This is a genomic window from Sphingobacterium nematocida, assembly GCF_900168125.1.
Classification (GTDB): Bacteria; Bacteroidota; Bacteroidia; order Sphingobacteriales; family Sphingobacteriaceae; genus Sphingobacterium; species Sphingobacterium nematocida.
In genome coordinates, this window is record NZ_FUZF01000025.1 from 1 (window position 1) to 57,671 (window position 57,671).

The following is a 57,671-nucleotide window of genomic DNA, read 5'->3' on the forward strand; positions in this document are numbered from 1 at the left end:
AGAACAACATACAATGGCAGTTTATCCAACCAGGAAAACCTACACAAAATAGTTTGATAGAACGGTTTAACAGAACTTTCAGGCAGGATGTGCTTGATAGCTATATGTTCAATAGCTTGCCTGATATTAGGAAATATGCAGCCGCATGGGCATGGATGTACAACAATGAAAGACCTCATTCTGCTTTGGGGCAGTTAACGCCGACTGAATTCCTGTTGAAATATGGAAAACTCTCCGAGTTTCCTACGTTCCAACAAGATAGCAATAGCAATTCCGATTGGAATTCTTTAGTTTTGGATGTAGCTAGCTAGGGTAAGATTACAGATTAGCCGTACTTTATTCGGACTTAATACGGACTTCATTCGGATAAAATCGAATAAAACCCGAGTTATATACGAGTTATATCCCTATTAACTATGCTTTAAAAACAAAGTAGTCCCAAATTTGATACGAGAAAGAAGTAAATACCTATCAACTACGCTTAAAGCATATCAAGAAATTGGGAAAGAAATCTCTGATAAAAGAAAAAACAGACTACGCCCTAAGGTAAAACTATATCAACCCTCGAGCCTTGATCTCTAAATACTTATTTATGGCATTTATACTTAGATCCTCCGGGGCTGTATAGATGGTCTGTAAACCGTTGCGTATCAGCTCCTGTATAATTAAGCTCTTTTCATACACAAATTTCTCTGCTATAATTTTATTATAGATGTCGATCGTCTTTTGAGCGTTTTCTTTCGACATCGCTAATAACTCCGTATTCTTAAATACAACCACAACGACAATATGGGTCTTGTTGAGCATCCTCAAATAAGGCAGCTGCCGATTCATGGCATCCAATGTTTCAAAATTGGTATAAACAAAGATTAAGGATCGTTTGTTTATATGCTTGTGGGCAAAAGCATATAGCCCGCCGAACTCAGACTCCTCAAAACCGGTAGAGATACCATACAATTTATCGGCAATCAGCTTCATCTGCTTGTTATTTTTCTCCGCAGAAACGTGATTAGACACTTCTTTTGAAAACGTCAGCATACCTGCCCGATCTTGCTTCAGAATAGCAGCATTGGACAAGACCAGAGTGGCATTAATTGCATAATCCAATAGCGTCATTTCTTGAAATGGCATACGCATGACCCTTCCTAAATCTATGAACGAATAAATTGGCTGTGATTTTTCTTCCTGATATTGATTCACCATCAGTTTATTTTGCTTCGCTGATGCCTTCCAGTTCATATGTCTATACTCATCCCCTTTCACATATTCACGTATATGATCAAACTCCATGGTACTCCCGATACGACGTATACGCTTTATACCCAGCTCGACCAATCGATCGGTCGTGGCCAGCAACTGGTATTTACGCATTTGTATAAAGGAGGGATAACAAGGGATGTCTAGGTTTTCGTCTAGAACAAACTTTCTTTCAAACAGCCCCAAATGACGCACCAACAGATTACATTTTCCAAAAGAATAGATCCCTCTACGCTTAGGATGCAGCTCAAAATCAATTTGACTGACTTGATTTGGAATAAGCTTCAATACAAACTCATTATGTCTCATCTGCAATTGCAGCGGCATCTCCTCCAACACCCGGGCTTTGACCGCAATCACATACCTACTTGACAATTCTAATAAAAAAGGATTAGCATCCCCATTTGATAATTTTTCGGGATATTGCCGTTTTATATCTACTGCTTTACGGGGCAGGAAAAGAAAAATCAAATCCCATACACAAAGCGCAATCGCTCCCCATAAAAGCACCGTGCAAACCACGCGCAAAGGTTCCACGTAAAACGATAGTGCAAATAGACCTGCAAGCGTCAACAGCAAGTAGAAAAATAAATTCCGAACGTAGAGCCCTCTCATCAAATTCATTATCTTGGAATCTCTACACTCTCTACAAGTTGACGGATAATATACCCTGGTGAGAAGCCTTCCATTTCTTTTTCAGGCGTTAACTGCACCCGGTGCCCCAAAATTGGAGAGGCCACGTATTTTACATCTTCTGGTGTCACAAAATCCCTCCCTTGCAATGCAGCAAATGCCTTAGAGGCTTCTAAGAGCGCTATTGAAGCCCGTGGAGAAGCACCTAAACTTAAGTTAGGATTACTACGGGTCTGTACCACAATTTCGGTAATATATTTTAACACATCTTCATGTATATATACCAGCTTCGATAAATGCTGAAAATGAATAAGCTCATCCGTAGATACAACCTGCTGTACCAAATCCTCCTTATCTCCTGCACGCTGTAGATGATGCTCCTTTAAAATATCTAACTCTTGTTCAAGTTCGGGATAATCAACATCTATCTTGAATAAAAAGCGATCTAACTGGGCTTCCGGCAATCGATAAGTACCTTCATGTTCGATCGGATTCTGTGTCGCGAAAACGACAAAAGGACTTGCCATCTTGTAGGTATGCCCATCTACTGTAACCTGTCTTTCGCTCATACACTCAAATAAAGACGCTTGGGTTTTTGCTGGGGCTCTATTAATTTCATCGATAAGAATAATACTCCCGAAAATAGGTCCTTTTCGAAATTCAAACTCATTCGTCTTTAAATCAAGAATAGATGAACCTGTTACGTCGGAGGGCATTAAATCGGGCGTGAATTGTATACGCTTGAAATCACTATTTATCGTTTTAGCGATCAATTTGGCGGTGAGTGTTTTGCCCACACCCGGCAAACCTTCTATCAGGGAATGTCCCCCTGCAAGTATCGAGATCAATAACATATTGATGACACGATCCTGTCCAATAATTACTTTCTTTACCTCTGATCGGGCGGCTCCGAGTCGATCTTGCAATACAGTAAGGTCGATCCGACTTTCAAAATCAGGCAAATATTTATGCATTAAATTATCTTGCTCGCTCATATAATATTAGCTTTACTTTTAAACTCTTCTATTCTTCTATTAACCTTCTTAACCTCTTCAATCGTAAAATCATTCCTACTTTTGCATTCGTGAATAAATGAAAACAGTGCCGTAGTCTCTTCAACACTTACTGCCGTCTTAAGTGATAATACCCGTAGAAACTTTTCATCCAAAAGATTCATTGTCTCCACCTGATAATTGGAACGGATTGTATAAAGGAAATAATCTATTTTTTTGTGAATAATATTACCGGGATGTCCATTTTCATAATATAGCGTACCGATTGTCTTTGCAAACTCTTTAGAAAGATTCTGTTCCGGTTTAACAATTTTTACCGCCCGCTGTTCCCGTTTACTTTTAAAGACAAACAAGACTAAAAGTCCAAATAGCAGTAGGTACCAGGCCTGATAAAAACCTGGGTTGGTCAAAATAACCCGTAAAGGTGTGCGTGACTGCTCCGATTCGAAGTAGTAATCCGACAGCACCACTTTATCACCTTGGATAGCCTGGACCGCCTTAGAAGCATACTCATATCCTCCCTTTTGAAGCAAGTGATAATTGGTAAAAACCTCAGGAAGTAGGTGCAAATAGAGCGTACCTTTTCCTAACGAGACCCGAACAAAGTTTGGAATAGCTCTTCCTCTAGCATGCAACTGTCCCAAGATTGTACAAGTTTTAGCATCTAGCTTTGAAAACACCCTAAACCCCATTGCTTTTGCCAAATGAATTCGGCTCGTATCTCCCTCTAAAGAATAGGAGATATTCTTATCCGTAGGCATAAACAACGTTTCTCGTAAAGTTTCTACCTGTATCCCCAAGGTATCAAGCAGCTGTTCGCCCAAATACTCTCCAGATAAAAAAACTTCTCCACCCTCCCGGATATAACTTAAGACTACTTTTGCATCCACCTGATCGTATCCAATATTCGGATAAATATCCAAAATGGATCTTCTATAATCTTGCATACTGTCCAACTGAGCGATTAACTCATACATAGACTCCCCAAAATCAGAATAACTACGCTCCGATCCTAATATTTGAGGAAGTTCGCTCCTAAACACAAATAAACCGTAGGGAATTTTATCTCTAAAATTGTATGACTTTGACCAATCGATTGGTCTCTTAGCTCCCGCGTCAATAATCGCTATTCCGAGCGCCACGACGAATAGTAATGACAATCCAATTAAAATGCTTTTTTTCAAGACCACCTCCTTTGAAATTGAATAAATCTCGGGGCATACTTCTGGTATGCATCTTCTGTAATCTCGAAATGACCGAACCAAGCATAATCAAACACTACAGCACAAGCTAGGAAGTCTTGCCTCAACTCTTCATCATTTACCCCCTCCATTAACTCTGTATTGGTTTTGGATTGATTCCATTGTACAATTCCCTTAAGTCCTAACAACTGTATGTTTAGCAACTGCAGATAGCGTATAGCTAATGTATAATTCTTTTGTTGTAACGCATCAGACAAATAGGCCTGAACATCAACCTGTAGTAGATTTCTCTCCACAAACGCGATCTGTTCTTCTTCACTTTCAATGTCTGTATCATGGTGCACGTAAAGTTTTTTCCGGGACACAAAGAACTTATAGATCAAAAAAATCAATACTACCGCCCCTATTACTGCTAGCAAATTAAAGACTCCTTCATTAAAATTACCTTTAGGTTGCGGAAAAAGATCCGATAAAAATTCGCTTATACGATCCAGTAACTTATCAAAAAAACTTAGCTTATCAGAAATACTCTCTATATATTCAAACTCTTTCGTTTGATATCGTCCGACTATTACATCAAAAGCTTCTATGCTATCCGTTGTGACAATTTTGGCGCTAGGGATGGAATCATAATAATCTCCTTTCCAATACTGATATATTGGCTCACTCTTTAACGTGTGTACAGTATCTACTAGATTTTCCTGAAAAATGTTGCTAGCCATCGCGCCTCCTTCCTATCTTGTCAATCTTTTCAAAGACATCCTCTCCAAACCGCAGCTCTTTGGCTGTTTCATAAATGATACCATAGCTGATCACCGATAACATATAGTAGATAATGAAAAACAAAGACATAAATGTACTGCCCAATGTGACCAAGATCTTGCCGATATAGGTATCGAAAAAACTATCGTTAAAACCTACATAATTGTACGCTATAAAACCTAGAATAATAAAAGGGATGATACTCATTAACGTCATGAGCGACCTAAATAAAAAGGTAACAATGTAGGAAGCGAGTCCATATTCGCCGATCTTACTTTTGAGCATAGAGAATGCGGAGGTATAGGTATCAAACAAATCGTAGTAATCCTCACGGTACAACATAAACGCGGTGAAAAACCATAATCCTAAGACCGCAAAAACAACTCCTATCGCAAGAGATCCTACCAAAGGAATCAATGCGGAAACAAACAATACAAATGCCAAGGGAATAAACACGATCATCCCTACGACTATAGAGCCTAACAAAAATCGAACGTATTTTCCAATATTATGCTTAAAAGCATTCCAAATATCGTTGGCTCTAAAGGAAAGATCACGTCGATTTCGTAAAAGAATAAAATACTCAATAGTAAAACCAAATGCTAAACCACCAATGATCAACATACAAAGTAAAGCGAGCCCGAATGTCATGACCATAGCAACAATCTCTCCGGAACTGTAATCAGCATTGAGGTTGAGTTGTGTCGAGATGTAGTAACCAATGAGCAGCATGGCACATAAAGGAGCAATCAACAACTTAAGCAGCTCTTTGGAAAGATGCCCAATTATAATTTTCAACAAATTGATAAAGTCCTGTACAAACTCGCCCAACCTGCGCTCGCGTTTAAATTCGAATTGGGTTAACTCCATTTATACTTAATTGCTAGCTGTTTAGGCCTAATGATATAATAAAAGACAATTGCGGCTGCAGATAACAGAATAACACCAAAGCAAAGCCAAATAGAAAGCTGATAATACCGTGTCACGAAACCTTCTAGGGTACCTGCCACAATAAAAAAAGGAACGGTACTAATTAAAACCTTGGCTGCATCTTTTGTCGCTGTTTTAAAAGAGGCCATACGCGTGTAAGACTTCGGAAAGAGAATACTATTTCCCATCGCTAATCCGCAACCTCCAGCAATTACAATTACCGAAAGCTCGATCGTACCGTGTATCCATATGGCAGACATCGCTTCTTGCAAAACGTCGTATTTATAAAACATATAATGAAATGCGCCGACCATAATACCATTGCTAAAGAGTATATAACCGGTACCTAAGCTGAAAAAAGCACCAAAAATAAAAGCATAGAAAGCCACTTTAACATTATTTATAGTGATAGCAAGTGCCCCTCCCCAATTACTTCCATCTTGATAAACCGCAGCTGGATTTCCCGCTTTTATGTTCTCGATGGTCATGTTGACATAGCTATCTCCAAGAATAAGACGTACAAACCCCTCATCATACCGAGCAGAGACGAAGCCGATAAGACCTGCGAAAACAAAAATCAAAAAGGAATACAGCAAGGGGCGACGGATAGCCCATATCGCCTCAAACACTTCGACCTGGAAAAAATGAGCTATTTGATGATTTGATGATTTTTGATCCTTGTAAATCAATTGATGTGCACGAATCGAGAGTTCATTAAGGTATTCCTTGGTCTTACTTTTAGGATAAAAAGTCTGAGCATAGGCTAAATCGTTAGTCAACTCAATATAGTTTGAGGCCAACGTATCAGGGTTGACATCTTCTTTATTGGTCAAATTATTCTCTATTGACACCCATTTCTCTTTATTCCGATCTATAAAGGAGGCTTCTCGCATAAATGAAGTTTACAGCTTGCTATAAACTTAGATAAAATGCTTGGAATTTCGAATACTTATTGGAAATTTTCATATGTATTTCATTCACCAAGATGCGTCAACCCAAGTTTTTCTACTGGTCATTCGTGAATGTTATCCATTTTATGTAGGTTTGATTAATAGGACACGATCTGTAATAGAACAATGAATAAGCTATTAATTAATACGCCACAGAATGTAAATTTTGAATACAGACTCGCTTCTGTCGGGTCGCGTTGTATCGCATTTGGACTAGACTATGGCGTTATGATACTATATGCCATTTTAGCATTTACATTGTTAGCCAAGTCGGACGTATTTAATTCCGGTGATGCTTGGTTAAGTTGGGGCGTCGCGTCATTAGCAACGTTGCCGATATTCCTATATCCGCTTGTTTTAGAAACCTTGATGGAGGGGCAAACAATAGGAAAACGAATCATGAAAATCAAAGTAGTCAAAATAGACGGTACACGCGCCACCTTTTATCAGTATTTCATACGTTGGGTTTGCAATGCAATCGACATATTTATCAGCATGGGAGGACTAGGTCTTACAAGTATTATACTTTCCTCAAAAAGCCAACGTATTGGGGATATGGCGGCAGATACCACTGTAATCAGTATCAAAGAAGACATAAATCTGAAAGAAACTCTATTTGAAGAAATTACAGCTACTCACCAGATCGTCTACCCTGAAGTAATCAAGCTAACAGATGTAGATCTTAACGATATAAAAGACCTCTATCAAATGGGATTTCGCAGGAAGAATTATAGAATTATCCAGGTACTGGCGGCTAAACTGGAAATCCTACTGGGTGTAAAAGCTCAAGTACACCCAGAGGACTTTATAACTCAGGTAATCCAAGATCATTACTACATGTTCAAAGAACAGTAGTAATTATTACCCGATAGTCGCGGATGAAGTTTGCGCTTGTCTATCCACTTTTTTAACCAAACCTTGCAATACATTACCTGGACCAACTTCAACAAATGCTTCTGCACCATCCGCTAACATATTCTGAACGGTCTGTGTCCATCTCACTGCTCCAGTCAACTGCGCGATAAGATTTTCTTTAATCTGAGCAGGATCTGTATACGCTTTTGCATCCACATTTTGATATATAGGACATACAGGAACATTAATCGTTGTTGCTTCGATTGCTGCCTGTAATTCTACCTTCGCAGGCTCCATTAATGGCGAATGAAATGCGCCTCCCACATTTAGTTTAAGGGCTCTTTTTGCTCCTGCTTCTGTCAACAACACACAAGCTTTATCCACCCCTACGATCGATCCTGAAATCACTAACTGTCCCGGACAGTTGTAGTTTGCGGGTACTACGATATCTTCAATCTGCGCACAGATCCGCTCCACAACCTCGTCTTCTAGCCCTAATATAGCTGCCATTGTGGATGGCTCGATCTCACATGCCTTCTGCATAGCATTAGCACGCTGCGACACCAACTTTAAACCGTCTTCAAACGATAATGCATTTGCTGCGACCAAAGCGGAAAACTCGCCTAACGAGTGCCCTGCAACCATAGACGGGTTAAAGGAAGCTCCCAATGCTTTGGCTAGAATTACGGAATGTAAAAATATAGCTGGCTGTGTGACGTTAGTTTGTTTAAGGTCTTCGTCAGTTCCCTGAAACATGATATCGGTAATACGAAAGCCTAGAATATCATTTGCTTGTTCAAAGAGCGCCTTTGTTTCTGCATTCAGGTTGTACAGATCTTGTCCCATTCCTACGAATTGAGCGCCCTGTCCTGGAAAAATATAAGCTGTGTTCATATGTATGTAATTTGTTTCTCATCTGTCATATGGAATATCCATTTTTTATTCATTAGTGTTTGTGTAGTCTCTGCTACATGGATATTTCATATGTATATAATTATTCATTAGTGTTTATCTCCACGTAATTCATGAGCTCATTTACTCATTAAGCTAGTGTTTTAATGTATTCGTGAGCGCACTTCGTTTGGCTCTCTCGATTTGTTTTTCTTAACTGTCATGAACTTATTTAAATTCTATTTCTCGGGAACGAATTTAAGCGATACAAGGCGATCGTCTGCAAAAAAAAGGGTTGAAAGTTCAAATAGATCGTCCGCTTGTACTTTGTCGATGCTACTTACGACATCGTTCAAAGAGATGACTCGGCCATAATCGATGATATTCTTTGCCTCCGCAATAATCATACTCATTCGACTTTCTTCGGCCAACGCTATCTGCCCCTTAAACTTCTGCTTTGCCCTTGTCAATTGATACGCTGAAATAGGAGCGCTCTTTAACTTATTCAATTCCTTAAACACAAGTGATACTGCTCGATCTAGCTTTTCTTCATCTGTCCCGAGGTAGATACTAATGCTTCCCGTATCCTTGTACATCGTAAAATTAGACTCTATCGTATAAGCAATTCCATACTTCTCTCGTATCCCAAGATTGAGTATAGAACTCATACCATAACCTCCCAACATATTATTCAGTAATAAGAGAGCCGTTCTTCGCTCATCATACACACCGAATGCTTGCCCACCCAACATATAATGAGCTTGATTAATAGGCTTCTCGATCACTTCATTAATATTGGCTACAGCAGGAACTACCTGTACTGGCGGGGGCAAAATATTGGCTTTAATCTTTCCAAAGATACGCTCTGCCTGTCGCTTTACCTGTGCCAGGGTGTAATCTCCAGAAATAGCGATAACGATCTCCGAAGTATTATAGGTCTCCTCCATAAACTGGATGATGTCTGATTTGGTGATAGACTTCAGATCATCTTCTACACCTAAGATATTATGACCAAGCCCTGATCCTTGAAATAGGAGATCTTCAAAATCGTCCATTATCGACTCTTCGGGGCTATCCAAATAGGAAGCGATTTCGTCTAAAATCACACCTCTTTCTTTCTCTATCTCTGTTTCTGGAAACGTAGAATGAAATAACACATCTTCAAATAAGTCTAAAGCGCGCTCCAAGTAAGGGTTTAGAAAAGAGGCATGCAAGCACGTGTATTCCTTGGTTGTATACGCATTCAAATCGCCCCCCACCTGCTCCAATCGATTGAGGATCTGATTTGTCGACCGCTTTTCCGTTCTTTTAAAAACTAGATGTTCAATAAAATGAGCCATTCCAAACTTACCCTCTTTCTCGTGCCTTGAGCCTGTATTTACCACAATACAGCTATGGGTTATAACTGACTTTTGAAAATGCAACAAGACGCGTATACCATTATCCAGTTGGATAAGATTGTACTCCTTCATTCAGATGGATTTTAATAATGAATGCAAAGCTACACAATAAAATACAGAAACTGACACCCTCAATCCCTAGAGCTTTCCATTAGAAACAGGCCTTAAAAAGCTGTTAAAAAAAATGGCATCCAATTAAAAAAATGGATGCCATTTTACTAAAAACGGGAAGTTACATTCTTGGCCTACGCATACCACCATGCCCACCACTGTTGTCTTCCAATGGGTTTACCCCAGAAAACTTCTGTAATCTAAACGTGAAAGTCAACATAAAGTAGCGTGCTAATCTATTCGTGCGACTATCCGTCAAGATATCCCCTACAGTACGATTGATATTTGTCTGCTGATTGAGTAAATCGAAACCCTGCAGACGTAATGCCCCTCTTTGATCTTTCATGAATTTTTGTTCAATATAACTATTGATGATAAAGGGGTTTGCATTTGTTCGATAACCTTTATTAAACTCTTTCGAAATATCCACGCCAAAAATTGTTGTTGGCGTAATATTTACAGAACCGATTAAATTCGGAGTTATCTTACTCGTATTTGCCTGGTTAAATTCAGACAAATTCGATTTCGTAATATTGTAATTGTAACGAACTCCAGAGTTGATCTCTAGGTTCTCTGAGGGATTGTATCTAAAGAACAACATCTGAAAAATATTAGTATTGTTCGTAATTCCTTTATCAAAGTCATTCCCTGTTTCAGTTCTACTGATATAAGAAATGTTCTTATTAAAGGTAACACCCCCACCGTACATAATATTATATGTTTTCTCTTTCAATGATCTTCCTAGGTGATAAAAGGAGTTGATTGAATACACCGCATCTCCCTCGTTTTGGTATCCCACTTCTTGATAAAGGGTCTGTACTGTTTCATTAGGTTGACCTGGATTAGGTTCTTCCACCAAAAATCTTCGGTTCATGGTTACAATTTTATCTTGAGTCAACTCCGAACGGATCATCGCAAAGAACGTTTTACCTTTTTGGAAATCGCCAGAACGGAAACGTACATTCATCGAATGTCTGAACTCTGGATCCAGCTCCGGATTACCGATAGTTGTATTTGTTCTATTCGTAGACACCTCAAACGGTAGGATCTGAGACACTCCAGGTTCTGAAGATCTGCCGGAATAATTAACCGTAATGTTTGACTGCCGGGAGAATTTATACTCGAACCGTGCGATCGGAATTATATTAAAGTTTGAACGATCAATGACTGCAGACTCAGTCGCACTAAATGCGTTACCTTTCAATACAGAGGGCTGTACCGCACCTCCTAATGAATATTTAATTTTATCATTCTCATACAAGAAACTTGCACCAACTTTGTGTGTTGTGAATGCATAATCGTAATCATACGAATAATTCAAAACGTTTGACAGCAATGGATTACCTCCTGCATCTTCTGCCTTTTGGCTATTATGGTTATCATAATCATTTGTATTATAATCGTAAGTTACCTCCAACTTGCTTTTTGCTCCCAATGGTTCTAAATAAGATACCGATGTTCCCGCATTCCAGCTTTTGTTTTCTACATCACGGAGTGTTCGCTCATAAATATCCTGAAGCTCCTTATCTTGATTGGAAGGGTCGGAAATGTAGCGCTGAAATACCTGATTAAAATCACTTGTCGTGCGGGCGTTATCGTAGTTAAAATTGAAGAATATATTTCTTCCACTTTCGCTCAAACGACGATTATATAATCCAGACAAATTATACCTAGGGGCAGTCGACCCAGAAACCACCTCCGTGGTCTGTCTGTTATTCAACAAATCATCAATATAAAAAATTGAGCTCCCTTCATTATTGGTCGAATTATCATTAAAACCGAATTGAGGGGAAAGTTTAATAAAGTCCTTGTCCGATAATTTCCATTCTATATTGCTCTCAAAACGGTGATTTGCCCGAATATTATTATTGTTCTCCTCTTTTTCTTCGGTTAAATTTTGGCCTATGTAGTCTGAAAAAGCGCTCGATATCGTGTTATTATCATCTCTACCAAAGGAATAGCTTCCATCCACTTTTAACTTGTCGCTGAATTCATGTTTAATATTAACACCGATCGATCCTGTATTTGTGATACCGTCTGAACCACCAAACATGCCTCCTCCGCGTCCGCCACCACCGCCTTGGCGACCTCGAGAACCACCACCCATCGAATTAAAGTCAAATAATGGCGCATTCATATTATTCAAATTACCTAACACAGACACCTGTGTCTTATCTATAAACTGAAACCAAGAACCTGTAGCCTGGTAACGTTCCTCCGTACCTCCACCGACGCGAAGCATTCCTGCATAACCTTTATTATATTTTGGATCAATCTGAATATCTATAACCTTAGTTGACTCTCCCGATTTATTACCAGTCAAGTTGGCCATGTCACCAAAATCATCAACCACCTTAATCTTTTCAATAATATTGGCTGGCAAGTTTTGTGTTGCGGTCTTTACATCACCTCCGAAAAAGTCCTTGCCATTAATACGGACGCGAGTCACCTGTTCACCCTGTGCCGTCACGGTACCATCTTTATCGACTTCTACACCCTGCAACTTCTTAAGAGCATCTTCAGCAACAGACCCTTCTCTCAATTTAAGGTCCCTGGTAGAGTACTCCACCGTATCCCCTTTCACTTGCACGGTGATAACCCCATTCACCACCACCTCTTCCAACATATTGGGAATACCCTGCAAAATAATATTAGGCACCAACATTCTATTATCTTGCACAGCAGCAAAAGTATATCCTTTCTCAAAAGGCTCAAACCCAAGACTTGAGACTCTAATTTTAAAAGGCTTATCGCTTGCATTGTTGAATGTATAGATCCCTCCTACAGAAGAACTTGTTTTTAATGTGTCTGTACCGACAATATACTGTACCGATGCGCCAGCGATAGGTCTAGATAGGGAGTCTCTTAAAAAACCCTGAACGACCTTCGTGGACTGTGCCTGAGCCGAAAAACAAATAAATAGGGCGGCTACCGCTACCCACCTCTTTAAAAAAATCATATATATTATCTCTCTATTTTATATTTCCAAAGAACCAAACCGCCGTCTCTTCTTTATAGGGGTTCTTGACTGTTGGCTTAGGACTAGCACCATAGATCCTAACATTGTTGGAACTTGGGGTAGCATCGACCACTTTCTTCATTTGAAAAAACTGGGTATTCACGCCTACCTGAATCGCAATGCGATCACTTTCAAATTTTATTAAATCCAACGGCACCTCAGATTCACACAGTAAAATATCACCTTCAAACTGAGCCTTAGCGCGTATTCCGTAAGAATTGTCAAACGATAGAAGGCCATCTACAACTTTACTAAAACCCGAAATTTGGTACCCACGTACACTTTTCAACAGTTCTGCCTTTATATTATTTCTGTCGAGATCTTCATCCTGACTTAAGGCTCTGAGTCGTTCTCGATCTACAGATGGATATAATAGCTTTGCTCCCTCCTTTTTCTTCTCGTTGTGACTTAAATTTACAAAAATACCGTTCCGTAGCGCCTCTCGTTGCAACATCTCGTCTTTAATTCGGACAGCGACATAAATTTTTCCTCCTTGAACCGCAACACCAAAAGACCACAAATCACTGTTAGCATTATACAATTTATCACCCCATTCTGTCAACTGCCCATCAAGAACAATATTATCTACCTGCTGAAATAGATACTCTTGTTTCTTTTTCTTTTGAGCAAATAGAAAAAGAGGACAACAAAAGAGAAAAAGGATATAAAGTTTATTCATCAGCAATTAATGTTTACTTTTACACAACAAAGAGCCTTAAAATTTTTTAAATCGTCAACATCACTACAAAAAAATGAATAACTAGTGTAAATAAGTGTTAACATGACGATATCACAGATAAGTTACACAGACAATCAACCCATGCTTTTATCCCAATATCAAAACGAATTCATAGAAGCCGGCTGCGATGAAGCTGGCAGAGGCTGTCTTGCGGGACCTGTTTTTGCCGCGGCAGTTATCTTTCCAAAGGATTACTATAATCCTATACTGAACGACTCAAAAAAACTATCTGAAAAGAAAAGGAATGAATTGCGTCCAATAATAGAAAAGGAAGCTTTGGCTTTTGCTGTAGGTATCATAACTCCGCAGGAGATTGATAAAATAAACATACATAACGCGTCTTACAAAGCAATGCATCTTGCTATTGACGCACTGCAAGTTGCTCCTGAATTTTTGATTATAGATGGAAATAAATTTATTCCTTACCAAACGCTACCTCACGCCTGCATTGTAAAAGGGGATGGTAAATACCTCGCCATAGCAGCGGCATCGATATTAGCAAAGACATATAGGGATGAATACATGGATAGTATAGCGGGCGAATTTCCGCAGTATGAATGGAAGTCTAATAAAGGTTACCCTACTATTGTACACCGCAAAGCAGTATTAGCACATGGTCATACAATTCACCACAGAAAAACCTTTCGCGTTACCGACCCTCAATTAAAACTTGAGCTTTAAAGAACAACGGTTAGGTATATATAAAACGGGCTACTTAAAAGATTAAGTAGCCCGTTTTATATTAGGTCATTGCTGTTAGGCCTTTTTCCTTCTGTATGAGATAAAAATCGCTCCGCCCAAACCTAGTACCAAAACGATGGAACCGATTAAAGAAACGATACTTGATATTTTCATCGTCTGCGGGTCAAAAACAAACTCTACCTTATGATTACCTCCCGGTAGTTGTAATCCTCTTAAAAGGTAGTCAGTCCGTATAATAGGTACCTCTTCTCCATCAACATAAGCTTTCCAACCCTTGTCGTAATATACTTCTGAGAAAACAGCGAAAACATCGTTTGGAGCCGTATACTCATATTGCAACTTGTCTGGATGATAAGAGGTCAACTTAATATCTGCATTATTTGGACGACCTAAGCGAGCCGCATTTACTTTTCCTTTATACTCGTCATGAACAAATGCTTCTTTTGCTGGATCAAAACTACTGATCGCCTGCATTTCCTGCGCATTGTCTTTGACAAAAGTTACCTTATCTACAAACCATGCATTTCCTGCTGCGGTAGATCTGCGTTGGATTCGTTCTGCTCCGTTATTAGGATCACGGGTGATTACATAGCGGACATTAAACATATCCAAGACATCTTCATTAATAGCTCCATTGAACTGGTGCTCCAACAACTCTTGAAAACGCATCAGCTTAGCCGCATGATACCCTCCTAAACTTTTATGAAAATAAGAAGCTTTTGCATCAGAAAATGGATTTGTGGTCAAATCAAGAACGCGGTAATGTGGATCCTTATCCATACGAATCAACTGATCTACTTCGCGTTCTTGTATAGGATTTTTTGTCAAACTTTTGTCCACAAAAGTTTCGTTATTCAAATAGCGTTTGTCCACAGACCAAAGATCCAATAGCGTGATCAGACCTATTCCAATTACTAAAATATTTGCAGAGACCTTCTTTTTAACAAAAAACCAAACTAAAGCAAATACAACAAGCACAATGCCCAAAGAACGCCAAGCATCTGCCGAAGCTAAATCTGCCCTATCTTTTATAAGCTCTGCTGATAATTGATTTGCAAGATTTGCATCACCAAACTCTCTCGTCAACATACTGATAAACTCTTGATTTGTTGACGGCTTGAAGGCTAGAATATTAGGCATTAAGGCAACCACGACACAGATGCCTGCAATTATTCCGAAACTATAAAGCACTTTCTTGTCCAATTGAACAATATCACTGCCTTTATTTATCAGTTCATGGACAGCCATAACTGCTAGCACAGGTATCAGGATAGATGGAATAATCAGAATAGACTCAGGAGCCCTAAATTTATTATACAATGGGGCATAATCAAAGAAAATATCTGAAACGAGCGGGAAGTTGCTTCCTAAAGCTAACAATACCGTCAGTCCTATAGCAGCAAGAATCCACCATTTTAATCGATCTCTAACAATAAAGATCCCTAGGACAAATAGAAAAATAATCCCAGCTCCGAAATACCAAGGACCGGAAGTAATCGACTTCTCTCCCCAATAAGCAGGAAGGCTCTGCGCCATCTGCAGGGCTTGATTTTGAGGCGCTCCTAAGCCCGTAAAAAACTTAACCACATGCGAATCTTCGCCTAAAACACCTTGGGTTTTTCCTCCGTAAGCATTTGGAATCAAAAATGTTAAATTTTCGCCTACTCCCTGACTCCAAGCATAAGCGTAATCTTTATCCAATCCCCCACTTTTATTCCCTTCATCTACCTTCACTATATTGGCCTTGCCCCGCGTAGTCAACTTGCTATACTCATAGGTTGGAAACAATACGGAAGCGTTGACCGCTACTGCAACCAATACTGCCCCTATCTGCAATGCTGTAGCTTTCGCAAATGCAGGAACGCGTTTTTCTCGAATCGCATAATAAAGCTCAAACCCCACGTAAACCAATAATGCAATGAAAAGATAATAGGTCATCTGCACGTGGTTAGTTCGAATCTCCAATGCAAGAAAGACTGCTAACAAAATCGGCCCCCACAGCTTATTACCCCGATAACAGAGTATAACGGCTCCGATTATGGGAGCCAAATAGGCTATAGCATAAGCTTTATTAACGTGCCCTGCCTCAATGTAAATAAAATTGTAGGATGAAAAAGTAATAGCTATAGCTCCTACCGCAGCCAGCCAAGGCTTAATGCGGAGAACGGAAAGCAAGAAATAACTTCCCAAAAGATAAATCAAAATAACATCTGCCGGCAAAGGGAAGAATGTTGTCAAGATTCGATTAACATAACTTGTTATATTCGTGGTGTGCTCATACCAAATCTGGTAAGTTGGCATCCCGCCAAACATCGAGTTGGTCCATTGAGGCGCATGACCGTCCTTAGCTCTATAGTCGAAAAGCTCCTTCTGGCTACCCATCGCCTGCATCACATCGTGTTGGGACAATGCCTTGCCTTGCCAAACCGGCGAAAAGTAAAAAAACACTAATACAAAGAAGATCGCAACAACAATTAGATGCGAAGAATTCTCTTTAAACCAATTTTTCATCAAACAATTTTTTCTTTTAAAGGTAACGAAGGTATCACGAGCATTTTTATCATCAATCTCACCGTATCTTCACGGATAAGTTAGCGGTTAATGCCTTTTATTAAAGCCCAAATATAAAATTGATTTTAGTAATATCCTATGGACTTTTGGATTAGTTTCCTTTTTCGATCAATTTTTTAATATCAGAAAGTTCTCCAAATAAAACAAGGAGATCATTCTCCCGGAGTACCGTGTCGGACTTGGCTATGCCAGACGCCTCTTTGCTTTGCACGGTTTTTCCCTTGGAAACGGCGCCAGTGAGGGTAACGGTCGTCAATACGATAACCTTATATCTATTTGTAAGGTCAGCATCTTTGAGCGTCATCCCAACATATTTGGACGGAACTTTCGTCTCTATGATGCTATATCTATCAGAAACCTTGAACGAATCAACAATATCGATATTATCCAACCGCATGGCCAGACGCTCTGCAGCTTCTTCTTCAGGCATGATATATTCATCGATCTGCATGGCCTCCATAACCGTTTTTTGAAGATCAGACACAACCCGTCCAATGATGCGTTTTACACCGAGCTGTTTGACCAAAGCCGTGGTTAATAAGGAAGCTCCCTCGTCTTCGCCAATAGCTATAATCACCGCATCACTATCTTTTAAAGGTAAAGACGAAACGGCCTCTCGATCGGTCGTGTCTAGACAAACCGTATGCGTGATCTTATCCTTTAGCTGCTCCACAATCTGTATCTTCAAATCGGCACCAATGACTTCATGGCCTAACTCGGTAAGATGTATGCCCAATGAACGTCCAAAATGTCCTAATCCCAAAACAATATATTTCATATATAATTATTTCATGATCCGCCAGCTGGCGGATCGGTTTATCTTTTATCTGTCATTAACTTGCCCCGACTGGTTAGGGATAGAATATCCAAACCGAGTGTAACGGACGCACGAATTGTTATTTTTTAACTCTAAAACAGGAGCTTTTCTGTTGGATAAATATAACTTTTGTTCTTCGTGTTTTTGATGAAGGCGACCAGTAAAGTTAACATCCCTACACGCCCCACAAACATGGTAAAAATAATAACGATCTTTCCTGTTGCGCTCAGTGAAGGCGTCACTCCCAAACTAAGCCCACAGGTTGTGTAGGCAGAAACCGATTCAAACAGTAATGCTTTCATCGGTTTACCGGGATCTGAAAAATTAAGGAGAACAAACGAAACCGTAATCGTCAATACCGAGAGAACTATGATGGCAAAAGCTTTATTGACGGACTCGGAAGCAATCTTGCGTTTAAAAAGCTCGATTGAATCTTTACCTCTCGCCAATGAAAAAATGTTCATAAAGGCTATGGCTACGGTAGTGACCTTAACACCCCCTCCTGTAGACCCAGGCGATGCACCGATCCACATTAATGTGGTTAGCATAATCAACGTCGGGGTACTTACAAAGTTGACATCCACACTGTTAAACCCCGCCGATCGTGAGGCATTTGCCATAAAAAGCGATGTCACCCACTCACCGAAAATATTTTTATCCGGGACTAAGGTGTTATTCTGTTCCATTAAAAAGTAAGATCCCGTAGCCAAAATGACCACGATGGCATTACATAAGAGTATAAATTTGGTGTTAAAACTAAAAGGCTGCGCCTTATGCTTGTACCGCTTTTTGAGGAATAACAAGCAGATAATAGCATTCGCCTTTCCTTTGAGATAAGTATAAAAATTGTAAACTGTGCCAAACCCTAATCCTCCCAAAACAAAAATCAGCGTCAAGACAATTTGAAAATTATAATTGTAGCGGTATTCAGGATTCGTAATACCATCTGAAAGAATAGAAAACCCGGCATTACAGAAAGAAGAAATAGCATGGAAGGCCGCAAAAAAAACACGCTCTCCGGTACTATCAAATAACATGGGATCCAATGTAAAATAAATAAAAGCACCACCTATAAGCTCGAACAGTAAGGTGATAAATATGATAGTCAATAACGTCGAAACAACGTCATTAAGTTTATTTTCACCCAAAATCTCCCCGAACATCAATTGGTTTTTAAACGAAAACCCTCCTGAGAAAAAGTACCCAAAAAACCCGGTAAAAGTCATAATCCCTAATCCGCCAACCTGAATCAACAGCATAATGATTGTCTGTCCGAACAATGAAAAGTTGGTCGAGATATCTGTTACCGAGAGTCCTGTAATGCATACGGCACTTGTCGCCATGAAAAAAGCATCTACAAAACTAAGTGGCGCCTCTAACGTTGTCCGTGGCAACATCAACAACACGGTACCGATTAGGATCAGGCCTATAAAACTAATCACAAATAGTATGGTCGGATTGAAATAGAAGTTATCAAAGAATAGACTGCTCTTGGAAAGTTCTGACAAGAAGACAATACCAATTCCTAGATACAGCCACTCGTCTTTGGCAAGATAAGCTAACCAAGTACTACCTGTAATGCGTGAAAATAGGATAACCAAAAAATACAGAATGACAACAATGCCTGAATAATGGGATACCGCGATTCCTTTTACCGCAAAAATAGATGAAGATGTACGAAGGATCTCTAGTACAAAAAGACCATAAAACATAGCGGAGATGGCCTTTTTAGTATATTCCGCTATATCCGGATTGGTAATATAGCCTATATGTACCAGTACGGTAAGCGCGCAGACCATACTGACATAAAACATGATAAGGTCTACAACTTTGTAACGGTACCGAAACACGAATTTTAAAAAATCTGCTATAGACTTCATCCTACAAACATAGTAATATATATTCTTGCGGAGAACGATTAGGGCTTGCTTTCTTCGGGTTTCTCTTTTTTCTTAAACAATCCTTTGAAAAATTTCCCCGTCTTTTCAACAACACCCTTAGCTTCAGAACTAACTTCCTTTACTGTTTCGGCAGTGCCAATTAACTTGGCTTCCCGCTCTGGGCTGATACCGGCACACTGCTTTATACCCTCAAGAAGACTCTGCCATACGGTTTTAAAGAAGGTGTGCTCAGGCACCCTCCTGTAATTTATTTTTCCGACATGATATATCTCATTGGCATCTGGATTACTATCATTTATCAAAATCTGATTCACCAAAAATGCGACTATTTTTGACTTCTTTCCATTCTCCTTTTTTGGTAGATCAATTTTCAAGTCATTATAATCAAACTTAAAGCTTCCCCAATTTTTGCGGTCTGTTCCTTCCATATTGTAGGCTATTTTTTTGATGTTTCCAGAAGCAATGCCCACATTGAGCAATGGTTGTAGAATCCGGTTGAATGCCGTAGCATTCATCGCGCCTAAAGTGCCGCTATAGGTATGGTATCCATTTTTGCTAAGCATATCGAAACCAAATTTGGCATGGAGACGCCCGCTATCCATCACCTTTGCAACCAGATCCGCTCGCATAAACTTATTCTTCTTTAGGGCAGTTGTATCATTGGTCACATTGGTAAGGGCACCTCTAGCCCCATCGAAACTGATAGATCCCTCTCGACCAAACTTGGCGCTGAACTCGTGATAAGTAACTCTAATATTGTCCACCAAAACAGTATCCAAACGAAGTAATTTTTTGGCATTCATTAATTGTTGATGCGGGGAGTGCCCTACTTTGACAACGGGGTACTTGGGATACCTCTTATCTGCGGATAAATCTACTGAACCATTCTTTATCTGAACTTTAGAAGCAACGGTCTGCTGATTGTCAATCAATCTCCGGAAATCCAAGTGTTCTATGCGTAACGTATCAAAGGCTAAAACAGCCATTGTTACATTTTGCTTTTTTTGCTTAAAAAAAGCGCTTTTACCCATCTTGGGACCATAAAAAACTTTCGTGAACAGCACATTCTGTTCTCTTGTATTTATTCTTAGACTTTCGAACCTTGCTCGATAATAGCCATCTGGCAAGTCATATTCAAATTTGGGAATCTGAACATCGACCATTTTCGTATAGTAAAGTCTAGAAGTATCGGCCAGTGAAGTCTCATCAACCAATACGTCATGCACATTAATATTCACTTGATCGAGGCTAATAGCGCTTGTATGCCCTTCTTCAATCTTGGAATATTTGAATTTTACGTTGTCAATTTTGATATCCTTTACATTAATAGATTTAAAGATATCTTTTACATTTTCATATAAGGTCTTTTGAGCTTGATCAGATATCGTATCGTTGTACGCGTGATACTCACTGATGAGATGTATGCTGGGCTCTTCAAAAACTATACTCTTAATATTTAAGCGCTTATCAGACAGAACATCCATAAGACTAAAACGCCTTATTTTCAACGTCTTCAGCTTTATATGATAACGATTATTCGGAGCTTTTTTTGACAACACCTGCTGTTGGTATACCGCAGAGTCGGGAATCAATTCGGCATTCCACAAAGTAGCGTTCCCCAATGCTATATTTAGATCTAAATCGTCATATTTCAAGGTATACAATCCTCCTGTAGATTTATGCACGACTTCCTTAAGTTTCGTCTCCACTATAGGTTTCCAGTTTCGCCCATAATACCATACCAGAGCCAATATCCCTAAAACAAGAACCGAAAAAACGATGAGAACCCACTTCCAAAGAGACTTCATAAATATTCTAATTTATTAATTTGGAATAAAACAAGCCAAAATGGCTTTTTGTTTTCAACCGATCAATCAGAATCAATTACGATTGTCTTCATTGTTGTACATACTAAGGTAACTGTCGTAGCGAGACTCTTCGATCGTCCCCTGTTCGACCGCTTCCAACACGACACAACCAGGTTCATTAATATGACGGCAGTTATTAAACTTACATTTGTTGAGATAAAGTCGCATCTCTGGAAAAAAATGAGACAGCTCTCCCTTCTCGATATCCACAATCCCCAATTCGCGAATACCAGGCGTATCAATAAGTTTGCCCCCAAAAGGTAACTCGATCATTTCAGCAAATGTTGTCGTATGCTTCCCTTTATCAGACCAGTCTGAAATCTGTCCGGTACGTAGCTGTGTCCCTGGCACTATTCGATTAATAAGTGTCGATTTGCCCGCTCCAGAATGACCTGACAAGAGCGTCACTTTATCCTTTAAAATATGCTCCAATGTATCCACATGTGTCCCTTCTAATGCTGAAACCTCATAACAGGCATAACCTATATTCTCGTAGATAGCTTTGTATTCTTTTAGTATTTCTTTCCCTTCATCACTGAAAAGGTCTAATTTGTTAAACACCAATACGGCAGGGATACCATAGGCCTCCGCTGTAACTAAAAACCGGTCTATAAACCCGAGAGAGGTTGGCGGAGAAGCCAAGGTAACAAGCAAAACAGCCTGATCAAGATTAGCTCCCAAAATCTGTGTTTGCTTAGATAGATTGACTGATCTTCTGATAATATAGTTTTTCCGAGGCTCTAGGGTAGTAATGATTCCTGTTTGCTCTGATTCTTCAAGATCAAAGTCAACCCAGTCGCCAACAGCAATAGGGTTTGTCGTTTTGATACCCTTTGTTCTGAATTTTCCTTTGATACGACAATCATAAGAAACTCCGTCGTCTCCTAACACTTGATACCAACTTCCTGTTGATTTTGTCACCAAACCTCTCATTTCCTATTTATGCTTGTTTATTTAAGTAATCTCCCGAACTCTCACAAAAGTCGCAAAAAATATCAATATTATTACTTATTATCCACGCTGCTTCATTGATCTTGGTTATATGTAGTTGATGAAGGTTTTATTACCTTTGTGTGTATACATAAATTTACTCTTTGTGAAAAAACTATTTCTTTTGGATGGGATGGCCCTTATTTATAGAGCATATTTTGCACTAAACAAGGTCCCTAGACTAACATCATACGGGCTCAACACTGGTGCTATTATGGGCTTTACAAACACGTTATTGGAGGTTTTGAAAAATCAGAACCCCAGCCATATTGCCGTAGTCTTTGATACCGCAGCTCCAACCAATCGTCACACCGAGTTTGAAGCTTACAAAGCACATCGTCAAGAGATGCCGGAAGACCTCTCCAAATCCATACCTTATATATTTAAACTGGTCGAAGGATTTAATATCCCCTTGATTACAATGGATGGCTATGAAGCGGACGATATCATCGGCACTTTGGCCAAACAAGCCGAAAAAGAAGGATTTACCGTGTACTGTATGACGCCAGACAAGGATTTTGGGCAGTTAGTATCTGACAATATCTTTATTTATAAACCAGCCCGGATGGGTAATGGTGCTGAGGTGCAAGGCGTGCCTGAGATATTGGAAAAATGGGAAATAGATGATGTAACACAGGTAATCGATATCTTGGGGCTTTGGGGAGATGCTGTGGATAACATTCCCGGCATTCCAGGAATTGGCGAAAAAACTGCGAAAAAGCTAGTTAAAGAGTTTGGAAGTGTTGAAGGTTTGATTGCCAACTCGGACAAACTCAAGGGTAAACAGCAGGAAAATGTAATCAACTTTGCGGAACAAGGACTTATCTCAAAAAAACTAGCTACTATACTTTTAGACGTTCCGGTAACACTAAATGAGGAGCAACTTCAGGTGACCGCTCCCAATAAAGAACTTTTAGAACCTCTATTTGCGGAACTGGAGTTCCGTACGTTAGGCAAGCGGGTATTTGGAGACGATTTTTCAACAATTGACAACTCTACAAAGGCAAATTCAGCTCAAATGGATTTATTTGCCGTAGAGCAACCAACCGACTCAAACATAGCGGAGCAGCCCACAGCTATCCTCTCGCCCAACTTAACAATTAAAGATACTGAACATGATTACGTTCTTATCGATAATCCGGAAAAAATAGAAGAGCTAGCGAACACATTGTCTCAACAAACAGCAATTTGCTTTGATACTGAATCAACAGGAATTGACCCACTTCTTGCAGATATTGTTGGCCTTTCTTTTTCATTTGAAAAAGGCAAAGCCTACTATGTTCCAACACCAGCTGACGCAAAGCAAGCTCAGCTCATTGTTGATAGCTTCAAACCAATTTTTGAAAACAAGTCTATACAGAAGATCGGGCAAAATCTAAAATACGACATCTTGCTTCTCTCCAGATACGGTGTACGCATACAAGGACCGCTCTTTGACACCATGCTTGCCCATTATCTGATTGACCCTGATACGCGTCATGGTATGGATATCTTATCAGAAACATACCTAGGCTACACCCCCATATCTATAACAGAGCTAATAGGCAACAAGGGTAAGAACCAAGGAAATATGCGCGATGTAGCTATCGAAATAGCAAAAGATTACGCCGCAGAAGATGCAGATATCACTTGGCAACTGTATGAAAAGTTTGAGCCACTCTTGTCTGAAACAGCCACAAAATCGCTCGCTGAACAAGTGGAGTTCCCCTTGGTATATGTGCTTTCCGAAATGGAAAAAAATGGAGTAAAGATTGATACCGATACTTTAAAAGCTTTTTCCCTGTCTTTGGAAAAAGATATAGCTTCAATCGAGCAGAGGATCTACGATAAAACGGGAACAAAATTCAATATTGCCTCACCAAAACAACTGGGTGAAATCTTATTTGACAAGTTACAATTGGATCCTAAGGCAAAAAAGACAAAAACAGGACAGTATAAGACCGGAGAAGAAGTGCTCGTTGCTCTTGCCCATAAATCAGACATTGCACAGGACATATTAGACTTTAGACAGTATCAAAAACTGAAATCAACATATGTCGATGCGCTTCCTACACTTATCAACCCTGAAACAGGACTGATCCATACATCGTACAATCAAGCTGTAGCCGCCACCGGCCGCCTAAGCTCGACGAATCCCAATCTTCAAAACATACCGATACGTACAGAGAAAGGACGTGAGGTACGTAAAGCTTTTGTACCGCGCTCGGAAAACCACACTATACTGTCGGCCGATTATTCGCAAATTGAGCTTCGTATTATGGCTGAGTTGAGTCAAGACGAAAACATGCTTGAAGCATTTATCAAAGGTTATGATATCCACCGGGCTACTGCGGCCAAGGTTTACAACGTCGATCTGGACGAGGTCACTTCAGATCAACGTCGTAATGCAAAAGCGGTCAACTTCGGTATTATCTATGGACAATCTGCATTCGGCCTCTCGCAGAATCTAGGTATTTCACGTCGTGAAGCAGCAGATATCATTGATCAATACTTTGCACAATATAGTGGTGTTAGAGCGTATATGTCCAAAGCGGTGGAATCGGCTAAAGAAAAGGGTTACGCAGAAACTATTCTGAAACGAAGACGCTACCTGAGAGACATCAATTCAGCGAACATGACTGTAAGAGGCTTTGCTGAGCGCAACGCAATCAATGCTCCAATTCAGGGATCTGCCGCAGATATGATCAAAATCGCCATGATTCAAATCCAAAAGGATATTGAAGACCAAAAACTATCAGGCAAAATGATCATGCAGGTGCATGATGAACTTGTATTTGATGTTCCTAAAAATGAAGTAGAAACCTTCAAACGCATAATTTCGGAACGAATGACTAAAGCCATCACACTGCGGGTGCCTATTGAAGTAGAAATAGGCGAGGGCTCAAACTGGCTAGAGGCACATTAAAACACTGCATGAAATATCCATATAGCAGAAACTACACAAATACGAAGGAACATAATTACTTCGTGAGCTCGTTACACTAGGTTTGGATCCGCCAACTGGCGGATCATCAAGTAATTATATACATATGAAATATCCATGTAGTACAGACTGCACAAACACGAATGAGTATAATTTGGATATTCCATATGACAACTGAAAAATCAAATTATATACATATGAAAAAAGCTATTTATTTGATTACCGTATTATCAACCTTGCTTTTTAGTCTCAAAGCGCAAGACAATAAGCCATTGTACTTCGAAAAAGCTCCTAATGATATGATGCGCTTTTATTTCGACCAGAACTATTATCTGGTTGACAAAAACTGTGAATTCAAGTATATAGAGCGTGTTTCATCTTTTGACATAAAAACAAATAAGTTTGAAGGCTTAGTTAGAGACTTCGATCCTAATGGTCGGGTTATACTTTCGGGGCAATACCAAAATGGCAAAAAACAGGGGGATTTTAAAGCATATCACCCAAATGGAGCCTTAAAATGGGAGTCCACCTTTGTGGATGATGTCGCTACTGGCTCATGGAAATACTATTATCCAGACGGCAAGCCAATGTTATTCATCACGCTGGGGCCATCTGATTTTCATATCAATCAATATTGGGATCGAAAAGGACAGCAGCAAATCAAAGATGGCGAAGGAACCTATGATATCGATCTTCCCATAGTTGGTTTCACTGAACATGGCTATACCCGGTTTAACAGACGCGGCAAGGTCAAAAATGGACTTCCAGAAGGCTTGTGGTATGTTTCTTTTGTAGAAGAGGGAAAAAGGAGAATTCAAACCCACCTATTAACAGAGCAATATGAAAACGGGCAGCTAAACGGGCAACGCTTTGAGGAGGGCTTCAATCATTTATTGATTGCTAAAGAAGATTTTGTATTCACTCCAAATGACTACTTTCCTCGCGCGGAGCACCTGTTAAGCAAGAAATGTTCATTTGATGAGTTTACAGGTTTTAATATCTTTATTGCAAATAAGTTTGTTCAGTACTTGGAGCAATTTTCTTTTCAAAGTAATCAAGATATAGAAACGGCCTTAAGTTACCATGTAAAGGTGTCGAAAAAAGGTATCCCCTCTTCGGCGACACTACTCGATACAGAAAACATACTTTCTAAGGAAGAGAAAAACATCTTCGAACGCATGATTAATCAGATCGGATATTACCTCCCTTCTTATTCGGAAGGCGAACCTATCGCTGACACATTAATTATCACATTTACGCTTCAGACAAAAGGAGAAAAGACTCACATCGCTCCCGTGCAGATACAACGTCAAAAGGGAATCTAGGATTTTTACATGAATTTATCTATGTTTGCAGAATTAAAAGGCATATAAAATATAACGATTGACATATGAAGTTTCACAAAGAAGGATATACAAGTTTAGCATTAGTTGTTCTATTTATATTCATCATTAATGCGGTTGCTGATTATTACGATGCCAATCAAATCATCAAGTGGTTCTTGTACGCTGTATCTGCATTTTTGTTTATCGTTATAGTACAGTTTTTTAGAAGCCCTATTAAGAAAATACAAATCGATGCTGATGCGGTACTGTGTCCAGTGGACGGGAAAGTAGTTGTCATTGAAGAGACAGAAGAAAACGAATATTTTAAGGATAAAAGAATCCAGGTTTCGATTTTTATGTCACCGATCAATGTTCATGTGACTAGAAACCCTATATCTGGTATCGTTACTTTTTTCAAATACCATCCCGGCAAATTTCTGGTAGCCTGGCATCCAAAATCCTCTACGGACAACGAGCGCACAACTATAGTTGTAAAAAAGGATAACGGAGTTGAAGTTCTTTTTCGGCAAATTGCAGGTGCTTTGGCACGCAGAATCGTATGGTATGTCAAAGAAGAACAACCTGTAACACAAGGAGACGAATTCGGATTCATTAAATTTGGATCTAGAGTCGATGTTTTTCTACCTCTAGGCACGAAAATAAATGTCGCAATCGGAGACAAAACAGTAGGAGGAAAAACTGTGATCGCAAGATTTTAATATAAGCTTAACATTAATATTCCTATTTTTAGCGGTGTAATAATCGGGCATCAGTAGAACTGCTCTTGATTATTACACTTTATTTTTCTGAAAGTGTGTATTTTCAGAGGCCATCAAGAACTTTCATCTCTGTTGCTGATTCAATGGAATCATGAAAGTTTTATTCTCGAATATTTAACTACAAAAGTCTTTTATGAACTTTAGGCTCCTTGTTTTCTACATCGCTTTAATTATCTCCACGGCTCTAGCACTTGTGAGCATGTACTATGAAAGCAGCTGGAACCACTTCTTTATTATACTATCTGTATCTTTTGTTATTTCTTTTATCATACTCAGCAATGTCTTAAATCAGTATATAAACAACAGAATAAGTAACATTTATAAACTAATCCGCAGCTTAAAGCTGGGAAAAGATATGAAAGAAGTACTTGCAGAGCATGCCAGTGATGACCCAATAAAAGGAGCGGAACAAGAGGTAAGAGACTGGGCGAAACAGAAGTCTACTGAAATAGATCAGCTGAAAGCGCAAGAAAAATTCAGGAGAGAATTTTTATCGAATATCTCACACGAATTTAAAACACCTCTTTTTGCAATACAAGGATATATTGAGACACTGCAAGACGGAATGATGGCAGACGACCCTGAGATGTCATTGGTCTTTCTTGATAAAGCCTCCAAAAACATCGATAGGTTGACTTATCTGATTAACGACCTTGATGAAATCTCAAAGCTTGAATCTGGAAAAATATCGCTAAATATTCAAAAGTTCGACATTATCGAATTAATAAATGAAACGATTGACCATCTTATTGATAAAGCAAATAGAAATAACATCAAGATTATTTTCAATACAAAGCCAAATCAAACCATACAAGTAAAAGGTGACCGTTTGAAAATCCAACAGGTTCTTGTCAACCTCATAGACAACTCGTTAAAATATGGCAAAAATGGAGGAAAAACCACAATTAGCATATTCCACCTATTAGATCAAGTGTTAGTCGAAGTTACAGATAATGGCTATGGAATCGAGGAGAAAAACTTACCAAGAGTATTTGAACGTTTCTTCAGAACAGACAAAAGCCGATCTCGAGATATTGGAGGCTCAGGCCTAGGACTATCGATAGTTAAACATATTTTAGAAGCGCATCAACAAACGGTCAATGTACGCAGTACAGAAGGAATAGGTACAACTTTTGGCTTTACCCTATCCAAATCCAAAAACATTTAATAAAGCAATGTTTTAAAACTTAACATTAACTTAACATTAGGATTATACTTTTGCATCAAAATAAAAGTATTATGTCTTTAAATAGCATCTTTCAGTACTTTGTCCCTAAGGACAAAAAGTTCTTTCCCCTGTTTGAACAAGCTGGTGCCAATCTAATAGAGATGGCTAGACTCCTCAACATTTCAGTAAATAGCACTAATCTAGAAGAAAGAAAAGAACTTTCTAAAAAACTAGAAGACCTCGAACATGTTGGAGATAATATCACACACCAAATCCACCTTGAACTAGGACGAAACTTCATCACGCCATTTGACCGTGAAGATATCCACGCTTTAGCGAGTTCATTGGATGATGTTGCTGACTTTATACACGGAGCTTCAAATAGAATGCAACTGTACAAAGTAGAGAAGCCAACGGAGCCGATGATTGAAATCACAGCACTGATTTTGGAAGCGACAGAGCATGTTGCTAAAGCCTTATTTGAGCTGAAAGATCTTAAGAACATCCGAAACATAACGGATTCTTGTGTACGCATTAATAGTGTAGAGAATAAAGCGGATTATATTTTCGACAAAGCTGTTGCAGATTTATTTGAATATGAAACGGATGCTATTTCGTTGATCAAACAAAAAGAAGTTTTATCTGCAATGGAAGATGCTACAGACAAATGCGAAGATGTAGCAAATGTGTTGGAAAGTATTCTTGTTAAAAATGCCTAATTAAGGCATGTTAACTATACATAATTAATTTATCATGATCACGACTTTATTAGTTGTTGTTATTGTATTAGCGATAGCCTTTGATTATATCAATGGGTTTCATGATGCTGCCAATTCAATTGCAACTATCGTATCAACCAAAGTATTAACACCATTTATGGCTGTACTTTGGGCCGCTCTTTTCAATTTTGTGGCTTATTTTGTCTTTACAGACCACAAAGTAGCCAATACTATTGCAAAAACAGTAATCGAACAATATATTACACTTGAGGTAATATTTGCCGGATTAGTAGCGGCTATATCTTGGAATTTATTTACTTGGTACTATGGTATCCCATCTTCCTCATCGCACACATTGATCGGTGGCTTTGCAGGATCGGGAATGGCATATGCCCTTTTTCTAGGCGCCAATCCTTTGGACGCAATCAACTTGAGTGCTACGCTAAAGATTCTTTCTTTTATAATCTTAGCACCAGTCATAGGAATGACAATAGCTATTATCATTACGCTTATTATCATTAATATCTGCAAAAAAACCAGACCTAGTGTTGCTGAAAGATGGTTTAAAATCTTACAGCTAATTTCCTCTGCTGGTTTAAGTTTTGCTCACGGAGGTAATGATGCCCAAAAGGTAATGGGTATTATCGCAACCGCGCTAATAGCTCAGGGGGTAATCGGAAGTTTTGAAGAAATGCCCGAATGGGTTCCCTTGTCTTGTTATGTAGCTATTGCTGCCGGAACGATGAGTGGGGGTTGGAAAATTGTGAAAACAATGGGTACCAAAATCACTAAGGTTACTCCTTTGGAAGGCGTTAGTGCTGAGACTGCTGGAGCAATAACGTTAGGTATCACCGAACATTTTGGAATACCGGCATCAACCACACACACGATTACAGGATCCATCATTGGAGTAGGTGTTGTAAAAAGAGTCTCTGCTGTGCGCTGGGGAGTAACAATCAGTTTGCTGTGGGCATGGATACTTACGATACCCGTAAGTGCAATATTGGGTGGATTGACTCTAGCGGTTCTACATTACATCCTATAATGACGCTAATACTGCAATTATTTTGAACATTATACGTTAGACAATGTAGCTTTTGCGCTACATTGTCTTTCTTTTTTATCGAAAGACAAACAAATTTGAGTGAAATATTTGTTATATAACAGACAAATAAGTAATTTTACCTATTATTTAACAACAAAATGTGCGCTACATTATTTTTTCAACGTGATTTAATTTTTTGGCACCGTTATTGTTAAGTTATGTTAAAAATGAGAACAATTAAAAATTTTAATAACCTTAAACAAAAGAGTATGAACTATTCTACAATTAAAAAAACAGCTGTTGCAGCTTCTTTAGTAGCCGCTTTAGGTTTTGCTGAAACTGCTCAAGCTCAAACTCCAACTGTATTTGGTGGTAGATCACAATACAGAACTTGGTCTATCGGCTTACAAGGTGGTATCACTACCCCTAACGCATTAGTTGGTGGATCTAACAACTTTGGTCAAAAAGTTGGTTACTTCCAAAACAAAGTTGGTGAGTACTATGGTTTGACTATCCGTAAACAATTCTCTCACCTATTCGGTTTAGAGTTAGAAGGTAACCGTGGTAGAATCAAAACTTACAACCACGACATGGTGACTGCACCAGAAACAGCTAACGGAGCAAAATCTGCTGAAACTCGCGTTAATTGGGCCGCTAGTGTGAACGGTGTATTCCAATTGGGTACTATCGACTTCTTAAGAAGAGAAAATGCAGTTAACTTCTACGCTAAAGTAGGTTTAGGTGTATTAGCGAACAACCCAGTTCAATTCGCAAACAATGATTTCACAGGTACTGAAGTTTACAACAACGAAGGTAAATGGGGATCTGAAATCTTTGGAGATCGTGAGCCAGTAGGTGATAGAGATAACAAATTAGCTGCTTACGTTCCTGTAGGTGTTGGTGTTAAATTCAAATTATCTGAAGTTGTAGCATTGAACTTAGGTTACACAATGAACTTCACTGATGATAACTTACTTTACGGACCAGGTCGTTCAGACGTAAAAGGTAAATTCTCTAACGTTTACGGTGGTTTAGAATTCACTTTAGGTTCAAGAGACAAACAAAACTTGACTTTTGCTAACCCAGTTGCTACAATGTACGATGAGTTAAAAGATCCTTCATTACGTAACGAAGTTGAAGCATTAAAACAACGCGTTTCTTCATTAGAAGGTACTGTTGATGCTTTAGGTAAAGATTCAGACGGAGACGGTGTATCAGATAAATTTGACAAATGTCCTAACACTCCTGCTGGTACAGTAGTTGATGGTTCTGGATGTCCAATCAAATTCCCTGAGCCAGTTGTTACTCCAGGTGCTACTACAGGTGCATACTACGCTCCAATTCAATTTGAATTCGATAGCTCAGTATTGAAAACTTCTTCTTACGCTACTTTAGATAAATTAGCTAAAGAAATCCGTGATAACAAATCATCTGTTACTTTAGACGGATACGCGTCTGCAGAAGGTTCTGAGTCATACAACATGAACTTATCTAAAGACCGCGCTAATGCAGTAAAACAATACTTAGTAAATGCTGGTGTATCCGCATCTAGCATTAACGCTAACGGTTACGGAGAGGCTAACCCAATTGCATCAAATGCAACTGAAGAAGGTCGTGTTCAAAACCGTCGTGTTGAGATCAAAAAATAATCATACACTAGTATAATTATTACGAATAATAAACCGCCCCGAAATTCGGGGCGGTTTTATTTTTTTTAAACCTTTTCCTCTTTTTACACTCTGTATGTTAATATGTGGAAAAGAAATTTGAATAGGTTTAATTTAAAAAGTGTATTTTTCACTAAATAGATACGATATGGAAGAGGAATTTGAGTTTGGATCGCCGGAGGAGCAAAAGGAATCTGTAAATCGTTACGAAGAAATGATTCGGAATGACGATCAATACTTCTTTGACTCGGCGGCTTTTGATAGCATAATAGACTACTATACGGAAAAAAATGATCCGTCAAAAGCACTGCAAGTGATTGATTTCGCGAGCAATCAGCATCCTTTTGAAACATCATTCCTATTAAAGAGGGCACAACTTCTTGCTTCTATTCAGCAGTATGAAAAAGCACTAGAAGCTCTACTCAAGGCCGAATTACTCGAACCCTCAGATGGCGATATACAGCTTATCAGAGGATCTATATTTGCTTCTACCGGTCGCTATCAAGAAGCCGAAGAAGCACTGTTAGCGGCGCTCTCAAACGCAGAAAACAAAGAAGATGTTTATTATCAACTTGCAGGTCTTTATCAACTACAGGGCAATTATGAACAAGCTGTTACTTTCTTAAGAAAAACACTGGAAATCAATTTAGAAAATCAAGATGCATTATATGAACTTGCTTTTTGTTATGATATCCTGGACAGACAAGAAGAGAGTATCACCTTCTACAATGAATTTATTGATAGAGACCCCTACTCCTTCATCGCTTGGTATAACCTTGGGAATGCATACCACAAAATGTCCCGCTTTGAGGAAGCTATTGATGCATATGATTACTCCATATTAATACAGGAAAACTTCGCATCTGCCTACTTTAATAAGGGCAATGCACTCGTCAATCTGGACAAATACTCCGAAGCAATCCTTGTCTATAAACAAACATTTGAGTATGAACCTCCAAATGCAGACACCTATTGTGCCATTGGAGAGTGCTACGAGAAATTGGAGCAGATGGACACTGCAAGAGACTACTACAAAAAAGCGGTTAAACTAGACAGCGGTCTATCAGACGCTTGGTTTGGTATTGGTGTCACATTGGACTTTGAAGATCGCTACTTTGAATCGCTCCATTTTTATAAAAAAGCACTGGAGCTCGAAGACGATAACCCAGACTATTGGTTTGCAATAGCTGACGCAAGGTATAAATTGGGGCAGGTTGAGGAGTCTGAAGCAGCCTATTCTAAGGTCGTGGAGCTTAATCCTACAGATATCGATGCTTGGCTAGATTTTTCATCGATATATTTTGAGCAAAAAAAGCTAATAGAAGCTATCGAAACGATGTCTGAGGCGATAAAATGCAATCCTGACAGCGCCGAGTTGTATTACAGGCTTGTGGCCTACCTATTTGCTAATGGTCAGTACAACGAAGCGTTGAATTTTCTAGAATTGGCCCTTTCATTCGGACCAGAAAAGCACCACATTCTTTTTGATTACCTACCTCAGTTACAAGGAAATCCGATTGTTTCAGAAATTATAAAAAAATACACGTCCAATTCATGATAAAACTAGGCTTAATCGGATTCCCATTAGGGCATTCTTTCTCAAAGAACTACTACTTATCAAAATTTGAACGAGAAAATATCACAGGGATAGATTATGACCTCTACTCCCTACCAAATATTGAAGAATTTGCAGACCTAATTAAAAAGGACAGCCGTTTTCACGGATTTAATGTCACTATACCATACAAACAATCCGTACTTAAATTTGTAACGGCTCTCTCTGTAGAGGCAGAAGAAATAGGAGCCGTAAACTGCCTCACCATACATCGCCGAGACGACACTACAATCGCGATCAAAGGATACAATACAGATGCTTTTGGTTTTCAAAAATCATTAGAACCTTTGCTAACCGACAAACACAATCGTGCACTTGTATTAGGCAATGGTGGAGCAGCCAGGGCAGTTTGCTATGTCCTTAATAAATTGGATATCCCTTATTTACTCGTTAGCAGAAATCGTGAAAATGGCGACATTACATATAGTGACTTGGATCAAAAAATCATTGAAGATCATCAAATTATCATAAATTGCTCTCCTGTAGGCACATTTCCAAATGCAGACGAGTGTCCTAATATTCCCTATGAATTTATTACAGCCGATCACTTGCTCTACGATTTAATATACAACCCAGAAGAGACCCTTTTTCTCCAGAATGGTAAAGAGCGGCATGCTGTCACAAAAAATGGTTATGAAATGTTAGTTCTACAAGCTGAAAAGAACTGGCAAATATGGAAGGAAACCTTTTAAACAACTATGCCTAAGAAACTCTTCTTTTTGCCGGTACTTTTAACGCTCTTTGCATGTAACAATCAGGATTACAGCCCGAAGCCTCGAGGTTTTCACCGGGTAATCTTTCCAGAGCGCAGCTACCATACCCCCAAAACAGGATGTCCTTTTACCTTTGAGATACCAGTTTACAGCATCCTTGCTCCAGATGAAAGTAGTAACGCTATGCCCTGTTGGAAAAACCTAGACTTTCCACAATTTAATGCTAGACTCCACCTTAGTTATTTCAATATTGGCCCACACTCTACATTTGAACAGCTTACAGAAGATGCTCGAACCTTTGTCTTCAAACACACAAGCATGGCAAGTGCTATCGAACAAAAAGACATCATCATAAAACAGGAGAATATCTATGGTCTCGAGTACGAAATACAAGGCAATACAGCCTCCAACTATCAGTTTTTTATATCCGATAAATCGAAGCATTACTTACGCGGGGCATTGTACTTTAATGAAAAGCCACATTTGGATTCGATACAACCCGTCCTGGACTTCGTAAAAAAAGACATCAGGCATTTGATCAACTCAACGAAATGGCAGTGACCGTTTCTTTTTTAAGACTGGAATTCGTGAATGCAAAGCTTTTTGGCTAAGTTTGAATTATGATTAGCATAGAAACAATAACATTCAATCCTTATCAGGAAAACACCTATATCCTCTACGACGAGAACAAAAACTGTATAATTGTTGACCCGGGGATGCATAATCATAACGAAGAAAAACAATTAAAACATTTCATTGAGCAGAATCAGCTTAAGCCACAAACATTACTCAATACTCATTGTCATATAGATCATGTTCTTGGAAACCGTTTCGTTTATGAAGAATGGGGACTTAAACCGCAATTCCATGAGGGAGAAGTACCTGTATTAGTAGCTGTTCAAAATTATGCTCCTCAGATGGGCATTCGCTACGAGACGTCTCCTATACCGGACACCTTCTTAACAGACAATCAGGAAATCCCCATTGGAAATCACAAACTAAAAGCAATACTTGCTCCTGGTCATTCACCTGCTCACCTTTGTTTTTACTCGGCCGAGTATAACTTCCTTATTGGTGGAGATGTACTATTCCGAAATAGCATAGGCCGCACTGATCTCCCTGGGGGTGATCATGAGACACTACTGCAATCCATCACGCAACGAATATATACGCTTCCATCTGAAACCGTGGTATATCCAGGCCATGGACCGAGTACCAATATCGATTTCGAAAAACGAACAAATCCATTTGTACGCGGATGAAGTCATTAAAAATCCCCTTACTGTTCGCTTCTCGATATCTCTTCTCGAAGAAATCAGTAAATGCAATAAATATAATTTCAATTATAAGTATTGTAGGGGTATTTGTTAGTACGGCTGCACTAGTTATTGTCTTATCCTTCTACAATGGAATGGAGAAATTTATCCTATCCATGTACAGCAGCTTTACTCCACACCTGCGCATTGAACCTAAGGAGGGGAAGACCTTTTCAAAGGAATTAACTTCGTTTAAAACCCTCGCAGCGTCTTCCGATGTAAAGAATTACGTGGAATTATTGGAGGATAAAATCCTGATTCAATACGATCAGCAGCAGTTTGTGGGCAAGCTGAAAGGAATGGACCCCTCGGCGTTAACTGCTCAAAGTGAAAAAGATATTCTGCATGCTGGAAAGTTCTCCATACACGATGACACGACAAATTATGCTTTGATCGGAGCACAGATACAATCAAACTTACAAATACCGCTCACGGGATTCTATAACCATATTGACTTATATTTCCCGAGGCGCTCGGCTTCTATCAATAACCTCAATCCTTTAGAAGATTTTAACATCAGAAACATAGCTGTGAATGGTGTCTTGGCTTATCAGCCGGAGTTTGATAACCTCATCATAGTACCCATGGATTTTGCTCGAGAATTACTAGAGGAATCATCTAAAATCTCTGCGATAGAAGTATACCTAAAGGATCCAAGCAAAACATCTAGAGTACAAAAAGACCTGGAGAAGGAACTCGACAAAGATTTCTACATTAAAAACAGAGAACAGCAAAATCCTACACTTTATAAAACCGTTAAGTCCGAAAAATGGATTGTTTTCTTCATACTCACATTTATCGGCATTATTGCGATTTTCAATATTATAGGTTCGCTAACGATGCTAGTCATCGACAAAAAAGAAGACATGAAAATCCTCCAACACCTCGGAGCTGAAAAATCTGTAATAGAGCGTATATTCTTTATAGAAGGAATGTTCATCTCTCTTATTGGAAGTGCATTCGGTATCGTAATCGGTTTCGCATTCTGTAAACTACAAGAGAGCTATGGTTTCATACGTACCGGAGAGATGGAGGGGTCTTTGATAGATGTATACCCTATTGATATACGTTTGCAAGATTTTGTTATCGTATTTGCTACGGTTTTCATATTATCTGTATGTGTATCGTATTTTTCCTCGAAGCTCAGTGTTCGTGAAATAGGCCGAATTACAGATATCAAAAACGCAGACTAAAATATTAATACTTCAACTTTTGCCTACTATAATCCCCCCGTTGTATCTGATTAATCAACTGTGCCCATGCAAATGGATTTAAAAGAGGATTAGCATATCTTTGATTGATATTTTTATTAGTCATATTAATATGACGCTGTGTAGAGTTGAAATTCTGAATTTCGTCAGCATTTCTTGGCACTATCCGAGCCAGTGCTGCCATCGCCTCTGGACTGATATTATTGCGTGCTGATGCCACAGGATCATACCCTTCTTTCATTCCCATAAAGTCAGCCAGATAGTCTTCATAGCTAGCCCAGGGAAAGGGCGTGACAGCAGGCAACTCAATAACCAAACTCCGCATTTGAATATGCGCGGTAAACTTATCATTTGCAACATGTGGAATCACATAGGTAAGTGGATCATACCCTACACTTGAAAACCGTATGGTGTCCCCACTGTGGGCTACAAAGGAAAAATAGCCGTCATTATTAGAAATAAATGTCTGATTGTTAAAAGAGGTATTTTTTATCGTCACATAGGCTACAGGTAGATCAGATCCTGTGGAGGAAATCAATCCACTAAACTGAACTAAATTTTTGCTTTGTGAATGAACAACTAGCACATTCAAGGCAAACAATAAAATCAATAGATATTTTAGATATTGTAGCATTCTAACAAAAATAGCTAAACACGTAATACCTTGCTGTTAAAATGTGTTAACCGAGAAACAACAATTTTGTTACAATTGATTAGGGGATGTCGCATTAGGATCATCCATATCTGTTATGTTTATAGCTTCTACAGCTATAATCTCAGGAACTGCTTTCATGATAGCTTGTTCCAACCCCGCCTTGAAGGTCATGATACTCATTGAACAACTTGCACAGGCCCCCAACAATCTCAATCTAACGATGTTATCGTCGGTAATCTCTTCGATACTTACATTTCCGCCATCAGTCTCTAAATAAGGTCTTAATGTATCTAATGCTTGTTCGACTCTTTCGCGTAAGGTCATTTTATAATTACTTTCGTTCTGTTTCTGTAAAGATAAACAAATATTTACTCATTTTGAAATCAGCCCTTCATTTCTAGCAATGCGATGACAGAGTCTAACTTAAGGGTTAAAGTATGTTAAACGCTTGATACAACTACACTAAGTGGATTAAAATCAACTAAATTGCAGACTGAAATTTAATTGAATATTATCTTTAATTGACGTATCTTTGTAAAATGTTTTTAAATAGACGCACAGGAGTTATAATAGCCATTTTACTGGCTGCATTTTTTTTCACAGGCTGTAAAAGTAAGTTTGAAAAACTTAAAAACAGCAATAATATAGCCATGAAATATCAAGAGGCTGTAAAATTTTATGAAAAAGGCAAATACTCAAAGGCTTTAATCCTATTTGACGATTTAGCAGAAAAATACCGCGGTCGTGCGGAGGCTGAGGACTTATATTATCTCCGGGCAAACGCGAACTACCGTATCAAAGATTATACATCTGCGCGGCACCATTTTAAAACTTTTGCCAGCATCTACCCAAGCAGCCCTCGTGCTGAGGAGTGTAGGTATATGGCTGCTTACTGTTATTATATAGAGTCTCCTCGTAGCAACCTAGATCAAGAAAATACACGAAAAGCAATCGATGAGTTACAGCTTTTTGTAAACTATTATCCGGAATCAGAAAGGGCAAAAAAAGCAGGGGAACTCATTCAAGATCTACGTGAAAAATTAGAGAAAAAGGCATTTGATAATGCCAAACTCTATTATAATATGGGATTGTCAGACGATTATCGTGCTGCTGTAATCGCACTGGAAAATGTACTCAAAGACTTCCCCGACACGAGATTTGCAGAAGAGATTGAATACTTAATCGTAAAATCACAGTACTTATTCGCAGATAACAGCTTTCCCAATAGACAAGAGCAGCGTTTCAACGATGCTATAGATTATTATGAGACGTTTGTTGATCATTATCCAAGTAGTAAGTACCGCGGTGAATTGGATGGTTTAAAATCTAGTGCCGACAAGAAAATTGTATTCGCAATCCGAAAAATGAATGAAATCAACAAACAGATTGAAGAGCAAAACAAAGAACTAGGTATCACCGAGGTATCTAAAGAAGCTGCAGCAGCAGAAGGAAAAAAATAGAATATTTACATATATATAAATAAATATGAGTCAAGCAAAAAATAACGCCGTTCCAAACTCTACCGTAACTAGAGATTTAAGAGAGTTGGATCAAGCTACGGACAATCTGTACGAATCTATAGTTGTAATTAGCAAAAGAGCGAACCAAATTGGTGTGGAGATAAAGGAGGAGTTGAATTCCAAATTGGCAGAATTTGCTAGCAACAATGACAATTTAGAAGAGGTTTTTGAGAATCGCGAACAAATCGAAATTTCAAAACACTACGAACGTCTACCAAAAGCAACTCTTATTGCTATCGATGAATTTCTGAATGACAAAGTATACTTCAGAAACCCATCTAAAGAGCAAGATTAAGACTAAAACATCATGTCTTCTCTAAAAGACAAAAATATTGCACTTGGCGTATGCGGCAGTATAGCCGCATACAAAATAGCTTCTCTAATACGTTTGTTAATCAAACAAGGGGCTAATGTTCAGGTCATAATGACCAGAGATGCCGCCGAGTTTATCACTCCCCTCACACTTTCCACGCTTTCGAAGAATCCAGTATTAATTGAATATTACGATAAAAAAACTGGCCTATGGAACAATCATGTAGAACTAGGACTCCGTGCAGATCTAATGATCATCGCACCGGCATCGGCCAATACAATATCCAAACTAGCGAACGGACTTTGTGATAACTTGCTAACGGCGACTTACCTATCTGCCAAGTGTCCAGTATACCTTGCTCCAGCAATGGATCTAGATATGTGGAAACACCCTGCGACACAACACAACGTACAGAAACTTCTTTCCTACGGGAATACGGTTATCCCCCCAGGAGACGGAGAACTAGCTAGCGGCTTGGTTGGAGAGGGACGTTTGGCAGAACCAGAAGAAATTATTGATTTCCTGCTTTCTCACTTAAACCCAAATTTACCGCTAAAAGGGAAAAAAGCTTTAGTTACAGCTGGACCTACCTACGAAGCTATTGATCCCGTCCGCTTTATCGGAAACCATTCTTCTGGAAAGATGGGCTATGCACTGGCAGAGCGTTTACAGCAGCTTGGCGCTGAGGTTACCCTAGTATCTGGACCTACGGCATTGCAAACTCCGAAAAACACAGTAAGAATAGATGTCCAGACGGCTCAACAAATGTTGCAGGCCTGTCAGCAGCATTTTGCTGATGCAGATATTATCGTTATGAGCGCAGCTGTAGCTGATTATACACCAATAGACGTAGCGCCTCAGAAGATCAAAAAGAAAGCGGAAGATTTTTCAATTCAGCTCAAAAAAACAACAGATATCCTAGCTTTTTTAGGTTCAAATAAAGCGACACACCAAACCTTGGTTGGCTTTGCGCTAGAAACAGAAAATGAGCTAGAGAACGCCAAAGGAAAACTATCACGCAAAAATATGGACTTCATTGTCTTAAATTCCATGCAAGACAAAGGTGCCGGTTTCGGTATCGACACCAATAAGGTCAGTATCCTCTCCAAAAGTGGAGAGATCAGAGACTTTACCCTAAAAAGTAAAGCAGAAGTTGCTGATGATATATGCCAGGTTATAGTACAGCATCAGCAATTGATTGAACAGCATTCTTAATTTGCCTCCTATCGTTTCTAGAGATTAGCGATACGTACTTCTTTGGGATAGTAATTATTAATACGATTTGGCATCGCCTTAATCCAGCCTATATCCATGCCTTCATATCGCACAATAACCCAACCCTTCAACCCATCAGGATTAACCGTTGAAGGCAAATTCTCCTTTCTCAGGTACGTTAGCATGTCTTCAAGAGAGAGATCCAAATAGGGAATATCTTTATGGATCCTATTACTTAAGGCGAGGTCATGGCTCGGTATCAGATCCTTTCCAACAACCCTACCTATTTCAGTACCCGCATTTTTTAAGTATAGCACCTTTTGGAGCGCCCCAAGATCCAATTCATAGCTTTTAGGAAAAATATGTAATAAATCATGATGCAGAAATGAATAAAGACCATCCATATTTGCCCATCTTTCAGCCAGCCCCTGTGGTGCCGCATTTTTGTCGGTCTTTACCTTCTTTAAAGAAACGGAATCCTGTTCATCACGCTTCTTAAGTACAGCGCAAAAGAAACCTTCCCCAGCTACCTTATGCGGATAAAAACGGTATGAAGTAGCGCTATGCTTTTCTGATTGACTCACCTCTATACCCCAAGCATCCTCAACAGGTATGGATACAGACTCCAATCCGAACGTGTCAATCATCCAATCGACGATATCTTCATTTTCCTCTTTTGAATAAGAGCATGTCGAGTAAAACAAATATCCTCCCGTTTTCAAAGAAGCAATACTATTCGCAATTATGCGCTGCTGCCTCTCGCTACATAGCTTCACATTTGCCATAGACCATTCATCAATTGCGTTGTGGTCTTTATGAAACATTCCTGATCCTGAGCATGGTGCATCAACGACCATAAGATCAAAATATCCGGGCAGGCGGCCAAATGCACTGGGATCATTATTAGAAACAATCACATTGGGGTTTCCCCATTTCATCAAATTCTCCCTTAGTACAGCAGCTCTCCCTTTTATTATCTCATTTGCCACCAATAAGCCATCTCTATGCAGGGTCGCATTCAGAAGCGTAGCCTTACCGCCTGGCGCCGAACATAAATCTAAAGCTCGAATAGGTTCTAGATGCAAATTCAGTTGTCTGACTACAAAATCCAAAAACATCGAACTTGCCTCCTGCGAATAATAACATCCTGCATGAAATAAGGGATCCAATGTAAATACAGGTCGTTTTTTGAGGTAATACCCCTCCTTGCACCAAGGGATAGGTCTATCAATATCCAACAACGACAAGTCAAATACTTTTGCAGGATTAATACGAATGGATGACGTTTTCTGTTCGTTATCGTGTATTGCGACAAAGGCTTTATAATCAAAAGTAGCGTCTCCTTGAAGATGACGTACTAAATCTGGTGGGAGTCTATTACTCATATACAAAAGTATGAAGTCAAAACTAAAAAATAAAAAGTCGAAAGTAAAAAGTCAAAACTAAAAATGAAAAGCCTACGATTAGTCTTATCTTTGATTTTTCCTAAAAAACTTTTCAATGAAGAACTTCAAAAAATACTACATTATCCCAGCAACTCCTGAAGAGATCTACCTTGCATTGACAACAGAAATAACCATCCGTTTGTGGACAGGAGATACCGTCGAAATTGATCCTAGAGAGGGTGGAGAATTCTCCCTTTGGGATGGTGGTATAACTGGTAAGTTCTTGGAGTTGGATCCTTTCAAAAAAATTGTTCAAGAATGGTATTTTGGAGATCAAGAAGACGCTTCAATTGTCACGATCAAGCTTCACGAACATAAAAAAGGAACTTCATTTGAAGTCAATCACACCAATATCCCCGAAGATGCTTACAACGATATTATCGATGGCTGGGACCAAGAGTATGTAGGTAGTCTTATCGATTTTTATACGGAGGAATAAATAAAAAAGCCCCAGTTTTGTACTTAAAACCGGGGTTTTTATCAAAAACAACTAGTATTTAGCCTCGTACACATTTATTTCCGCCAGATGCGTACTTGTTGACGACCCAAATGGAGCCGTTATATATATTCTCACATAGCGGGCATTCGTCGGCTGGAATTTGAATTTCTGCCACGCTGCCGGGTTATCTGCCGAATTGAATGTTTCACCGGTCGCCAATCTCGTCCAAGTCACATTATCAAGGGAATAATCCACGTTAAATGTTTTAAACCCTCCTGTAGTATTATTGTGTCTCCGTATCATATCGAGCTCTGTAAACAATCTCTCTTTCCCCAGATCTACGATAAACCAATGTGGATATTCCGGATTTGAACTCGAACTCCAGGTCGAATGCCAGAAAGTTGTAATACTGCCATCTATCATCGACGAGCCTTTACCATTAGCCGCCCCCTCTTGTGTCTCTACCGACGATACATTTACATTCAGTTCCGATTTGTTGATAGCAAACACCTCAAAGACCTCAAAACTTTTCGTCATTTCGCTCGTTTGTCCACCGTTTACATCCGTCAAATAATAGGTTAACGTATGCGATCCCCTTGCCAAGTTCTCAATTACAATCTCCATATCTGTTGTCGGTGCAGGAAGCGCGACAGAGGTAAATGTCGCCGCACCATCCACTTTATAAAACAATGTCGCATCTGCCCGGGTAATATTTGCTACATCTATCGCACCCGATCTAAAACCACCTAAAACCTTTAAGGTCTGTGCCACTGCTCTAGACGGATAAACCAAAGGCTTCACTTTATAAGTAAATTTTTTGGACTCCAATCCATTCACCCCTTTTGCCCAGACTTCGACATCGCTCACCTGATCAGTAGGTAAATTGGCAATAACATATTGACTGGCAAAATCTGTCAGCTCTGTCACTACCTTCTCACCATTTCCATTGTGCGAAAAAAAGATACTTTGTATTCTTTCTTTATCAATCTCGCCCATGATAAACTTCACCTTTTCGTCATCGTCTATGATTACCGAAAAAGTGTTTTGCTTGACAGGGCCGACCTCCTGGTCAGAATCACCGTCATCCTCGCCCTTTATTTGTGTGGGAAAAACCAAATCATTCTCCTTGCACCCCTGTATCGTCAGCAAAGAAGTACATCCCAATAAAGAAACAAACAGAAATTTATTAAATACTTTCATATGTGTATAATTCTTTTTATAGGGCATACGCATGGATGTCTGTGCTCGATACGAATCATGCGTATACCATAAAGTAGATACTATTTCAAAAATTCCAACTCAAATTTTGATAAGAAAGCCTGTCCCTCTAATACCCAAGTCTCATGAGGTTTCAAACCTAACCAATATAATACATTCGTAGCAATATCTAGATTTTGTACCAAGATAGCTTTCTCATTTACAAAAGGTAGATTATTCGCCGAGACCTTGTATTGATATTTTCCTTGTAGCGGGATATTTGGCATGCCGACCACCTTATTCTTCAAAATACCACCTCCATCATTCATAGGCCAGTACCCAATCACATTATTGATCTTTGGATCAGTCTCACTGACACCTATTCTGTTCGCATTCCTTTTGACTTCATCCTCTGTTAACGCAACATTCCAGATATGTACATCCGCGATATGACAATCAAGGAATCCCCCTAAGAAAACATATGGTTGAAAACCAAATGTCAATGGTGAGGTAGATTTTATCTCATTAATATTTAAGGCTCCTGTAGCTTCCGCTGCTTTAGCACCATTCACAAATAATTTGCTTATGACCACGCCATCTTTGGATTCAACAGTTGCAGAGATATGACACCATTTATCATCGGTAGAAGCAGGTCCACCTGAGATTTCGAGCTTTTGAGCACCATCTGCACAATAAAAAACAACATTATTACCACTTCTAAAAAAAGACCACCCTGGAGTAGTTCCAGTTCTTCCAGTCACTTTACTTAAAAATGGAGGAACTGAATAAGACCAATTTCCCGAAGCATTTCGATTTACTTTAATTTTTGCTTCAATAGTCAGCTGTCCTGTTCTAGCGACATTATATTGCTCTTCACCGGCAACTTCACTAACATTCCTCGCTCTCACCCCTTCAGTCGGGCCACTTTCCTGACCATCGTAACCATAAAATTGAGGTGAACTAATAATCTCAGGAACTAGTTCTTCCTGTCCTAAGTCCATTTGTCCATACAGAGAAAATATATTTCGCTCTTGAAAAGAATCGCCACCATACGATTTACCTACCCCGCCGTGATTTGAAGTCAGGATAATTAACCAATTTTCGTACGCTATATTTTCTCTGGTTTTCAACGCTTCGACAACAGCGCCCAAATAACCATCAACCCGTGACACGGCTTCTTCATATGTTGAAGATTCCATTGAAAACCCATTCTCTTTTCCTGCATTCAATATATCTTTAAACTGCAATAACAAAAAGTCAGGATCAGTTTTTGCCAAAAGCGCTATTGCTTCATCTTTCACTTTTTCATCAGAGTCTACTAACACATTATCATCGGCATCCATTAACAATACGTTTGCCACTCCCGGATCCTGAACTATAATAGATGTTCGTAATTTAGAATTTTGCTCCTCCATTCTATAGATAAAACTCGGCGCAAAATTTGTCTCCCCATGCGGGTCATCTGAGGACGGTGCTGGAAGAAAACTCTCGTCCAGTACCAGATGTTTACTTGAAGAATACCCAGTCATCATCGTTGTCCAAGTTGCCGGGTCGGATGTATTTTCATCCGTAAGTGCTTCAAAAGAATACTTCCCTGTCTTCATGAGGGCTGAAATATTAGCAGGAATTTTTTTGCTCAATTCCTTTCCTACCAGTCCATCTAAAGATATCATCAACACCTTTCGTTGCACGCTCTTCTCGATTTCCTGTTCGTACTCCTCAAACTTCGGCTCCGGATTAAAATATTTAGTACATCCGGAAAGTCCGAGGACAAGAACAAAGGCAAAAGATATAATACTTAAATTTTTCTTCTTCATAACTTATAATTAATTAACATCATAAAACGCACCAGCTTCTGCAACGCCGACAAAATGACTATTATTTTGATTCATACCTTCGAAGATGTACCGGAATGACTTATAAAATTTAGACTGTTTCAACACAAACTCTACACGTTTCACTCGGTTTTCTGCACCCGTTGGTAGCGGTGAAGACAACAATGTTGTTCCCGGTTTCAAGTCAGCATCGGTCAATGTCGTGTACGTGATTCCGTCTGTACTCGCCTGAATCTTTATCCGTGCTGGGATATTCGCACCGGCTTGTCTTGCGATGATATAAAATCCTTTCATTTCCTCTGGACTCGTAAGTGTAAATGTCAATTGATGTGGCGGTTCATTGGCCGTATTACTCATCCAGAAACTCTGCAGGTTGCCATCCAATAAGAATTTAGCAGCTCCACCCAAAGCCCCCTCTCCTGTGGCCTCACTCGATGCCGTTACGGTCCAGTCTTCTCTTTCCAGGTCATATTTTGAAGGCAACACATCATTACCGCCCGTCTTTGTCAATGGATCATATGTCCAGTATGTCTTATCGATAGGCGAATACTTTGCAGACATCTCCCGACGCGCCAATGCACTGATCTGCACACCCCAGGCCTTGCAGAAGCGCTGCCAGTCCTTACCCGTAAAGTCACACAGGTTACGGTAGAAGAAATCCCGCTTAGCTTCGTCCAAAGCGAAAGAGAAATCCGTATTCCTGGCATTTCTATAGAGATAAGGCATGAAATCCCAACCCGATTCGCCATTTTTACCCTTAGCTTGATCAAAAATCTGTAAAAACAAAAGAATCTTAACAAAAGGGTGGTTGCCCGTAGACGTCTCAGAATCTGTTATAATATTTTTTGTACCCGCTTTCTGTGTATACACCAATCCATCATCAAAAGCGCCTCTGATAGCCGGGTGGTTCGCTATAGCCAGTCGCTGTAGACGATGAGCGGCCTTCCATATAAACAGGTTATTGGTCGTTTCGCCAAGCCCATTCCAGCTCCATGTTCCACCTTGTTGATAATTGTGTCCAACTTCATGGAAAGCACCCCAGCTCACTTCTTCCAGATTATTCGGATTCAAGATATAATCCCTGTCCACAAACATAAAAAACCAATGTTTGTTCAACTGCGCCATCCAAGGATACCCACTATGCGCAGCTACACCATCGGGCAGCTGTATCTCCAACACACCTCTTTCCGCCAGATCGGGGTACCTGTTTTTTACGTCTGTCGTATTCGGATCCAGTCCCATCCAATCGTAGAAATCCTTTTCATAAATTTCATTCCACTCGGTCAGCGCTAACTCTACACGCGAGGCCTCTGCTCGGTGATTCAACACCATAGCCCGGGGTATACTAAAAACAACACGTTTCGAGCGGACCTCAATCCAAGGCACAGCCGTTGCTTCTACTTCCGCCAGCCAGTCTGTTACATTGGATTCCCCCAGTATAAAATCCGGAGATTTTACGGCCCCGTCAAACTTAAGACTAACTGGAGTCGGCCTTGAATTATTCGTTATAATCCATATTGTCCCGCCATACAGGTTCTTAACATAGTTTATCCCCGGAAAAAGCTCCTTACGCGTAAATATCAACGGGTCGCGGCGGCGCGGGTCCATCGATGACAGGTTGTTGGTATGTACGCCTACCTGCACAGTTAGTCCGATTATACCGGCAGGCACTATAATTTTGATGTTTTCTCCGGCAGGTGCATACAATCCTGTACTAAATACAGGTCGTGGTACGACACTAACCTTAAGATCATTAGCCGTGACATTCGCATAATTCATATTGATAGTGATCGTCGTATCTTTAATACGACCAACATTATCTCCGACCAAACCCGGAAAAATACGAGCCCGGTGATACAAACTTTTATCGGCAACATACATCGTCGTATCAGTCTCTATTGCTGATGGATCCTTATCCCCATCCTGATAACCGTCCGCAAAATCGTAGCCATATTTACCACAAGACAACAGTGATAACAGCGATGCGAAAACTAGTAAGGATTTAAAATTTCTTTTCATAATTTCAAGTATTATTCAGACGACACTACAAGTTTAGGAGTCCAGCTCTTTCCTTCCAATCCCCAAGACGATTTAGGAACTATACCAAACCACTGATAGATAAAGAAAGGCAAATCTACCCCGTTAGGTACCAACCTATAAAATGAGTCCGTAATCTTTGGTTGGAAATACGTCACGATATCACTGTAGGAAACCCAACTATATGCCCCAGTCAATGTCATATGGTTATTATGCCCAGACAGGTCGGTCAACGTCTTGGTACCTACATCATCATAGCCTGGCCAGTAACCGATAAGGTTTCCTTTCTTAGCATGAGCATCATCTACCAAGCCAGCACCCGACCACTTCGCAACCTCGGCCTCAGTAAATGCCGTGTTGTATATCTGCAGATTAGCAAGTTGAAAATCAGCCCCCTCATTACCATCTGGTACCTTCTTACCGATTACCAAAGGCGCAGTATTGTTTAAGGAATTGGCATTTACGCCATTTTTAGCGTTAAATACGCCATCTGTAAACACCTTTATCGTATCGGTGAGTCCTGATCGCCTTACCGTCACCGTAAAACTGTGCCACAGCCCGTCGTTCACTTGTTTGGTTCCAAACGTCTGATTGCTGATATTCGAATTCCAGCCTATTTTATTATTACCGTCGCGTACTTCCAAGAACAAATTCCATCCGTTTCCACCAAAACCTTGGTCTCGCTTAGATAATATAATAGGGTAGTTGTGGCTGGTCGTTACATTAGACTTAAAAAAGAAGTTAATGGTGAAATCTTGAGTTACAGTACCAAAATTATAAAGTGATGCATCTGTAAGTGTGGCGTTTACCTGATCCGCCCCATACGTGTAGCGAACAGCATTCCCGTCATAAGGGATCTCCGTAGAATTGGGTCTAGCCAACAAACCGCGCGTGAATTTAGGACTATAGAAATACGTTATCGTATTTCGTTCGTCGTCCCCGTAAGAGGTCTTATCGAGCCCGTCATTCACGACCTTGCCACCTATACTCGAGCTGATCACCACCAACCAGTCCTCCTGTGCATAGGAAGATCTACTCTTGATGGTACTTATCAGTTCACCCAGAAAAGAATCGAACTTACCCAGCGCAGCCACATAGTCCGGATCATTGGCCTCAAACGAGTTATCAAGACCGACCTGGTAAGCGTCACTATAATGAGTCACAATCAGACTGGCACTTCCACCCGAAAGCTCTTCCTTAGCCTTTGCATGAACAGCGTCGTCATTATCAGAAAGCACGTTGACGTCCGCATCCTTCAATAAGGTTGTTGACAAGTCCGCATCGGACGTAAATGCCGCCGAACTGAAACTCGAATTTTTCGCGTTTATTCTGGACAACAAACTCGGGTACGCCTCAGTATTGACTACGGAAAGATCATCCCCTGTCACCAGATGTTTGTCATTGGTCACCCCCGTCAATAAGTTTGCCAGCCCCGATTCCTTTGTAAAAGCATTCCCTTTAAAGTCGCCGAGTGCACCAAAGGAATGCAACGAATTTCTAGTTATGATTCTAATGTTAGGCAATTCCAACTGCTGTAATGCCTTACCTCTGATCCCGTCTGCGATAACATACAACACCTTGGTTGATCCCGAATTATAATCCGGTTGTTCTCCAAATTCCTTCAATAGGTTTGGAAAATCCTTATTACACCCGGTAGACAAAAGCAGTACAATGATATACAGCAATGTCGGTAATCCAATAGATTTTAATTTATTTTTTGTTTCCATCTCTACCAAATTATGTTGTTAGTTCTTCAATTCTATTTTAACGATATTATTGGCCTGCTTCCCATCCACAGAAAAAATAAACCCACCAAGCAATATAGCCGGATTACCCAACGAAGAGGTCGTTTCAACCAAAGTCCTCGGGATACCAGAAAAAGTACCTAAATTATTATTCTCCTGTTTTGCAACACCGTTGGGTTCCAAAATCAAAATACCGCGTCTGCTCGCATTATTGTACTTTAGAAATGACCCTGTCACCAATATACGTCCATTATTCAGCTTGTAAGCATAGTTCGGTGTTTCACCATCCAAATCACCGAACGTAAAGGTCTCATCTATCGCTCCTGAGTTATTTAATACCACCACTCCATTCGTAGGCTTGCCTCCGTAACTGGTAAAACTACCCGCCAACACCACTTTTCCATTTGTCGGATTGTGTGTGATAGAGGAAATCTCCTTATTCGATCCGCCTGCTGCTGTAAACGTCGGATCTACCTCCCCGTTTGGCTTTATACAGACGATATTAGCGGCCGGTGTTCCATTGTAGCTGTTAAACAATCCCGATATAACGATACGGCCATCGTTGAGCTGTACCGCTCCGGATACAACACCGTTTACACCAGCGTTGTTGATATTGAAGCTCGAGTCCAGCGATCCGTTTTCCTTCAGCTTAGCAACACTGTTTACTTTCGTATAGATATATCTTCTGACCTCACGAGACGAGTAGTTATAATCGATCTTCCAGTGCGATAGAAAAGAGCCGACTACATATACCCCATTATCCGGTGCAGGGAAAACATAGCTTACGCCGCCCAAAAAGCCTCCATTAAATGCCGAAACCGTGTCTATTCCGTTCAACGGCTTGTTCTCCGGGTCAGGATTGATAACGGGGACCACCATCGTATCCAGCAGCCCCTTATCTGTCAGCCGGGCTAACCCTCCTACATCACGCCTGTTAAACTCGGTTAAAAATCCGCCTACCATAAATTTTCCGTTGGGCAATTTTGTGATAGAACTAATTGTGCCCGTTGCCCGTCGTCCAAAATCCATCACCGTCGAAGATTGCCCCAAACTGTTGATAAAATGGATGCCCGAAATATAATTTGGAGCTGTTGCCTCATTTTCGAAGTTTGTAAATCCCCCCACAGCAATATGTCCGCCTGTGTTTGCCAACAACTGAGACACATAACTGTTAAATCCGTTCACGACTTTGTAGTCCGTATCCACAGACACATTTCCTTCTACCCCTATACGCGGACCTAAAAACATCTGTCCGTCCAAAACAACGGTGACAGTTCCCGAACTTACCTCCTGCGGAATGCGTATGTCTATAGTGGACTCCGTCAAGGCCACAACTTCGGCAGGCACTTCGTTGAGAAACACCTGAAATTTGCCTTCATAGACTTTCAACCCTCTTACGCCGACGGTTATAACCTCACCTGGCAACCCCGACATAGGATCTGGCTTGGTCGATGCAAACTTAACTCCCAACGCCTCTTTTCCTCCCTCATAGGGGTTAACTCCTATTTCTTCCTTTTGCGCACAACCTTGTACCAGCACCAATGCTAGCAGCAATACGCCTATAAATTTCGTGTATATCGATTGTTTCATTGTTCCTTTCTAATATGTAATCCCTTTACTCATGGCCGCACTCGTAAAATCGAAAGCTGAGAAGCCAAAACTGTGTGTCCGATATCTTAGCACATGCACTACGCCATTATTCGGTTGTATATCAGATGTAGCAACTGGCTCTCTAAAATCAATCAAAACCTGTCTGTATCCCGCGTACTTGATGATCTGCTCAACACCTGCGTTGTTTTTCGATGACACATCATTATAAAATGTACCTATCGTCGTCGGCTCCCCGCCGATCGATAAATAGATTTGTCCAGGGTACGTAAACATATCGTTGGTATCGATCTGTGGATAATCCTTTAGCAGATAACGGTTCTTAAAGATATACCTGGAGAGAAATTTCTTCCACACCTCTGGAGAGACCTGTTTGAGATCCAACACCGTATCCTGAGCTCTGGCATACAATTGTAGGTTTAGCAACTCCATACTGTTATTAATACTCTCATTTGCAGGTGCAAAAAACGTAAGATTTTCATTGGGATCGTTCAGCAGTTCGCTATACCCAGCAAGATCGATTACCTTTACCAGCGAATCAAAGAGTTCGGGACGACTCTTCAAAAATTGAAGTATCGTGCCCTCGTATTTCGGGTTATGTACTCCCCCATCTTCGTAATATTCCTTTTTACACGATGCAAACGCCATCAGGGAGATCATCACCGTAAAGAAAATATGTTTGATATTAAACTTTGCCATTCGATTAAAAATTAGTTCCAATAATTATTCAGCGTCATAAACGGATTGTTCACCAATGCCGCTCTATCAATAGGCCATGTCCATCCCCCTCTGTTAAAAGCGTCGACGGACATTGCTGCGCTCGTGTAGTCGGTATTCAGGATTTTCCGTGTACGTACCAGATCATAAAAGAAATGCCCCTCACCGATCAGTTCCCGCACGCGTTCCCACCATATGAAATCCTTCAACTCCTCTCCTACTTCAGAAACAGCCAGTGTAGCCCCAGCTCTTTCCCGCACGATATTTACAATTGTTCTGGCCTCAGCATCTCTGTCAAGTTCAGCTAATGCTTCTGCCCGTAACAGAATCGGATCCACATACCGAAACACGACCTGATTATCATCTGGATTATAATCTTCTCCCTCTTCGTTGAAAACGTTTAAAAATTTCAAACATTGCATCATACCTGCCGTATTGTAAATATACTCGTCATACCAGATCTCCTTACGTCGATCCTGACCGCCCAACGGGTACAGCTCCTCCATAAACTTGCTATTGTAGTACAAGTACGAGCGCTGAATGGCTACATTCTTATTGGGATACCTCAAAAAGTAATCCGCGTATGGCGATGATATGGAGAATGTTTCGTTGTAGTTCAAGCTCTGTACGATCTCAAAAAGACCTTCGCGGGTACGTCCTTTAAAAATTTCTTTGGTACGTTCCAAAGGCAACAGTTCATACGAGTTTTCGTTTTCGTTCATGATTTCCTCGCCCAATGCTATTGTAGCCGTGTAGTAAGGCGATTTATCATTCGGTGTAAATCCCGCTATCCACATATTCATGTGCATCATTAAAGTAATTGCGGCGCCACGCATTGCACGGTTTCCAACGATAGAAGGATCTTCGTATGTCCACGGTAGGTTTTTATAGTGAGCCTTCATATCTTCAAGACCGCTTTCCAGAACAGCCAGCATATTTGTTCTCCCGATGGCTTTACTATGATAAGCCTCCGTATAATAGGGCACATCCCCATAAAGACGAACCATAAAGAAGTAAGCCAGATTACGGAGAAATACCGCTTCTGCTTTATAACGCTCCACACTGCTCGCCGCAATAAGCCCCTCTTCCATATTATCCATCTCGTAGTACACAATATTGGCCGCCTGCACCATTTTGAAAAAATCATTCCATTTCGGAATTGCCGAAAAACCAAAGAAGCTATACGTACTCCCGATTAACGCATTAAGATTATTCGTTTTCAAATCGGTAAGGTAATTCCGTCCTGACCCACTGGATTGAGACGTTCGCTCGATCGGTGCACAACGGAAGTCGCCAGTAGCCGGAAAAAAGATACGGTGATTTCCTTCTCCGCCCACCGGCGTACCCATGGTCGCCAGTCGAAACGTTTTATAGATCCCCACCATAAACTTGTCCACGTCAGATTCTGACTTCCAGTAGTTGTTTCCGGTTAGGTTGTCACTTGGAGAAACATTTAGAAAATCCTTTCCACAGGAAGTGAAAAGCAACGTTCCTAGTATTGATAAATTTATTAGTATTGCTCTCATATCAGATCTCATATTAAAATTGTACATTCACCCCTAGGGTATAGCTTCTTCTGTTTGGATAGCCCGCCGACGAATCCCTTCCCAAAGCGGAAACCAACTCCGGATCCGGACCTGAATATTTACTGATCGTAAAAATATTATTCGCCGAAAAATACACCCTGGCCGATGTAATACCTAAGTTACGCTGCACAAAACCTCGGTCAAAATTGTAAGACAATGTCGCTGTCGTAAATTTGAAATAAGAACCGTCCTCCTGAAAAAGGGTTTGATTATAATTAAAAGGATTTATAAACGTGTACCGCCTGAAATCATATACATTCGGATAAGTACCATCTAAATTATCCAAGCTCCATATATCAAGATCAGATATCGGCACCAATGCTCCACGAGGTCTATCATCTGCAGCAACATACATTGGGTTACTGTAATTCCGCAACTTATCTGCCATCGCGTTGTTTAAGACATCCCGCTTGAACGTCATGAAAAACTGCGTATTCAATGACCAGTTTTTAAACTGCATGAAGGCGTTAAATCCGCCAGTGAATACCGGCTGAGAATTACCCACCACGACAAGATCATTTTCGTCCAGCACATAATCCCCATTCAGATCGGTCCATATCGGGTCTCCCGCTTGGAAGAAACGCTCATCAGCCAGATTACCACCTACACGGTATCGTAGTCCTGTCAGCGGGTTGACCGGAACATCTGCGTCAGAAGCATATACCCCTTTATAATGCAGCAACACATTCGACAAAGAGTTAATTCCTAGCCTGTATAATATGGCCTGATTATAAATCGAATTATCTGTCACCAATAGTTGTCGCACATTATCTGGCAGTGCTGCTGCATAATCCTTATTAAATGCGCCATTAAAATTTAGACTGTAACTCCAGTCGCCTGTCTTACGAGGTCTGTACCCTATGATAAATTCATGTCCCATGTTGACAAGCGATGTTTCATTGGTATTAACACTTCCAAAGGCATTGATATTCGCGATCTCCTTTGTACGAAGGATCTGGTCGGATTGCTTGTAATAGTTCTCGTACAAAAAGGTAAGCCCGTTAGTAAAGCCAAATTCTATTGCCCCGTTCAGCGTTGTCGTGGTTTGCGGCAACAAACTAATATTTGGAATCACGCCCATATCCAAGGTCACCGACGGTTGATTATTATAGGTCTGACTGTCGGCCGTATAGCGTCCATAGACGTCATAGATTGTTCCGGTAGGGATAATATTTTTTCCCCAGCTACCACGGATCAAACCATACTCGAGCGCAGACCAATCTCTAAAAAACGGTTCATCCTTAAAGTTCCAGCGCGCCCCTATAGAAGGCAGATTAGACCATGGGTTGGATGCGCCTGTTGTAGAGGTACCATCCAATCTATAAGAAAACTCGACGATATATTTCGAATCATAGTTGTACGTAAAATTTCCGGCGTAACCAAGGGTACGGCGCTCATATAACCCTTTCAAAGTACCTCCTTTTGAGGCTCGGGTATTGTAGCTCAGTCCGTAGCGAATCTGGTCGTTCGGCGTACCGGTCAACTGCATAACATCCGCTCTAAATTTGCTCACTTCCGCCTCGTTGAAGACATAAGCACTCAGCATATGCTTCTCTTTTAGCGTTTTAGTATACGTTATCATATTCCGATTATACAGTGTATTCGTCTTGTCATTATACGAGAACACCTCTGTCGCGTTGGAGTTAAGTGCTTCCGGTAGGAAGCGATCCTGAGTTGCTATTTTGTAGTTATAGCTCATCGTCGTTAAAAAACGTAGCCCATCTACAGGCGAATACTCCAACTCAACCTGCGAGTTGAGATTACCCGTTTTATTATCATTAACCATACTCAGCGCCGACAAGGCATCTACGCTCCCTGCAAACAAAGACGGCGAGGGCAGCAGAGAACTGGTATTTCCAGAACTGGCTACCCCAGTCTGCTTAAAGGCATTGCCGCTACCTGTACTGTTCTTGGCCATAGACGGACCCAAGTTTACAAATAACCGAAAGCGGTCAGAGGGTCTATACTGCATATTCATCGGCAGGGAATAACGTGTAAACCCTGTATTCTCCACAATTCCTTTCTCCGAGTAGTATCCCGGCGCGATCTTATAGTTAAATGTCTGATCACCCCCTGAAACATTCACCGTATGCGAGGTATTCATCGTCGTTCTGAAAAAATACGACTGCCAGTTGGTCGAATTATTATAAAATGGATTCAATGAATCCGCCAGTATTGGCGTGCTATTGATCAGATCCAATGCTGAAAAATAGGAGGTATCATTTTGCATAATCTGATTCACCCGTGCTCTTCTTTCAAATGCTCCGCCGAGCACATTACGTAAATTCGGAGGCGTATTAACAAATACCTGCCCCACATATGATACCAAAGGGATTTTGGACTTTCCGCGCTTGGTATTCACCAGAATAACCCCATACGCACCTTTAGAGCCATAGAGTGCCGTAGCCTGTGCGTCTTTGAGAACCACTATGTCTTCAATATCCTCGACCGGGATCATTGCGATAGGACTTATTCCAGGTCCCGAAGTTTGAAACCCGTACTCATAATTGGTACCCTCGTCAATCGGTACCCCATCGATTACATACAAGGGTGATGTGGGCGTCAGGAAAGCGTCATCTCCAGAACCTTGCACATTCAATGTGGATATACCCCGGATCGCCACGCTTCCTCTCATTCCAGGTGTACCGTTGTTCAATTGCACATTCATCCCCGGTACCTTACCTTGCAACAAATCCGTAAAATTTGCTACCGGTACATCTTGGATTTCCTTTCCGGATATCACCACAGCAGAACCGGTTAGCGAGGACTTTTTACGGGCTACATAGCCCACCACCACAGCCTCATCTAGCGTATTATCCACTACGTCCATCACCACGGTGTAATTTGTCTTGCCAGCCTCTACAGTTATGTAAGCGGCCTCATGCCCGAGTATCTTAAATGATAATCTTGTATCTACAGGTACCTTCACAGAAAACCTACCCTGTGCATTACTGGCACTTATTGCCTTCTTGGTCTTCATATTGGTTATTGAAACACCACTCAGGTTTTCTCCAGACGAACTTTTAACCGATCCAGTGACGGTCAGCTCCTGAGCTTCAAGCCGAAGAACCAAAAAGTTTAGTAATAAAAATATAAACGTTAATCTTTTCATGCGGTTAAAAATTGTCTAGTCATTATCAAATTTCGGTGTCTCGCCTCTAAATCTAAACTGAATCTCCCAATGCCCTTCTTCGTATATGGAAAAATTAAAACCAAGCATCGCTGGCGACAACAATCCACCAAAGCCAACCCGGTCGCAACGTAAGAGAATTCTTGCCATACTGCCATCTGAGGTCGTATAGTTTGACGGGTATTTTACCAACGGAATCGGATAAGCCACATCGTATGTTACCTTATTGTCCTTAAAAACAGGATTAAAACCGTGGATCATCTTGTTCCATTCCGTATCCTTAAATAGACGAATATCGAGCGGATTATTGAGCGAATCCATTAAGCTGATACTCAGGGTTCCTCCTGGAGTTTTATTTTCTGTATCCTTAATGACAAACACCTGAATATCACTACCGAAAATATAATCCCCTGTCCGCTCGCCGACCAGTCCTACGGCAACCGATATCGGTAGCGCTGCATTGGCTGCCAGCCCCGTCACTTCATTGTACTGTGAAGGTTCATACGCCCGCTCTTTAAACGGTTTCAGCTTCAGATTACGCGCATACTTGCGGCCTCCCGAATTGCTGATTTCCACATCAAACTCATACCCGGGATCCGGCTGTGTCTTTATCCAGTTTGAATTTCCGAAATCCCAAAACATAATATCCCCGGAATTTTTTCCAACTTCCAGAATAGAGCGATACTCGACCACCCGTTTTGCCTCTATCTCTGCTATAGACTTTTCTTCGGCGGTATATTTTGACTTCCATACTTTCATCGGGAATTTATCGGTCAGCTCGGTCGCCGGCTCACCGTCTGATCGTCGCACATTGACGAGTTTAAAATCGAGAGGAAAAGAAGAGGATGTACCCATAGTTGCTGCATTTTCGAATACGGTTTTGCGGCCTAGCGTCGGAGTATACTCCGTTGTCAGGTAGTTTACATCATCGCCCAGAGCGTCCACGCTATCCGGGATCAGGGATTTACACGAAGTAATGACCAATGCCCCTGCTAGGAGTTGTAATAATAAGTTAGTTTTTATCACACTTTTCATAATTATCTATTACTGTGCTGAATATTTACTAGTAAATTTATTAAAGCCAAAATCATGACCTCCCGAAAGGATATGAATCACTCCATTGCTGGTTTTGACATC

The 57,671-nt window shown here is 40.2% G+C and carries 47 protein-coding genes (1 of these 47 running past the window's edge); 19 read left to right on the top strand and 28 right to left on the bottom strand.

Annotated features, from left to right (window positions below; genetic code table 11):
• Nucleotides 1–311, top strand: a 311-nt coding sequence (locus tag B5X76_RS19805; RefSeq protein WP_139375380.1) for an integrase core domain-containing protein, incomplete at its 5' end; no start/stop codon positions are given.
• Nucleotides 312–552: 241 nt separating this feature from the next.
• Here the strand turns inward: B5X76_RS19805 and B5X76_RS19810 are convergent.
• From B5X76_RS19810 to B5X76_RS19835, 6 genes are read right to left on the bottom strand one after another with little or no spacing between them, the layout of a single operon-like run.
• Nucleotides 553–1,881 (bottom strand): DUF58 domain-containing protein, encoded by a 1,329-nt coding sequence (locus B5X76_RS19810; RefSeq protein ID WP_245801100.1) that lies wholly within the window; start codon nucleotides 1,879–1,881, stop codon nucleotides 553–555.
• Nucleotides 1,881–2,885, bottom strand: coding sequence for an AAA family ATPase (locus B5X76_RS19815; protein WP_079645662.1), 1,005 nt, complete (start codon nucleotides 2,883–2,885; stop codon nucleotides 1,881–1,883). Before B5X76_RS19815 ends, B5X76_RS19810 begins: the two co-directional genes overlap by 1 nt.
• Nucleotides 2,882–4,087, bottom strand: a complete 1,206-nt coding sequence (locus B5X76_RS19820) for a DUF4350 domain-containing protein (RefSeq protein ID WP_079645663.1) — start codon at nucleotides 4,085–4,087, stop codon at nucleotides 2,882–2,884. The genes B5X76_RS19815 and B5X76_RS19820 overlap by 4 nt, the downstream gene beginning before the upstream one ends.
• Nucleotides 4,084–4,827: a hypothetical protein gene (locus B5X76_RS19825; protein WP_079645664.1), complete on the bottom strand. Its 744-nt coding sequence runs from the start codon at nucleotides 4,825–4,827 to the stop codon at nucleotides 4,084–4,086. The genes B5X76_RS19820 and B5X76_RS19825 overlap by 4 nt, the downstream gene beginning before the upstream one ends.
• A complete protein-coding gene (locus B5X76_RS19830; protein WP_079645665.1) occupies nucleotides 4,820–5,737 on the bottom strand; it encodes an ABC transporter permease in 918 nt (305 codons plus the stop codon). Before B5X76_RS19830 ends, B5X76_RS19825 begins: the two co-directional genes overlap by 8 nt.
• Nucleotides 5,728–6,690, bottom strand: coding sequence for a stage II sporulation protein M (locus B5X76_RS19835; protein WP_079645666.1), 963 nt, complete (start codon nucleotides 6,688–6,690; stop codon nucleotides 5,728–5,730). The genes B5X76_RS19830 and B5X76_RS19835 overlap by 10 nt, the downstream gene beginning before the upstream one ends.
• Before the next feature lie 183 nt (nucleotides 6,691–6,873).
• Here B5X76_RS19835 and B5X76_RS19840 point away from each other — a divergent pair, with 183 nt between their 5' ends.
• Nucleotides 6,874–7,602, top strand: a complete 729-nt coding sequence (locus tag B5X76_RS19840) for an RDD family protein (protein WP_079645667.1) — start codon at nucleotides 6,874–6,876, stop codon at nucleotides 7,600–7,602.
• 6 nt (nucleotides 7,603–7,608) lie between these two features.
• On the opposite strand, the gene fabD is transcribed toward B5X76_RS19840, so the two are convergent.
• The 4 genes from fabD to B5X76_RS19860 form a co-directional block, all read right to left on the bottom strand.
• On the bottom strand, nucleotides 7,609–8,496 hold the full coding sequence (fabD, locus tag B5X76_RS19845) for an ACP S-malonyltransferase (protein ID WP_079645668.1): 888 nt from the start codon (nucleotides 8,494–8,496) through the stop codon (nucleotides 7,609–7,611).
• A 236-nt stretch (nucleotides 8,497–8,732) separates the two neighbouring features.
• Nucleotides 8,733–9,965, bottom strand: coding sequence for a M16 family metallopeptidase (locus tag B5X76_RS19850; protein WP_079645669.1), 1,233 nt, complete (start codon nucleotides 9,963–9,965; stop codon nucleotides 8,733–8,735).
• Between the two features lie 160 nt (nucleotides 9,966–10,125).
• Nucleotides 10,126–12,963, bottom strand: a complete 2,838-nt coding sequence (locus B5X76_RS19855; protein WP_079645670.1) for an outer membrane beta-barrel protein — start codon at nucleotides 12,961–12,963, stop codon at nucleotides 10,126–10,128.
• 13 nt (nucleotides 12,964–12,976) lie between these two features.
• A complete protein-coding gene (locus B5X76_RS19860; protein WP_079645671.1) occupies nucleotides 12,977–13,702 on the bottom strand; it encodes a hypothetical protein in 726 nt (241 codons plus the stop codon).
• A gap of 141 nt (nucleotides 13,703–13,843) precedes the next feature.
• On the opposite strand from B5X76_RS19860, the gene B5X76_RS19865 reads away from it, so the two are divergent.
• Nucleotides 13,844–14,443: a ribonuclease HII gene (locus B5X76_RS19865; RefSeq protein WP_079645707.1), complete on the top strand. Its 600-nt coding sequence runs from the start codon at nucleotides 13,844–13,846 to the stop codon at nucleotides 14,441–14,443.
• A gap of 75 nt (nucleotides 14,444–14,518) precedes the next feature.
• On the opposite strand, the gene B5X76_RS19870 is transcribed toward B5X76_RS19865, so the two are convergent.
• From B5X76_RS19870 to rsgA, 5 genes are all read right to left on the bottom strand, one after another.
• Nucleotides 14,519–16,975 carry a YfhO family protein gene (locus B5X76_RS19870; protein WP_079645672.1) on the bottom strand — a complete coding sequence of 819 codons (2,457 nt, stop codon included), beginning with the start codon at nucleotides 16,973–16,975 and terminating at the stop codon, nucleotides 14,519–14,521.
• Between the two features lie 151 nt (nucleotides 16,976–17,126).
• Nucleotides 17,127–17,813 (bottom strand): potassium channel family protein, encoded by a 687-nt coding sequence (locus B5X76_RS19875; protein ID WP_079645673.1) that lies wholly within the window; start codon nucleotides 17,811–17,813, stop codon nucleotides 17,127–17,129.
• Between the two features lie 131 nt (nucleotides 17,814–17,944).
• Nucleotides 17,945–19,732, bottom strand: coding sequence for a TrkH family potassium uptake protein (locus B5X76_RS19880; protein WP_079645674.1), 1,788 nt, complete (start codon nucleotides 19,730–19,732; stop codon nucleotides 17,945–17,947).
• Between the two features lie 38 nt (nucleotides 19,733–19,770).
• Complete coding sequence (locus tag B5X76_RS19885) at nucleotides 19,771–21,561, bottom strand: AsmA family protein (RefSeq protein ID WP_079645675.1); 1,791 nt, start codon at nucleotides 21,559–21,561, stop codon at nucleotides 19,771–19,773.
• Between the two features lie 72 nt (nucleotides 21,562–21,633).
• Nucleotides 21,634–22,554, bottom strand: a complete 921-nt coding sequence (rsgA, locus tag B5X76_RS19890) for a ribosome small subunit-dependent GTPase A (RefSeq protein WP_079645676.1) — start codon at nucleotides 22,552–22,554, stop codon at nucleotides 21,634–21,636.
• Between the two features lie 163 nt (nucleotides 22,555–22,717).
• Between rsgA and polA the strand changes: the two genes are divergently transcribed.
• The 12 genes from polA to B5X76_RS19950 all read left to right on the top strand — a co-directional run bounded on the left by polA (nucleotide 22,718) and on the right by B5X76_RS19950 (nucleotide 37,074).
• Nucleotides 22,718–25,516, top strand: a complete 2,799-nt coding sequence (gene polA / locus B5X76_RS19895; RefSeq protein ID WP_079645677.1) for a DNA polymerase I — start codon at nucleotides 22,718–22,720, stop codon at nucleotides 25,514–25,516.
• Between the two features lie 215 nt (nucleotides 25,517–25,731).
• Nucleotides 25,732–26,859, top strand: a complete 1,128-nt coding sequence (locus tag B5X76_RS19900) for a toxin-antitoxin system YwqK family antitoxin (protein WP_176141149.1) — start codon at nucleotides 25,732–25,734, stop codon at nucleotides 26,857–26,859.
• A gap of 65 nt (nucleotides 26,860–26,924) precedes the next feature.
• On the top strand, nucleotides 26,925–27,578 hold the full coding sequence (locus B5X76_RS19905; RefSeq protein ID WP_079645679.1) for a phosphatidylserine decarboxylase family protein: 654 nt from the start codon (nucleotides 26,925–26,927) through the stop codon (nucleotides 27,576–27,578).
• A gap of 415 nt (nucleotides 27,579–27,993) precedes the next feature.
• Complete coding sequence (locus B5X76_RS19910) at nucleotides 27,994–28,806, top strand: sensor histidine kinase (RefSeq protein WP_317042873.1); 813 nt, start codon at nucleotides 27,994–27,996, stop codon at nucleotides 28,804–28,806.
• Nucleotides 28,807–28,877: 71 nt separating this feature from the next.
• Nucleotides 28,878–29,525: a DUF47 domain-containing protein gene (locus B5X76_RS19915; protein ID WP_079645681.1), complete on the top strand. Its 648-nt coding sequence runs from the start codon at nucleotides 28,878–28,880 to the stop codon at nucleotides 29,523–29,525.
• 34 nt (nucleotides 29,526–29,559) lie between these two features.
• Entirely contained in the window at nucleotides 29,560–30,570 is a 1,011-nt protein-coding gene (locus B5X76_RS19920; RefSeq protein ID WP_079645682.1) for an inorganic phosphate transporter, read from the top strand.
• A 269-nt stretch (nucleotides 30,571–30,839) separates the two neighbouring features.
• Entirely contained in the window at nucleotides 30,840–32,219 is a 1,380-nt protein-coding gene (locus B5X76_RS19925) for an OmpA family protein (protein WP_079645708.1), read from the top strand.
• Between the two features lie 166 nt (nucleotides 32,220–32,385).
• A complete protein-coding gene (locus tag B5X76_RS19930) occupies nucleotides 32,386–33,795 on the top strand; it encodes a tetratricopeptide repeat protein (protein WP_079645683.1) in 1,410 nt (469 codons plus the stop codon).
• Nucleotides 33,792–34,544, top strand: a complete 753-nt coding sequence (locus B5X76_RS19935) for a shikimate dehydrogenase family protein (protein ID WP_079645684.1) — start codon at nucleotides 33,792–33,794, stop codon at nucleotides 34,542–34,544. The genes B5X76_RS19930 and B5X76_RS19935 overlap by 4 nt, the downstream gene beginning before the upstream one ends.
• Nucleotides 34,545–34,550: 6 nt before the next feature.
• The gene (gene gldD, locus B5X76_RS19940) at nucleotides 34,551–35,126 is read left to right on the top strand and encodes a gliding motility lipoprotein GldD (RefSeq protein ID WP_079645685.1); all 576 of its coding nucleotides are present in this window, start codon (nucleotides 34,551–34,553) and stop codon (nucleotides 35,124–35,126) included.
• A 59-nt stretch (nucleotides 35,127–35,185) separates the two neighbouring features.
• Nucleotides 35,186–35,827: an MBL fold metallo-hydrolase gene (locus B5X76_RS19945; protein WP_079645686.1), complete on the top strand. Its 642-nt coding sequence runs from the start codon at nucleotides 35,186–35,188 to the stop codon at nucleotides 35,825–35,827.
• Nucleotides 35,824–37,074, top strand: coding sequence for an FtsX-like permease family protein (locus tag B5X76_RS19950; protein ID WP_079645687.1), 1,251 nt, complete (start codon nucleotides 35,824–35,826; stop codon nucleotides 37,072–37,074). Before B5X76_RS19945 ends, B5X76_RS19950 begins: the two co-directional genes overlap by 4 nt.
• A 4-nt stretch (nucleotides 37,075–37,078) precedes the next feature.
• On the opposite strand, the gene B5X76_RS19955 is transcribed toward B5X76_RS19950, so the two are convergent.
• Both B5X76_RS19955 and B5X76_RS19960 read right to left on the bottom strand, forming a co-directional pair.
• On the bottom strand, nucleotides 37,079–37,726 hold the full coding sequence (locus B5X76_RS19955; protein WP_079645688.1) for a peptidase associated/transthyretin-like domain-containing protein: 648 nt from the start codon (nucleotides 37,724–37,726) through the stop codon (nucleotides 37,079–37,081).
• A gap of 69 nt (nucleotides 37,727–37,795) precedes the next feature.
• Complete coding sequence (locus B5X76_RS19960) at nucleotides 37,796–38,071, bottom strand: NifU family protein (protein ID WP_079645689.1); 276 nt, start codon at nucleotides 38,069–38,071, stop codon at nucleotides 37,796–37,798.
• A gap of 215 nt (nucleotides 38,072–38,286) precedes the next feature.
• Here B5X76_RS19960 and B5X76_RS19965 point away from each other — a divergent pair, with 215 nt between their 5' ends.
• The 3 genes from B5X76_RS19965 to coaBC are packed head-to-tail and all read left to right on the top strand — an operon-like array spanning nucleotide 38,287 to nucleotide 40,795.
• Nucleotides 38,287–39,207, top strand: coding sequence for an outer membrane protein assembly factor BamD (locus tag B5X76_RS19965; protein ID WP_079645690.1), 921 nt, complete (start codon nucleotides 38,287–38,289; stop codon nucleotides 39,205–39,207).
• 25 nt (nucleotides 39,208–39,232) lie between these two features.
• Nucleotides 39,233–39,562 carry a DNA-directed RNA polymerase subunit omega gene (locus tag B5X76_RS19970; protein ID WP_079645691.1) on the top strand — a complete coding sequence of 110 codons (330 nt, stop codon included), beginning with the start codon at nucleotides 39,233–39,235 and terminating at the stop codon, nucleotides 39,560–39,562.
• A 12-nt stretch (nucleotides 39,563–39,574) separates the two neighbouring features.
• Nucleotides 39,575–40,795 (top strand): bifunctional phosphopantothenoylcysteine decarboxylase/phosphopantothenate--cysteine ligase CoaBC, encoded by a 1,221-nt coding sequence (gene coaBC / locus B5X76_RS19975; RefSeq protein ID WP_079645692.1) that lies wholly within the window; start codon nucleotides 39,575–39,577, stop codon nucleotides 40,793–40,795.
• 17 nt (nucleotides 40,796–40,812) lie between these two features.
• Here the strand turns inward: coaBC and B5X76_RS19980 are convergent, their stop codons facing one another.
• Nucleotides 40,813–42,180 carry a methyltransferase RsmF C-terminal domain-like protein gene (locus B5X76_RS19980; protein WP_079645693.1) on the bottom strand — a complete coding sequence of 456 codons (1,368 nt, stop codon included), beginning with the start codon at nucleotides 42,178–42,180 and terminating at the stop codon, nucleotides 40,813–40,815.
• Between the two features lie 115 nt (nucleotides 42,181–42,295).
• Here B5X76_RS19980 and B5X76_RS19985 point away from each other — a divergent pair, with 115 nt between their 5' ends.
• Entirely contained in the window at nucleotides 42,296–42,679 is a 384-nt protein-coding gene (locus B5X76_RS19985; protein WP_079645694.1) for an SRPBCC domain-containing protein, read from the top strand.
• Nucleotides 42,680–42,730: 51 nt separating this feature from the next.
• On the opposite strand, the gene B5X76_RS19990 is transcribed toward B5X76_RS19985, so the two are convergent.
• The 10 genes from B5X76_RS19990 to B5X76_RS20035 form a co-directional block, all read right to left on the bottom strand.
• The gene (locus B5X76_RS19990; RefSeq protein ID WP_176141150.1) at nucleotides 42,731–43,879 is read right to left on the bottom strand and encodes a discoidin domain-containing protein; all 1,149 of its coding nucleotides are present in this window, start codon (nucleotides 43,877–43,879) and stop codon (nucleotides 42,731–42,733) included.
• An 80-nt stretch (nucleotides 43,880–43,959) separates the two neighbouring features.
• Complete coding sequence (locus B5X76_RS19995; RefSeq protein ID WP_079645696.1) at nucleotides 43,960–45,693, bottom strand: LamG-like jellyroll fold domain-containing protein; 1,734 nt, start codon at nucleotides 45,691–45,693, stop codon at nucleotides 43,960–43,962.
• Nucleotides 45,694–45,702: 9 nt separating this feature from the next.
• On the bottom strand, nucleotides 45,703–47,730 hold the full coding sequence (locus tag B5X76_RS20000; protein WP_079645697.1) for a M60 family metallopeptidase: 2,028 nt from the start codon (nucleotides 47,728–47,730) through the stop codon (nucleotides 45,703–45,705).
• A gap of 11 nt (nucleotides 47,731–47,741) precedes the next feature.
• Entirely contained in the window at nucleotides 47,742–49,475 is a 1,734-nt protein-coding gene (locus B5X76_RS20005; protein ID WP_079645698.1) for a LamG-like jellyroll fold domain-containing protein, read from the bottom strand.
• 18 nt (nucleotides 49,476–49,493) lie between these two features.
• Nucleotides 49,494–51,083 carry a DUF5008 domain-containing protein gene (locus B5X76_RS20010; RefSeq protein WP_079645699.1) on the bottom strand — a complete coding sequence of 530 codons (1,590 nt, stop codon included), beginning with the start codon at nucleotides 51,081–51,083 and terminating at the stop codon, nucleotides 49,494–49,496.
• 9 nt (nucleotides 51,084–51,092) lie between these two features.
• Entirely contained in the window at nucleotides 51,093–51,800 is a 708-nt protein-coding gene (locus B5X76_RS20015) for a fasciclin domain-containing protein (RefSeq protein ID WP_079645700.1), read from the bottom strand.
• Between the two features lie 11 nt (nucleotides 51,801–51,811).
• Nucleotides 51,812–53,344 (bottom strand): RagB/SusD family nutrient uptake outer membrane protein, encoded by a 1,533-nt coding sequence (locus B5X76_RS20020; RefSeq protein WP_079645709.1) that lies wholly within the window; start codon nucleotides 53,342–53,344, stop codon nucleotides 51,812–51,814.
• Between the two features lie 13 nt (nucleotides 53,345–53,357).
• Complete coding sequence (locus B5X76_RS20025) at nucleotides 53,358–56,516, bottom strand: SusC/RagA family TonB-linked outer membrane protein (RefSeq protein WP_079645701.1); 3,159 nt, start codon at nucleotides 56,514–56,516, stop codon at nucleotides 53,358–53,360.
• A 15-nt stretch (nucleotides 56,517–56,531) separates the two neighbouring features.
• Nucleotides 56,532–57,569 carry a DUF5007 domain-containing protein gene (locus B5X76_RS20030; protein ID WP_079645702.1) on the bottom strand — a complete coding sequence of 346 codons (1,038 nt, stop codon included), beginning with the start codon at nucleotides 57,567–57,569 and terminating at the stop codon, nucleotides 56,532–56,534.
• Between the two features lie 9 nt (nucleotides 57,570–57,578).
• On the bottom strand, nucleotides 57,579–57,671 hold the end of the coding sequence (locus B5X76_RS20035) for a fasciclin domain-containing protein (RefSeq protein ID WP_079645703.1). The gene runs 585 nt beyond the window's last position; 93 of the gene's 678 nt are visible here — the last part of the coding sequence; its start codon lies beyond the right edge, outside the window; its stop codon occupies nucleotides 57,579–57,581.

Excerpts from the sequence above, each read along its gene's own strand:
- B5X76_RS19840 (WP_079645667.1), top strand. The coding sequence starts at position 6,874 with ATGAATAAGCTATTAATTAATACGCCACAGAATGTAAATTTTGAATAC.
- B5X76_RS19910 (WP_317042873.1), top strand. The coding sequence starts at position 27,994 with ATGAAAGAAGTACTTGCAGAGCATGCCAGTGATGACCCAATAAAAGGA.
- B5X76_RS19930 (WP_079645683.1), top strand. The coding sequence starts at position 32,386 with ATGGAAGAGGAATTTGAGTTTGGATCGCCGGAGGAGCAAAAGGAATCT.
- B5X76_RS19870 (WP_079645672.1), bottom strand. The coding sequence starts at position 16,975 with ATGAAAAATTGGTTTAAAGAGAATTCTTCGCATCTAATTGTTGTTGCG.
- B5X76_RS19880 (WP_079645674.1), bottom strand. The coding sequence starts at position 19,732 with ATGAAGTCTATAGCAGATTTTTTAAAATTCGTGTTTCGGTACCGTTAC.
- B5X76_RS19905 (WP_079645679.1), top strand. The coding sequence starts at position 26,925 with ATGAAGTTTCACAAAGAAGGATATACAAGTTTAGCATTAGTTGTTCTA.
- coaBC (WP_079645692.1), top strand. The coding sequence starts at position 39,575 with ATGTCTTCTCTAAAAGACAAAAATATTGCACTTGGCGTATGCGGCAGT.
- B5X76_RS19980 (WP_079645693.1), bottom strand. The coding sequence starts at position 42,180 with ATGAGTAATAGACTCCCACCAGATTTAGTACGTCATCTTCAAGGAGAC.
- B5X76_RS19965 (WP_079645690.1), top strand. The coding sequence starts at position 38,287 with ATGTTTTTAAATAGACGCACAGGAGTTATAATAGCCATTTTACTGGCT.
- B5X76_RS20015 (WP_079645700.1), bottom strand. The coding sequence starts at position 51,800 with ATGGCAAAGTTTAATATCAAACATATTTTCTTTACGGTGATGATCTCC.
- B5X76_RS19925 (WP_079645708.1), top strand. The coding sequence starts at position 30,840 with ATGAACTATTCTACAATTAAAAAAACAGCTGTTGCAGCTTCTTTAGTA.
- B5X76_RS19860 (WP_079645671.1), bottom strand. The coding sequence starts at position 13,702 with ATGAATAAACTTTATATCCTTTTTCTCTTTTGTTGTCCTCTTTTTCTA.
- B5X76_RS19960 (WP_079645689.1), bottom strand. The coding sequence starts at position 38,071 with ATGACCTTACGCGAAAGAGTCGAACAAGCATTAGATACATTAAGACCT.
- B5X76_RS19955 (WP_079645688.1), bottom strand. The coding sequence starts at position 37,726 with ATGCTACAATATCTAAAATATCTATTGATTTTATTGTTTGCCTTGAAT.
- B5X76_RS19855 (WP_079645670.1), bottom strand. The coding sequence starts at position 12,963 with ATGATTTTTTTAAAGAGGTGGGTAGCGGTAGCCGCCCTATTTATTTGT.
- B5X76_RS19945 (WP_079645686.1), top strand. The coding sequence starts at position 35,186 with ATGATTAGCATAGAAACAATAACATTCAATCCTTATCAGGAAAACACC.
- B5X76_RS19885 (WP_079645675.1), bottom strand. The coding sequence starts at position 21,561 with ATGAAGTCTCTTTGGAAGTGGGTTCTCATCGTTTTTTCGGTTCTTGTT.
- B5X76_RS20000 (WP_079645697.1), bottom strand. The coding sequence starts at position 47,730 with ATGAAAAGAAATTTTAAATCCTTACTAGTTTTCGCATCGCTGTTATCA.
- B5X76_RS19815 (WP_079645662.1), bottom strand. The coding sequence starts at position 2,885 with ATGAGCGAGCAAGATAATTTAATGCATAAATATTTGCCTGATTTTGAA.
- B5X76_RS19920 (WP_079645682.1), top strand. The coding sequence starts at position 29,560 with ATGATCACGACTTTATTAGTTGTTGTTATTGTATTAGCGATAGCCTTT.
- B5X76_RS20030 (WP_079645702.1), bottom strand. The coding sequence starts at position 57,569 with ATGAAAAGTGTGATAAAAACTAACTTATTATTACAACTCCTAGCAGGG.
- B5X76_RS19825 (WP_079645664.1), bottom strand. The coding sequence starts at position 4,827 with ATGGCTAGCAACATTTTTCAGGAAAATCTAGTAGATACTGTACACACG.
- B5X76_RS20020 (WP_079645709.1), bottom strand. The coding sequence starts at position 53,344 with ATGAGAGCAATACTAATAAATTTATCAATACTAGGAACGTTGCTTTTC.
- fabD (WP_079645668.1), bottom strand. The coding sequence starts at position 8,496 with ATGAACACAGCTTATATTTTTCCAGGACAGGGCGCTCAATTCGTAGGA.
- B5X76_RS19915 (WP_079645681.1), top strand. The coding sequence starts at position 28,878 with ATGTCTTTAAATAGCATCTTTCAGTACTTTGTCCCTAAGGACAAAAAG.
- B5X76_RS19935 (WP_079645684.1), top strand. The coding sequence starts at position 33,792 with ATGATAAAACTAGGCTTAATCGGATTCCCATTAGGGCATTCTTTCTCA.
- B5X76_RS20005 (WP_079645698.1), bottom strand. The coding sequence starts at position 49,475 with ATGGAAACAAAAAATAAATTAAAATCTATTGGATTACCGACATTGCTG.
- B5X76_RS19810 (WP_245801100.1), bottom strand. The coding sequence starts at position 1,881 with ATGAATTTGATGAGAGGGCTCTACGTTCGGAATTTATTTTTCTACTTG.
- rsgA (WP_079645676.1), bottom strand. The coding sequence starts at position 22,554 with ATGAGAGGTTTGGTGACAAAATCAACAGGAAGTTGGTATCAAGTGTTA.
- B5X76_RS19985 (WP_079645694.1), top strand. The coding sequence starts at position 42,296 with ATGAAGAACTTCAAAAAATACTACATTATCCCAGCAACTCCTGAAGAG.
- B5X76_RS19990 (WP_176141150.1), bottom strand. The coding sequence starts at position 43,879 with ATGAAAGTATTTAATAAATTTCTGTTTGTTTCTTTATTGGGATGTACT.
- B5X76_RS19900 (WP_176141149.1), top strand. The coding sequence starts at position 25,732 with ATGAAAAAAGCTATTTATTTGATTACCGTATTATCAACCTTGCTTTTT.
- B5X76_RS19950 (WP_079645687.1), top strand. The coding sequence starts at position 35,824 with ATGAAGTCATTAAAAATCCCCTTACTGTTCGCTTCTCGATATCTCTTC.
- B5X76_RS19835 (WP_079645666.1), bottom strand. The coding sequence starts at position 6,690 with ATGCGAGAAGCCTCCTTTATAGATCGGAATAAAGAGAAATGGGTGTCA.
- B5X76_RS20010 (WP_079645699.1), bottom strand. The coding sequence starts at position 51,083 with ATGAAACAATCGATATACACGAAATTTATAGGCGTATTGCTGCTAGCA.
- gldD (WP_079645685.1), top strand. The coding sequence starts at position 34,551 with ATGCCTAAGAAACTCTTCTTTTTGCCGGTACTTTTAACGCTCTTTGCA.
- B5X76_RS20025 (WP_079645701.1), bottom strand. The coding sequence starts at position 56,516 with ATGAAAAGATTAACGTTTATATTTTTATTACTAAACTTTTTGGTTCTT.
- B5X76_RS19830 (WP_079645665.1), bottom strand. The coding sequence starts at position 5,737 with ATGGAGTTAACCCAATTCGAATTTAAACGCGAGCGCAGGTTGGGCGAG.
- B5X76_RS19850 (WP_079645669.1), bottom strand. The coding sequence starts at position 9,965 with ATGAAGGAGTACAATCTTATCCAACTGGATAATGGTATACGCGTCTTG.
- B5X76_RS19875 (WP_079645673.1), bottom strand. The coding sequence starts at position 17,813 with ATGAAATATATTGTTTTGGGATTAGGACATTTTGGACGTTCATTGGGC.
- B5X76_RS19995 (WP_079645696.1), bottom strand. The coding sequence starts at position 45,693 with ATGAAGAAGAAAAATTTAAGTATTATATCTTTTGCCTTTGTTCTTGTC.
- B5X76_RS19970 (WP_079645691.1), top strand. The coding sequence starts at position 39,233 with ATGAGTCAAGCAAAAAATAACGCCGTTCCAAACTCTACCGTAACTAGA.
- B5X76_RS19865 (WP_079645707.1), top strand. The coding sequence starts at position 13,844 with ATGCTTTTATCCCAATATCAAAACGAATTCATAGAAGCCGGCTGCGAT.